Here is a 57,671-nt window from a genome sequence, read left to right as displayed (position 1 = left end):
CACCCGGGCCGTCCAGTAGAGAGCGTCGACAGTGAGGGGCGGGCTCACCTCGATGGCGTGGACCAGGTCGCCCGTCTCGGTGAGACCGGCGGTCAGGCCCGCCCGGCGCAGGCGGTCGACCAGCGCCACGGCCAGGGCGGCCCGGTCGGTGCCACGCAGCAGCACCGGCCGGGCCGGCGGCGGGCTGCCCGGACGGGGGTGCCGGGGCGCCGCGCCGGAGGGAAACTCAGCGGCGGCCAACGAGCCACGCGATGACGGCGACGATCACGGCCACGACGACGCCCAGCGGGAGAAGTCGCTTGTAGACAGAACTGCCGGCGACAGCGAGCAGGTCCAGGGCTTCGGGCTCGCCGGCGGCCACGGCTACCTTCGTCGGCGCGGGCGGGGTGGTAGCCGCGGGCGGGGCCGTCACTGCGCTGGGGGCTGTCGTCGTGGCGGCGGCGAGCGGGTCGCTTCCGGCCACGGCGGGGGTGGCCGGCTCGGCGGCGCCCGGGTCGGCCGGGATCAGGTTCGCGGTCAGCGTCGCGGGGCTGGGGGCTTCGGGGCCGGGCCGGGCGGCGGGCACTCCGGGGGCCTCGGCGACGCCGGTTTCGGGGGCTGTCCCGACAGCGGCGGCCGACGGGGTGGAGGCGGCCACGACCGGCGCAGCGGCGCGGAGTTCGGGGGCCGCGGCCGAGGATTCAGGGGCGGGCGATGCATCGGTGGCGTCGTCGGTGGCCAGCTTGGCCTCGAGGTTGGTGACGAACTGGGCCAGCAGCTTGTTCGAGATCTCTTTGATCATGCCGCTGCCGAACTGGGCCAGCTTGCCGCTGATCTTCAGGTCGGTGTCGACGGTGACCAGCGTGCTGTCGCCCTCCGCGGTCAGGGCGGCCGTGATCAGGGCGGCGGCGTTGCCACCGGCCCGGGAGTCGCGGCCCTTGGCATCGATCACCGCCCGGTAGGAGTCGTCGTCCTTCTCGGTGAAGCGGGCCGTGCCGGTGAAGTCGGAGATCACCGGGCCCACCTTCACCTTGACCTTGCCGTTGTAGACGTCGCCGTCGACCCCGGTCAGCTGGGCGCCGGGCAGGCAGGGGGCGATGCCGGGCAGGTCGGTCAGCGCCGCCCAGGCCCGGTCGATCGGGGTGTGCACGGTGAACTCGTTGGTGATCTTCATGACGTCTCCTGGTGGACGGCGAGGGCGACGGCGGTCCGGTCGTCGGGGGTCTTGGCGATGGTGCCGAGCGTGGTGACGACCGCGGCGTCGGTTAGGTCGGCGACGCCGAGCGCGGACAGGGCCGACACCCAGTCGATCGTCTCGGCTAGGCCGGGCGCCTTGTCGAGCTCGAGACCGCGGACGCGCCCGATGAACTCGGTGGCGCTGCGGATGAGCGGTTCCGTGGCCCCGGGAACCGAGCGCCGCACGATCTCGGCGGCGCGGGCCGGGGCCGGGAACTCGATCCAGTGGTAGAGGCAGCGGCGGCGCAGGGCGTCGTGCAGGTCGCGGCTGCGGTTGGAGGTGAGCACCACGACCGGCGGCCGCAGCGCGGTGAAGGTGCCCAGCTCGGGGACGGTGATCGCGGCCTCGCCCAGGAACTCGAACAGCAGCGCCTCGAACTCGTCGTCAGCCCGGTCGATCTCGTCGATGAGCAGCACCGGCGGCGTGGGCCCGGAATGGCGTACGGCCCGCAGGATCGGTCTTTCCTGCAGGAACTCCGCCGTGAAGAGGTCGGCGTCGGTCAGCTTCTCGTGCCGGGCCTCGGCCAGCCGGATGGCGAGCAGCTGCCGCTGGTAGTTCCACTCGTAGAGGGCTTCGCCCGCGGTCAGCCCCTCGTAGCACTGCAGCCGGATGAGCGGCGCCGGCAGCGCGAGCGACAACGCCTTGGCCGCCGCGGTCTTGCCGACGCCGGGCTCCCCCTCGAGCAGCAACGGCTTGCCCAGCCGCAGAGCCAGGAACACGGCCATGGCCAGGCCGTCGTCGACCAGATAGTCGACGGCGTCAAGCCGCGCCCGCACGTCGGCAGCGTCGATCACCGGGCCTCACCGGCCAGCAGACGCTCGTAGTCGGCCCGCGTGTCCACGTCGATCGGCACCGGCCCGTCCACCGGCGCCTCGGTCACCGGGAAGGCGCCCGAGTGCAGCAGCTTCCACACCGCCTTGTCGCCGTGCAGGCCGGCCAGCTCGGAGAAGACCGGCCGGCGGAACAGGAACGGATGCCCGAGCCCGTCGTCGTAGCGGCACACCGCGATCGAGGTCGGTGCGGCCAGCAGCGCCCGCACGGAGGACGCGCGCACGCCGGGCTGATCACCGAGCAGCAGGACGAGCGAACCGCCGCGTACGCGGGAAATCGCCGAACTGACCGACGAACCACAGCCGGCCGAGTACGACGGGTTCTCGATCACCGTGCAGCCCGAGAGATCCACCTGGTCGCGGACGGCCGGGGCCGAGCCGCCCAGCGTGACCAGCAGCTGGTCGAAGCCGCAGGAACGCGCGACATCGAGCGTGGCGTCGAGCAGCGTACGGCCGCGGTAGGGAAGCAGTTGCTTGGCCTCGCCCAGCCGCAGCGATCCGCCCGCCGCCAGCACCAGCCCGGTGACCCCCATCGGCTAGGCCGCCACGAAGCTGTCGCGGCACCCCACCCGGCAGAACCAGTAGTCCTGCCCGTCGACGACGGCGTGCGGCGTGTCGTCGTCGATGAGGACGGTCATGCCGCAGACGGGGTCGACGGCCTGCCGGGGCGAGGGCTCCTTCGGATGCACCATGTCGTCGGGCGACGTGGCGTTGGCCCGCAGCTCGCGGACGACCTCGGCCAGGATCGAGAGCGCGATCTCTTTCGGCGTGCGGGCCCCGATGTCGAGCCCGGCGTGCGGCCGCACCCGGGCGCGCTCGTCCTCGGTCAGGCCCATGCCGTCGAGCACCACCGCGCCCCGCTTGTGGCTGGCCACCAGCGCCACGTACGGAACGGAAGCGTCCAGCGCCGCCCTGATCGCCTTCTCCTCGTCGCGTCCCAGCCCGGCCACCACGACGGCCGCCGCGCCCTCGAAGGACGAATCCGGCGCGACCTCGAAATCGAGGAACTCCGCCAGGGAGGCCACCGCCCGCCCGATCGGCGTGCTGCCGACGACACCGAGCAGCGGCTTGGGCAGCACCGGCCGCAGGAAGATCTCGATCGCCCCGCCCGAATGGCACGGGTTGACCACGACCAGCGCGCCCGGCGTCTCGGGGAACCCCGCCGCGTCGTCCGGCAGCACCCGCAGCAACAGCGTGTTGCCGTCCTTCAGGGTGTCCAGGGCCGCCGCCCGCACCGAGCTCTCGGCGCACACCCCGCCCACGAACCCCTCGATCGAGCCGTCGTCGAGGATGACCGCGTCGTCGCCGGGTCGGGCCGACGTCGGCTCCTGGGCGCGGACTACCGTCGCGTGCACGAACGGCCGGCGGGCCCGGGCGAGGTCGGCGGCTTTCTCGGCGACAGAAGACATGGGCACCTCAGATCGGTGGGGTGGCTCGGCCGCGCATCGCGTCCCACACCCGCGAGGGCGTCAACGGCATGTCGGCGTGGCGCACCCCGTACGGCTGCAGGGCGTCGACCACGGCGTTGACGATGGCCGGCGGCGAGCCGACCGTGGCCGACTCCCCCACCCCCTTGGCCCCGATCGGGTGGTGCGGCGACGGCGTGACCGTGTAGCCGGTCTCCCAGTCGGGCACCTCGAGCGAGGTCGGGATCAGGTAGTCCATCAGCGACGCGCCGAGGCAGTTGCCGTCCTCGTCGAACGAGATCATCTCCATCAGCGCCATGCCGACGCCGTCGGTGAGACCGCCGTGGACCTGGCCCTCGATGATCATCGGGTTGATGCGGGTGCCGCAGTCGTCGACCGCGATGAAGCGCCGCACCTTGACCTGAGCCGTGCCGGGGTCGATGTCGACGACGCAGATGTAGGCGCCGTGCGGATACGTCAGGTTGGACGGGTTGTAGCAGATCTGGGCCTCGAGCCCGCCCTCCACGCCGTCGGGCAGGTCGCCCGCGCCGTGGGCCCGCATCGCGATCTGCTGGATGGTGACCGCCTTGGCCGGGTCGCCCTTGACCTGGAACGAGCCCTTGACCCACTCCAGGTCGGCCACCGTCACTTCAAGCATGGCCGAGGCGATGAGCTGCGCCTTGTCGCGCACCTTGCGAGCGACCAGCGCGGCGGCCGCACCCGAGACGGGCGTCGAGCGGCTTCCGTACGTGCCCAGGCCGAACGGCGTCTGGTCGGTGTCGCCGTGCACGACCTCGATGTCGGCCGGCGGGATGCCGATCTCTTCCGCCACGATCTGGGCGAACGTCGTCTCGTGCCCCTGCCCCTGCGTCTTCACCGACAGCCGTACGACCGCCTTGCCCGTCGGATGCACCCGGAGCTCGCACCCGTCGGCCATCCCGAGCCCGAGGATGTCCATGTTCTTGCGCGGCCCGGCGCCGACCGCCTCGGTGAAGAACGAGATGCCGATGCCCATCAGCTCGCCGCGGGCCCGCTTCTCTTCCTGCTCCCGGCGCAGCTCGGCGTACCCGGCGATCTCCATGGCCTGGCGCATCGTCGGCTCGTAGTTGCCCGAGTCGTACACCCACCCGGTCTTGGTCGTGTACGGGAACTGATCGGGCTGGATGAAGTTCTTGAGGCGCAGCTCGGCCGGGTCCATCTGAAGTTCGGCGGCCAGGCAGTCGACGATGCGCTCGACCAGGTACACCGCCTCGGTGATGCGGAAACTGCAGGCGTACGCGACCCCGCCCGGGGCCTTGTTGGTATAGACGGCGGTCATCTTGCAGTAGGCGGCCTCGATGTCGTAGCTGCCGGTGAAGACGCCGAAGAAGCCGGCCGGATATTTGACCGGCGCCGCCGTGCCGTTGAACGCGCCGTGGTCGGCCAGCACGTTGGTGCGGATGGCCAGGATCTTGCCGTCGCGGGTGGCCGCGATCTCGCCGCGCATGATGTAGTCGCGGGCGAACCCGGTGCTGATCAGGTTCTCCGACCTGTCCTCCATCCACTTCACCGGCTTACCGGTGACGATGGAGCCGACGATCGCGCAGACGTAGCCCGGGTAGATCGGCACCTTGTTGCCGAAGCCGCCGCCGATGTCCGGCGCGATCACCTGGATCTTGTGCTCGGGCAGGCCGGCCACGATCGCATACAGGGTGCGGTGGGCGTGCGGGGCCTGGGTGGTCGACCACAGCCGCAACCGGCCCTCGACCGCGTCGAAGTCGGCCACCGCGCCGCACGTCTCCATCGGCGCCGGGTGCACGCGCGGGTAGACGATGTCTTGCTTCACGACGACGTCGGCCCGGGCGAAGACGGCCTCGGTCTCGTCGGCGTCGCCGGTCTCCCAGTCGAAGCAGTGGTTGTTCGTCTTGCCCTCGAGGTCGTCGCGGATCAGCGGGGCGTCCGGTGCGAGGGCCTGCCGCACGTCGATGACCGGGTCGAGCACCTCGTACTCGACGTCGATCAGCTCGAGCGCGTCGCGGGCCGCGTACCTGTCCTCGGCCACGACGAACGCGACCTCTTGCCCCTGGAAGCGCACCTTGTCGGTGGCCAGCACCGCCTGGACGTCGTTGGAGAGCGTCGGCATCCAGGCCAGGCCCAGCCCCTTCAGCGTCTCGCCGGTGACCACGGCCTTCACGCCGGGCGAGGCCTCGGCGGCGCTGGTGTCCACACTCACCACGCGGGCGTGTGCGAACGGCGAGCGCAGAATGGCCAGGTGCAGCATGCCCGGCAGCTGCACGTCGTCGGTGAAGCGGCCGCGCCCGCGCAGCAGTCGCGGGTCTTCCTTGCGCAGCATGCGCCCGAAGCCGACAGGCTTCTGGTCGTTGTCGTCGAACGTGGTGGTCTTCGGCTCTTCGACTGTCGTCATTTGTTCGCCGCCTCGTGGACCGACGCCCAGCGCACCGAGCGGACGATCGTGGAATAGCCCGTGCACCGGCAGATCTGGCCCGAGATGGCCTCGCGGATCTCGGCGTCGGTGGGGTCGGGATTCTTGTCGAGCAGGGCCCGGCAGGTCATCATCATGCCGGGCGTGCAGAAGCCGCACTGCAGGCCGTGGCACTGCATGAAGCCCTCCTGGATGGGGTCGAGCTCCGCCCCCTTGGCCAGGCCTTCCACCGTACGGACCTCGTGCCCGTCGGCCATGGCGGCGAGCACGGTGCACGACTTGACGGGCTCGCCGTCCAGCCACACCACGCAGGTGCCGCAGTTGCTGGTGTCGCAGCCCCAGTGGGTGCCGGTCAGGCTCAGCGTGTCGCGCAGGAAGTGCACGAGCAGCAGCCGGCCCTCGATCTCCCGGGTGACCTCGACGTCGTTCACGGTCATGGTGACCTGCATGCTCAGCTCCTCGCCCGGGCCACGGCGGTGCGCAGCGTCCGCCGGGTCAGCTCGTCGGCCAGGTGGCGTTTGTAGTCGGCGCTGCCCCGCTGGTCGGTGGCCGGGTCGCAGCTGCGCGCCGCGATCGCGCCGGCCTGTTCGTACAGATCCTCGGCCGGTTCGCGGCCCCGCAGGGCGGCCGAGACCTCCGGGATGCCGGTGGTGTTGGGCCCGACGGCGGCCAGACCCACCCGGGCGTCGGTGATCGTGCCGTCGGCGGCCAGCCACACCGCGGCGCCGGCCGACACCACGGCCCAGTCGCCCGCGCGGCGCTCCACCTTCTCGTACGCGCTGCCCCCACCCGGCCGCAGCGGCAACCGGATCTCGGTCAGCATCTCGTCGTCGCCGACCGCCGTCTCGTACGGGCCGACGTGGAACTCCTCCATCGTCACGACCCGCTCGGCGCCGCCCGGCCCGCGGATCACGCAGCGCGCGTCCAGCGTCGTGCACACCGCGGAGAGGTCTTCCGACGGGTCGGCCTGGCACAGCGAGCCGCCCAGCGTGCCCCGGTTGCGTACGACCGGGTCGGCGATCACCCGCTCGGCGTCCCGGAAGATCGGGAACGCGGCGGCCAGCTCGTCGGACTCCAGCAGCTCGCGGTGCCGGGTCAGCGCCCCGATGCGAACCTCGTCGCCGACCGGCCGGATGTAGCCCAGCTCGGCGTGCAGCGGGTTGATGTCGATCAGATAGTCGAAGTTGGCCAGCCGCAGCTTCATCATCGGCAGCAGGCTGTGACCGCCCGCCACCAGCCGCGCTGAGCTGCCCAGACGTTCCAGCAGACCGATGGCCTGGTCCACACTGGTGGCACGTTCGTACTCGAACGGGGCCGGCACCTGCACGCTGCACCTCCTGCGATTGACAGGCATCTTTCCTGAGCGCCGTCCAATGTCAACAGCTACCTAAGAGATGCCTTAGGTTGCTCTGCGTAGTCATTCGGGGTGCATTCGAAGACCGGGCGGGCCGCTGATCAGGACCATTTGGGTGACGAGCCTCACCGCCTGCCGCGCCGGAAATCGCGCCGGTCACTCCCCGCTGATCCCCGATGTCCGGAAAGACATCCGCCGAAGATTCCGATCCGTGACAAGTGTTTCCGCTGAGGCCCCTGCGAAAGCATCAGGTTCGCTCGAACCGGCCGATCGTCATCCCGTGCCGCCCCGGGACGCCGAGTCCCGCCCACCCGGAAGCGGCCGACCTGACATCGACAGGACTTCAGTGGGCGGGAACGGGGAAACCATTTCGCCGGTCCGTGTGGACCGGCTCGGGGTGAAGTCGCGCGAGCGACGGGCCGCCTTCAGGCCTAATCCGACAGCTAACCTCGCAGGCGGTTGAAGGACCGAGGATCGATTTGTCTGTCCAGACGCTGCGCCGCTTGCTGCTCCTGATCGCTGCGACGGCCATCGCCACCACCCTGCTCGTCACCCCCGCGGCCGCCTCGGCGGCACCCGCGGCCCCGGCCGCCGTGGCCGCCCGCGGGCTCAAGGTCGTCGCGTTCGCCCGGGCCCAGAAGGGCAAGCCCTACAAGTACGGCGCCCGCGGACCGGGCGCGTTCGACTGCTCCGGGCTCGCCGGTTACGCGTACGGGAAAGTCGGCCTGAAGTTGCCCCGCACCGCGCAGGCCCAATATCAGGCCGCGCGCAAGATCTCGAAGGCCGCAGCCCGCCCGGGCGACCTGGTCTTCTGGGTGTCGGGAAGCCGCGCCTACCACGTGGCCGTCTACGCCGGCGCCGGCCAGGTGTGGCACGCCCCCAAGCCCGGCGACCGCGTCAAGCTGGCCAAGATCTGGAACTGGAACCAGGTCCACTTCGCCCGCGTCGGCGCCTGACTTCTGGCTGCCGGGACAGAGCCCACCCACGGCAGTTTCAAGGGGTCGTTGCACCACCGTTGAAGTCCAGAAGTGTAGCCAGACGCTCGGCTGGTGTGTGCCAGCCGAGGGCCGCCGCTGAGTTCGGCCGCGACAGCGGCCAACTCTTCGGGTGTGTGCTGGGCGAGGTCAGTGCCTTTCGGGAAGTATTGGCGCAGCAGTCCGTTGGTGTTCTCGTTCGAGCCGCGTTGCCAGGGCGAGTGGGGGTCGCAGAAGTAGACCGGCATGCCCGTCGCGATGCTGAACTCGTGATGCAATGCCCTTTCGACGCCTTGGTCCCAGGTCAGTGTCCGTTTCAGATGCTGCGGCAGTGTCGCCACGGTGTGCAGCAGGGCGTCACGGACGCGTTCGGCGTTCTGGCTGCGGCCCAGGTGCAGCAGCATCACGTAGCGGGTGCTGCGTTCGACCAGGGTGCCGATCGCCGACCGGTTGTCTTTACCGATCATCAGGTCACCTTCCCGCCAGTTCGCGGCGTAACGAGCCGCGGCCTTGGACGTAGATGGCCTGGTAGATCGTTTCGTGGGACACGTGCCGCTCGCTTTGCTCCGGATGTTCCAGGCGTAGCCGGCGGCTGATCCGCTGCGGGCTGTATCGCTGTTCGAGCATGGCTTGCACTGCTCGGTGCAGCGGCTGGTTAACGGCGAGTTTGCGGGGCTTAGGCCGGGGCCGGCGGCTCTGGGCATGCTGCTGCGCGGTGCAGGGCTGATAGCTGACGTCGCGGTGGCGGTTACGGCGGACCTCCCGGCTGATCGTGCACCGCGGCCCGGCCCGGCTCTGACGTGATCGCTGCCCGGCTGCCCCCGGCCAGCAGCCGATCGGCGATCACGATCCGCTCAGGCTGCGACAGATACCGCGGCGAACTCGCCGCTTCAGCCGCTGCGGCCGCGGCCGCAGCGGCTACCCGCTGCTCACGCTGCCTCGCCAACCAGATAGGCCTTACGAGAACGGCGCGAATCGGCATGACGCCACTCGTAGCCGGTCCGCACCGACAATCCGGCAGGCCTCAGTCGTGCCCATGCCCTGCGCCAGCAACTCGAAATACCGGCGCCGTTGCGTGTCCTTGGCACCACCCGGCACCCAGCCGGCCACATGATCTGCAAACATTGTCACCCCCCACGAGCAGGGGTGGTGCAACGTTCCCTTGAAAGCGGGCACCCTGGAGGTCCCCCGCCACCGCTAAGTGTGACAAGTCTCGGCGATCTCCACGTCGTGGCCTGTGGACAACTCGGCATTGTGGATAACCGCGGGAACGGCGTCGTCAGCGTTCCGAAGCGCCGCCTCACGGGCGGAGCCCGCGACATCGGCGGGGCGGCGGGAAAAGCGGGCGGCGTCGGCGGAACCGGCGGCCTCGGCGAGGCAGCGGGAAAAGCGAGCGGCGTCGGCGGCATCGGCGGGGCGGCGGGAAGTGCGGGCGGAACCGGCGGCCTCGGCGAGGCAGCGGGAAAGCGAGCGGCGTCGGCGGAACCGGCGGCATGGGCGAGGCGACGGGAAAAGCGAGCGGCGTCGGCGAAACCGCCGGCCTCGGCGAGGGTGGCGGTGTCCGCGCGGGTTTCGGCGTCGGCGAGCCGGAGGATCAGCGGCCGGTAGGACGTGCGCAGCTTGACCGCGCGGACGCCCTCGAACAGCACGTTGAGGTGCTCGTCGTGGGTGTCGTCGGCCTGGGCGTGCAGCATCAACTGCAAATGGCCGGCGCCGTAGTGCCGCCAGTGGAACCGGCGGGCCGGCGCTATGGATTCCATGCGTCGGCGCGGGTAGGCAACTTTGCACCGGCGGCGTCGGTGACGTCCGGGCGCCGAGGGAAGCGGGCGGCCAGTCGGTCGTACGCCAGAAGCAAGGCCCCGAGCGCGGCGAAGATGAGCCCCAGCTTGACGAACTGGCCGCCCACCCACCCGTACCCATGGGAAGTGGGATTCAGGAAGAAGTAGGGGTAGCGGTCGCTGACCGTGGGGAAGGCGATCGCCCGGGCCACCGAGGTCGCGCCGTAGGCGAGGGGGAACAGGATCCACAGCGGAAGGTCGCGCCAAGGGGAGACGCGGCGGGGGCCGAACGCCAGCCAGTCGGTGAGCACCAGCACCGGCACCACGTAGTGGACCAGGAACAGCGACCAGTTCATGACCCGCGTGGCCGGGTCGGCGACGGTCAGGCCGGGCAGCGGGTTCGCGCCGTGCTGCAGCATGAAGAGGGAGATCAGGCCGGTGATGACGATCCACAGGGTGACCGCGCCGCGCAGGCGGGGTGCGGCAGGGTCGGTCGTGCGGCGGCGGATCATCCAGTAGAGGACGCCGCCGAAGTAGCCGAGCGTGATGATGTTGCTCTGGCTGGTGTAGTAGGCCAGGCGGTGCTCGCCCATCAGCAGGCCGGTCAGCCCGGAGAGGACGATCAGCGCGCGCAGCACCAGTTGCGGGCTCAACGCAGGGCGCCCTTCTGCACCTTGCCCATGGCGTTGCGCGGCAGCGCGTCGAGTAGACGCACGGCTCGGGGTCGCTTGTGGGCGGCCAGACGGTCGGCGACCCAGGCGATCAGGTCACGCTCGGTGGCGCCTTCGGCGACGACGTACGCGGTGATCTGCTCGCCGAGGTCGGGGTGCGGCGTGCCGACCACCGCGGCCTCGCGGACGGCCGGGTGCAGCAGCAGCGCGTCCTCGACCTCGCCCGCGCCGACCCGGTAGCCGCCGGTCTTGATCAGGTCGGTGGAGGCGCGGCCGACGATGCGGTGCCAGCCGTCGGCGCCGATCGTGGCCACGTCGCCGGTGACGAACCAGCCCTCGGGCCTCGCCTGGCGCAGGTAGCCGTCGAACAGGGTGGCCCCGCGCACTTGCAAGTGGCCGATGGTGCCCGGCTCGTCCAGCGGCGCGCCGGCGTCGTCGACCAGGCGCGTCTCGACGCCCGGGATCGGCAGGCCGACCTGGCCGGGGCGGCGTTCGCCGTCGGCCCGGGCGCTCACCGTGATCAGGGTCTCGGTCATGCCGTAGCGCTCGACCGGGGCCTGACCGGTGAGCTCGCGCATCGCGTCGAAGACCGGGGCGGGCAGGGGCGCGCTGCCGGAGACGAGCAGGCGGGCCGGGCGCAGCTCGCGGGCCTCGGTGGGCGCGGCGCAGATCCGGGACCAGACGGTGGGTACGCCGAAGTACATCGTGCCGGGCGTGGCCGCGTACGCCTGGGGTGTGGGTTTGCCGGTGTGGGCGAGCCGCGAGCCGATGCGCAGAGGGCCGAGCACGCCCAGCACCAGCCCGTGCACGTGGAAGAGCGGGAGCCCGTGCACAAGGGTGTCGCCGGCGGTCCACTGCCAGACCTGGGCCAGCGCGTCGAGGTCGGCGGCCAGGGCGCGCCGCGAGAGGACGGCGCCCTTGGGCGGGCCGGTGGTGCCGCTCGTGTAGAGGACCAGGGCGGGCGCATCCGGGTCGGGCTCGTCCGGCACACGGTGGTTGGTGCCGGTCGTCCGCGCCTCGATCAGCTCGGCGCCGGAGTCGTCGAGGATGTGGGCGCGCTCGAGTTCGCCGGCGTCGGGCGGCACAGGTACGACGGGCACGCCCGCCAGCAGGGCGGCGGTGATCACGACAATCGTGTCGACGGTCGGCGTCGCGCGGACCGCCACCATGCGCCGGCCGGCGATCTCGGCCGCCAGCCCCGAGGCCCGTTCCAGCAGCTCATGCCGCGGAAGGGTCGTTTCCGGATCGCGTACGGCGCCGGTCAGGTCGGCGTCGTTGTGCAGCGCCCCCAGCAGCCGGGTCATCGGGCGCCCTCGAGCCGGCTCACCATCGGGCTGAGCAGGTCGTTCAGCTCCCGGACGAGGACGGTGACGGTGCGCTCGGCCAGGTCGGGCAGCTCGGGCCCGGCCTCGTCGGGAACCTTGGGCAGATCGGTCAGCGGCAGCGGCGCCTCGGCGGTCAGCACCGAGCGCAGATGTGGCACGCGGCTGAGCTCTTCCTGCGACGGCGTCAGGAACTGGCCGAACGTCTCGGGCCAGCCCCGCCAGCCCCTGTCCTGGGTCCACGCCTGCGATTCGCTCAGCCCGGCCGGCCAAGGGGCGACCAGCTCGACGGCGACGGTGAGCGACCCGTCCCAGCTGTTGCGCCGGCACTCGGCCCGCAGCACGCGGCGGTGCAGCCGGACGAAACCGGGGTCGAGATGCGGGGCGGTCGCCAGCCGCCAGGCCACGCAGGCGAACCCGACCGGCGAGATGTCACCCCAGCAGTCGCCGAACTCTTTGGCGTGCACCCACACGTGTTCGGCGAACCGGCTGCGGCCCAGCCCCGCGTTCTCCCGGTCGTAGTGGTGGTCGATCCAGGCGACAGTGAGCGGAGCCATCCGCCCACTGTAGGACGGCGGGCGGAGACCGCCTTGCGGCGGGCGGAGACCGCCTTACTGCGAGCGGAGACCGCCTTGCTGGGGGCGCAGGCCGTCGAAGACGATCGCGAGCACCCGGGCTCGCAGAGCGGCACCCTCGGCGTCCAGCTCGGGGACCCGGGAGACGGCCAGCATGAGCGCGACCAGCTCGGCCACGGTGACGTCGGAGCGGATGGCCCCCTGCTCCTGCGCCCGCGAGAGCAACGAGCCCAGCGCCCGGGGCAGCTGTTCGCGCGCCGGCGTGAGCGCGTCCCGCAGGTTCGTGGCGGCGAACGCGTCGGCCCAGTCCTGCTTGCCCGCGGCCACCTCGGCCACCCGGCCCAGGAAGACCCAGATGGCCTCGCCCGGGTCCTCGGCCCCGACCAGTTGGTCGGCCTCTTCGCCGAAGCGTCTCAGCCGTTCGCGGAAGACCGCCTCGATCAGTGCCGCCTTGGTCGGGAAGTGCCGGAAGACGGTGCCGATGCCGACCCCCGCCGCGCGGGCGACCGCTTCGGTGGAGACCGCCGTGCCTCGCGCCACGAACACCTGCTCGGCCGCGGCAAGCACGCGGGACCGATTACGCAATGCATCAGCACGCGGCGCGCGTGCGGTCATGGTTCACACTCCAGTCCGGTTTGTCGCTTTGGCAGCTCGTTGACCGTTCATCAGCCTAGCGTCCCCTTTGTAACGGAGTGATCACTCCACTTTAGACACTCGAGGCCGACGAAGAGTCTCCCTCCGCGGACGATCCGCGGCTTCCCCCACCGGTCCAGTCCCCGCAGGTACACCCGGTCTGACCATCCTAGGAGGCTAGGTATCGTGATCCTCGGCGGAGGCCCCGAGTGTGGCTGACGAAACACAAAAACGCCCGGCCGCCAAGAAGGCGGCCGGGCGCTTCGCAGAATCAGCAGGCGTTACTTGAGGAGGCGCTTGTCCACGTCGAGCGACTTGGGCAGCGCGATGGTGATCCACTCGTTGTTGTCGGCCGCGGTGGCGCTGCGGCCGGTCGAGAACGGGAAGTTGTTGTCGTTGAGGACGGCGATGGTCCGGTCGTCCAGGATGACGACGTCCTCGATGGTCTGGAACGGGAACGTGAAGACCGGGCCGAAGCCGCCCAGCTTGCGCGGGTTGGCCACGTTCATCAGGTCGACCACCAGCGTCTTCTCCAGACGGTCGCCGCGCTTGGTGGCGAGGTAGATCTTCTTGACGACGGCCGTGGCGCCCTGGCCGTTGTCGCGCTCGATGACCAGGAAGCGGTTCCTGTCGACCGCGATCGCGTCGCCGATGGCGAAGTCCGGGTTGTCGAGCTGGTAGGTCCACCGCTTGCCGGTGTACTTCTTCGCGCGTACGTCGAACTCGTTGAGCCGAAGCGCGCCGGCCGGGTCGCCGGTGATCGAGCCCTCGAGCAGCCCGTACAGGTAGCGGCCGTCGGGCGACTGGGCCAGGCCCTCGAAACCCTTGCTGCTGCGAGCGGTCGCCGTGGCGCCGGTGCGGGCGGCGGTCTCGGGCGCGATCACGCCCTCCAGCGGAACCGGCGCGTCGAGCAGCCGGCCGGCGCGGTCGAAGTGCAGCAGGTACGGGCCGAACTCGTCGCCGACGTAGAACGTGCCGTCGGCCAGCTTCTGGATCGACTCGGGGTCGAAGTCGGCGCCGGTGAGGACGCGGTCCTCCCGGGTCAGCTTCCACGAGATCTTGCCGTCGGGGTCGGTCAGGTTGATGCCGCCGAGAACGTCGACCTTGTTCGTACGGAAGACCGGGGCCAGACGCTGCACGCGCAGCAGGAAGTCGCCCGAGTTGGCCTGGTTGCCGTAGCCGTTGTCGGAGAGCACGTCGAAGGTGCCGTCCCCGTTGTCGGCGATTCCCGAGAAGCCCTGGATCGGCTGGTCGGCGAAGGGCACCGTGAAGCCGTTGAGGTTGCCGGTGGCGAGCGCGCCGGACGGCTCGCTGCCCGGGACGAAGGTGCCGGCGGGCAGCGAGGCCCAGCCGGTGAGAGTGGGCTTGGAGACTCGGTGGCCGCCGGCGTAGGACGCGGTGCCGGCCAGCGACAGGGTGAGCGCCAGGACGCCGGTCCCGGCGAGAACGTTGCGGACGATCTTTCGCATGGCCGGAGGCTACGGAGCCCGGGTTAATCGTGATCGACGAATGGCTTGCGGGCTCGCACCGGCCTCGTGGCGGCGAGGCCGGTGCGAACCGGTCCAGGGGCTAGCGAGTGGCCGTCTCGGACTCGCTGAGCGCGGCCAGCGTCTCGACTCCCCCGCCGAAGCCGGCCGCGGCCACTGCGGCGATCACGGTGGCGGCGCGCAGCGCATGGAAGCCGCCGCGGCCCAGGGTGGCCGCCTTGATGTTGTGGGCGACCGCGCGGGGCAGGGTGCGGCGCAGGTAGTCCTGCTCGGCGCCGAGCTTCTGGTCGCGCGGCAGCAGGCCGGCCATCTGCACCTTGCCCCGGCCCTCGGCGTAGCAGCGGCGCAGGAAGAACCGGAACGTCGACCGGTCGAGCGGCACGTCGTGCTCGATGACCGAGTCCGGCACGTACATCCAGTGACCGCCGGTCTCGGCGCTGATCCGCAGGCAGAGCTCGGTGTCCTCGGGCCGGTTCTGGTCGCCGAGCTTGCCGAAGCCGACCCGGAAGCCGCCGACCTTCTCGAAGGCCGAGCGGCGGATCATCATGCTGGCCGACCAGACGTTGCGGATCTCCGCGACCGAGGTGGGCATTCCCGCGTACGAGACCCCGACCGTCCAGAGCAGCTCGTCCGGCAGCCACGACGGGCGCCGGCGCTCCCAGGCCGGCATGATCAGCCCGCCCGCGCCGACCACGGCCGGGTCGGCGAACGGCGCCGCCAGCCGGCCGAGCCAGGTGGGGTGGGCGACGGTGTCGTCGTCGAGGAAGGCGATCAGCTCGGACCGGGCGTGGAAGGCGCCGGTGTTCCGGTTGCCCGAGGCGCCGCGCACCGACTCGTTCTCGAGCACGGTGACGTCCGGGAACTCGCCCTTGACCCGCTCGAACAGCTCGGGATTGTGGTCGACCACGACGATGACCTCGGCCGGCGTCACCGTCTGGGCCTGGGCAGAGGCGATCGTCCGGCACAGCGACGCCCAGCGACGCTCGCTGTGCGTAGGGATGACGACGCTGACGTCGATGCTCTCGGTCATGGCGGACGCTCCTGGGGGCGCGGTGAAGCGAAGTTGATCAACCTGCGGACGGGACCATACACAGCGAATCTATGATTTGCATAAGAGCCTGCCCGGAATTGATTAACGGCTGCCGCGCCATTGTTTCGGCCCGGGAAACGGGCCCGGCAATGCCACTCTTTGCGGCGCTGACGACCAAACCGGACCAACCTGCCAGTAAGGTCCTCAGGTCGGACAACAGGTAGCTCAGGGCACTGCTCAGCGCGACCGGCCCGGCCGCGCGCCCGCCAAGGATTGCCGCCGGGAAAGCTATGGTGCCCATTCGGCTCAAGACGAGATCAACCGTTCGACCGATCACGCTTTCGGCCATTGTCTGTGCACGTGCACAGGAACGGCTGTAGTGCGAATCACCTCACCTTTCCGGCCACATTTCCTGCCACCACGAAGCGTGACACGCCCCGACTACGCAGCGGAACAGCGATCGGCCGGATCGGGCCGGCGGCGAGCGGGTCGGGTCAGCGCCAGAAGACGGCGACCGCGGCGTTGGCCAGGGTCAGCACGATGATGCCGATGAAGTGGCCTTTGTTCACGGCCTCCCGCTTGCGCGGGATGAAGACCATGATGAAGATCAGCACCGCCAGCAGCAGCTTCACGCCCAGCTTGATCAGGCTCGGCTCGGCGTCCCCGCCACCCCGCAGCGGCGCCGCCAGCGCGATACCCGACAGCAGCTGGATCACCGACCCCCACAGCACGGCCGGGTTGATCCGGAACTTGCCCGTGAGGAACTGGGCGATCGCCCCGCCCAGCAGCAGCGCGAACCCCACGAGGTGAACGAAGAGCAGAATCAGCCGGAGTGCTTCCACGGCGGAAAGCTTGCCAAAGACCCCGTGCCGCTGATCACTCGGGTCCGGTGAGGACGGGCAGCGTGAACAGGCCTCGCAACAGCAGGCCGGGGCGCTAGGTCAGCTCGGACGGGGGCACGGCCAGGCGCAGCGAAGGGTGGCGGTCGATCAGGGCGCCGAACGCGATCTGGGCTTCCAGGCGGGCCAAGGGGGCGCCCAGGCAGTAATGGATGCCGTGGCCGAACGCCAGGTGCGGGTTCTGCGGGCGGTCCAGTCGCAGCTCGTCGGGGTCGGGGAAGCGCGCGTCGTCGCGGTTCGCCGACAGCAGGCCGATCACCACCATGGCGTACGCGGGAAGCTTTTGACCGCCCAGCGTGACCGGCTCGGTGGTGATGCGGAACGTGGCGGTCTCGACCGGGGACTCGTATCGCAGGAATTCTTCGATCGCCGTGGGCAGCAGAGTGGGGTCGGCGCGCAGGCGCTCCCAGCGTTCGCGCTCGCTGAGCAGCAGATAGGCGCCGTTGCCGATCAGGTTGACCGTGGTCTCGTGGCCGGCGATCAGCAGCAGGAAGACCATCGAGACGAGCTCGTCCTCGTCGAGCTTGTCTTCGCTGTCGCGAACCTCGATCAGGCCGGAGAGCAGGTCGTCGCCGGGGTCGGCGCGGCGGGCGGCCAGCAAGCCGCGGATGTAGGCGACCATCGCCTGCGCGGCGCCGGGGAAGTCGGCCTGGTAGGCGACGCCGCCGACGATGATGTTGGACCAGCGGCGGAACGATTCCTGGTCCTCCGTCGGGATGCCGAGGAGTTCGCAGATCACCCGGATGGGCAGCGGGAAGGCGAACGCGTCGATCAGGTCGAACGGTTGCCCCGCGGCCGGGAACGCATCCAGCAGGGACGTCGTGATCTCGGTGATCCGGGGGCGCAGCGCCTCGATCCGGCGGGCCGTGAACGCGGCCGAGACCAGGCGGCGCAGGCGGGTGTGGTCGGGCGGGTCGACGGCCAGCATGTGGCGGGACAGGGCCCGCTGGATCGCGTCGGACGGGTGGCCCTGGTTGCGGCCCTGCTTCGAGAAGCGGGGGTCGGTGAGCGCCTGCCGGGCGTCCTCGTAGCGGGTCACCAGGTAGGCGATGGCGCCGCTGGCCAGCTGCACCTCGCGCACCGGGCCTTCGCGCCGCCATTCCGCGTACGAGGGATGAGGGTCGGCGTGGAATTGCGGGTTGGCGAGATTGCTGCGAGACATGGAACTCCCCGTCATTCGCGGACTTCTATGACAGTACGCCCCGATATCCCGTACCAGGAAAGCAGTTTCTCGGCCTCGGCAACCACCGGATCCACGTCGACCGGGTGGAACATGGTGGCGTTCAGGGTGTCGCCGGCGAGTGTCCATTTCCCCGCCACCCGGCCGTCCACCAGCACGAAACGCGCGCCTTCGACGCTCATCCCGCGGTACGCGTGGTCGATCACCCGGGTGCGGTCGTCGAAGCCGAGCACCACGTTGTCGAAGGCGGGCAGGAACCGTGGCGGCAGCGGTTGATCCGGATCGGGCAGCTCCCCGTCGAGCACGTCGAGCAGTTCACGACCCCGTACGTCGCGGAAGCTGCGCAACTGGGGCCGCAGCCGCTTGATGCACTCGCGCAGGCCGCTGAGCCCGGACCAGGCCCGGATGTCGGACGAGGACGCCGGCCCGAACGCCCGCAGATAGCGCAGCACGAGCTCGTCGGCCTCGCAAGCGGGCGGCACGGCGCGGCCCAGCCACGTCTCGATGGTCGTGTTGCGCGCGGGCGCCGTCTGACCCCAGATCCCGCGCGGCGGCACCTGCACCAGGGGTACGAGGGAGCTGAGCGCATCCCCGAGTACGCGGGCCGGCACCGACGGCCACCGCTCGCCGACCGCCCGCCCCACCTCGGGCAGCGTGCTCGGCGACCGGGCGAAATGCGGCTGTCCGGCCGCAGCCAGCTCGTCCAGGTCGACGCCTTCGAGATCGCGGCGCAGCACGGCCCGCACCCGGGCCACCAGCATCGGCTGGTGCAGCTCGCGCAGCTCCAGGCAGTCCTCGGCGGTGACCAGGTGGATCGTCCGCCGCATGAGCAGGGTGCGCACGACCTGCCGGCTCTCCAGCAGCTCGACCAGCTCTCGCGGATGAAAACCGTCGAGGCGGCTCCACAGCCCGATGTACGGCTCGTGCGGCTCCTGGGCCTGCAGCCCGATCAGGTGCCGGACGGCGTCGACCGCCGGCCCGGTGTGCCGGCGGTCGAGCATCTGACGGGCCATCAGGGCCCGGTTGAGCGCACGGTTGTCGAGCACGTCCATGCGAGGACGTTAGTCGGTGAACCCTTCGTCGGCGCGCTCCCGGCGCAGGTGCGCCTCGGCCCGGCGGGCCAGCGGCCCCTTCTCGGCGGCCAGCCCGTCGTACATGCCCTGCACTTTCTCGTACGGCTGGTTCGGCGGCAGCAACGGGATGGCCGGGTCGGTCCGCGCGTCGATGACCACGGGCCGATCGGCCGACAGCGCGGTCGCCCAGGCGGCGTCCATCTCTTCGGGCGACTCCACCCGCAGGCCGCGCAGCCCCAGCACCTCGGCGTATTTCGCGTACGGGACGTCGGGCAGATCCTGCGAGGTGGCGAACCGTGGTTCCGACTCCATCTCGCGCTGCTCCCAGCTCACCTCGGCCAGGTCGCCGTTGTTCAGGACGCACACCAGGAACCGCGGATCGGCCCAGTCCCGCCAGCGGGCGGCCACCGTGACCAGCTCGGCCAGCCCGGTCATCTGCAGCCCGCCGTCGCCGCTGAGCACCACGACCGGGCTCTCCGGCGCGGCCAGCTTCGCCGCCAGCCCGTACGGAATGCCGCACCCCATCGAGGCGAGCGTGCTCGACAGGTGAGCCGGGACGCCGGGCGGCAGCCGCAGATGACGGGCGTACCAGTAGACGACCGAGCCGACGTCCACCGCGACCTGCGCGTCGCCCGGCAGCCGGCCGGTGAGCGAGCGGACCACGTGCTGCGGGTTCAGCGGTTCGGCCGCAGCCGCCGCCCGCTTCTCGGCGATGGAATGCCAGCGGCTGACCCAGCCTTCGACCTTCTCCCGCCAGCTGCGGTCGCCGGCCGGCTTCACCAGGGCGGTCAACGCGCGTACGGTCTCGGCGGCGTCACCGACGAGCGGGACCTCGATCGGATACCGTACGCCCAACTGCCGCCCGTCGATGTCGATCTGCACCGCCCGGGCCTGCCCCGGCTTCGGATAGAACTCGGTCCACGGATCGTTGGTGCCGACCAGCAGCAGCGTGTCGCACTCCTGCATCAGCTGGGCGCTGGCCGTGGTGCCGAGGTGACCCATCACGCCGGTGTGGAACGGCAGGGTCTCGTCGAGCACCGGCTTGCCCAGCAGCGACGTCGTGACCCCGGCGCCGAGGCGGTCGACCAGCTCGAGGACCTCGCTCACCGCCCCGTACGCGCCCTGACCGACCATGACCGCGACCCGCTCGCCCGCCGAAAGCACCTCGGCCGCCGCGCGCAGATCGCTCTCGTACGGCAGCACCCGGGCCGGACGCAGGCCGGGGCTGGTCATCATCACGCCGTGCTCGTGGGCCTGCTCATCGGGCGCCTCGGCCGACTGGACGTCGTGCGGCACGATCACGCACGTGGGGCTGCGGGTGGCCAGCGCCGTCCGGAACGCTCGATCGAGCAGCATCGGTAACTGCTCCGGGGCGTGCGCCGTCTGCACGAACTGCGCGCACACGTCCCCGAACAGCCTCTGAAGATCAATTTCTTGCTGGTACGCGCTCCCGAGCACCGTCGAAGCCTGCTGACCGACGATGGCGACCACCGGCTTGCCGTCCAGCTTGGCGTCGTAGAGCCCGTTCAGCAGGTGCACCGCGCCCGGGCCCTGCGTGGACAGGCAGACACCCACCCCGCCGGTGTACTTGGCGTGGCCGACCGCCATGAAGGCCGCGTTCTCCTCGTGCCGGGCCTGCACGAACGCGGGCTTCCCGGCCCGGCGCAGCGCCCCGATCACGCCGTCGATCCCGTCGCCGGAATAGCCGAACACCCGCTCGACACCCCACGCCGACAGGCGCTCCACCAGCAGGTCCGAGACCGTCCGCCCGTCCGCCATGCCGTCACCCTCTTCCTCGATGACGGCATGGCTACCCAGGTTGGGACGGACTACGCGGCCGCCTCGCGGATGAGGTCGACCAGGGCGGCCGCCTCGGGGATGGCGACGGTGTGCGAGCCGCCGGCCAGCTCGACCGTGCGGCGCGAGCCGGCCCGCTCGGCCATGAAGCGGTGCGACGCGACCGGGATGTTCAGGTCGTCGCGGCCGAACAGGAACCAGGACGGGATCGACTTCCAGGCCGCCTCGCCCGGCGACGCCTCGCCCAGCGCGCCCTCGGTGATCGGGCGCTGCGTGACGGCCCACACCGCCGCGTCCTCGGCCGACGAGTCGGCGGCGAACTGGTGGTGGTAGACGTCCTGCCGGATGTACATGTCGGTGCTGCCGTCGGGCAGCTTGACCGGGTTCAGCGTCTCGCCGAGCGTGCTGCCCGGGAACTTGCCGGCCAGGTCGCCCGCGCTCTCGCCCTGGTCGGGAGCGAAGGCGCCCACGTAGACCAGCGACTTCACGTTGGGCACGCCGGTGCCGGCGTTGGTGATGAGCATGCCGCCGTACGAGTGGCCGACCAGCACGATGTCGCCCTGGATCGAGGCCAGCGTGGCCCGCAGGTAGTCGGAGTCGTACTTGACGCCGCGCAGCGGGTTGCCCACCGCGACGGCCGGGTAGCCGTCGGCCAGCAGCAGCTTGATGACGCCGTCCCAGCTGGCCGACTCGGCGAAGGCGCCGTGCACGAGGACGATGGTCGGTTTCATGTGGTTTCCCCCCAGGTTCCGCGGATCGTTGCCTCCACCCTGCCCCTCGCGGGCGTAAAAGGGATCAGTACTTCTACTGGTTATCGACGGAAAGCCCGGGTATTCGGCCCGTGTACACCTGCGTGAGAGGAGAGCGTCATGACGAATCCCAACGGGCCGCAGGGCCTGCCGGTGGGTGCGGCGCTGGCCCAGGAGTTCGGCGAGGACGTCCAGGAGGCGAGTGGCGCGCGTCCCGACGGTCCCACCGTGGGCGCCGACGACGCCGAGGCCGACGCCGTCCGTTCGGGCGCCGACTCCAGTGACTCGCTGCGCGACGCCCACCGCGACACCGACGGCGTCCCCGTGGGCGAGGACGACGTCGAGGCCGACAAGCGCAATTCGGGCGCCTAGTTCACGATGGCCAGACCGTGGTCGGTGGTGTTGAGCCGCCGGCCACCGGTCTCGGTCACCGTGACGATGTCCTCGATCCGCACGCCGAAGCGCCCGGGCAGATAGATGCCCGGTTCGATCGAGAAACACATTCCCGGTACGAGCGGCTGCTCCTCGCCCTCCACCAGATACGGCGGTTCGTGGGTGGTCAGGCCGATCCCGTGGCCGGTGCGGTGGAGGAAGAACTCCCCGAAGCCGGCGTCCTCGATGACGGCGCGGGCGACCCGGTCGATCTCCTGACAGGCGACACCCGGGCGGACGGCCTCGAAAGCAGCCTGCTGGGCGGCCCGCACGACGTCGAAAACCTCTTGCTCGTACGGTGTTGGCTGTCCGACGTGGACGGTGCGCGTGGTGTCGGAGCCGTAGCCGTTCCTGAGGCCACCGAAGTCCATCACCACCATGTCGCCGTCGCTGATGACGCGGTCGCTGATGTCGTGGTGCGGGTGGGCGCCGTTCGGGCCGGCGGCGACGATAGTGAAGTCGACCTGCTCGTGGCCGTGCTCGCGCAGCAGGCGGGCCAGGTCGGCGGCCACCTGCTTCTCGGTGCGCCCCTGGAACCGTACGGAAAGAATTTGCTCGTACGTTTTGTCGGCGGCCGCACCGGCCTCGGCGAGCAGATTCACTTCGTCGGCGCTTTTGACCGCACGGAGCATCGGCATCGCGTCCGTCATACTGCTCACGCGGATATCCGCGGCCTGCTGCAGGGCGATCAGATGCATGGCCCAGGCCGAGTCGGAAATGGCGTAGTGACCATTCTCCTGGAGCCGGGAAACGACCAGAGCGTAGGGATCCTCGCCGTCCCGCCACGGGACGACCTCGAAGCCGGGCAGTTCGCCGGGGTGCTCGAGCGCGGGGACGACCAGGACCTTCGCCGGCATCACGAGCATGGTGAGCCGCTCGGTGACGGGAGGCCTCAGGCCGGTGAAATAGATGAGGTCGGGTCCGGGAGTGATGAGCAGACCGTCCGGCTTCATCGGTGCACCTCCAGCACGTGGAAACCCCAGGCGGGCAGGCCGACGACCAGGCCGCCGGCTTCGAGTTCGTCGCCGTCCCGGCCGAAGACACGACCGTCCAAAAGGTCGGTCAGGCGCCATTGTTCGCCCGCCGAGGGCCACGGCAGCCGGACCCGGGTCCAGATCTGATCGGGACCGAAATTGATGACGATGAGGTGGCGGGTGGTCGCGCCTTCCCACGTCCAGGCGAGAACGTCCGGGGTGTCGAGCAGTCGCCATTCGCGGGCGTCGTTGAAGACGACCAGGCGGTCGTAGAAGTCACGCAGGCCCTCGTCGACCGGCTCGTCGGGATAGCGGCCCAGAAAGACGGGCAGTTTGACGCGGCGTCCGTCGAATTGGCCGTCGTGCCAGAGAGTAGCGCCGGGCAGGGTGGCAATGGCGACAGCGGCCGCCCGCCCCCGGTCGCCTGGTATCGCGGTCGCGGCGCGCGGCTCGTCGTGGTTCTCGATGAAACGGATCAGCTTGTTCTGATAGTCGAGGCCGGCCGTCAGATGGGCCCGCACGGCATCGGCGTCCTCGTGGGCGAGCCGGTCGTACAGCCGCTTGTCGTAACAGAGGTCGAAGCCCTGCTGCTGCAACTCCCATTCGGTGTCCCAATAGGCCTCGGCGATGAACGTCTTGTCGGGTAGCGCGGCGATGATCGAGGGCCAGAACTCCTCGGCCGGGCGGGGGCCGGTGCGGTCGCCCCAGGTGCGGGCGAAGATGTCGTTGAACATCAGCATGGCCATGTCGCAGCGGACGCCGTCGCATTGGTCGGTGATGGCTTTGAGCGTGTCCAGGGTGGCTTGGCGCAGTCCGGGGTGGAAGGCGTTGAGCTGGGCCACGTCGGGCCAGGGCGGGAAGAACGGGTCTTTGCCGCGCGCGATGACGCGGTCGCCGGCCGCGAACCAGCTATCGGGGTCGTTCTCGAGGTCTTCCCGGGTGCCGTTGATGAACCAGTCGGGGTGCTCGGTTATCGCCGGGTGATCGGGGGCGACGTGGTTGGGGACGTAGTCGAGGATCAGCCTGAGGTTTCTCTTCTTCAATTGCGCTCGCGCTTCTTTCAGCGCATCCGGGCCGCCGAGCCGTTGATCGACTTCGTATCGGCGCACGCAGTAGGGTGAGCCGACGATGTCTTTTCCGGACAAGTCAGGCAGCGCATTCTTCATTTCCTGGCGCAGGCCGTCGTTGCTCTCGGCGATGGCCCGTCCGGCCGGGCTGCGTTCCCAGACGCCCATCAGCCAGACGGCGTCGAAGCCGATCAGCTCGTCCCACACCTCGCCCGGCACGTCGGCCAGGCTCTGCTTGCCCAGTTCGGCCAGCCAGGGCCACGTGTTGATCTCGTAGACCGACGTCATCTCAGGTCTCTTCCTTCATAGGCGGCGACCGCGTCGTCCAGGCTGGGATAGAAGTGCTCGGGATCGATGGTGCGGGTCAGCTCGTACCGGTCGATCTTCTCTTTGACCGGGTGCTTCAGCTCGGCGAAGACCAGGGAAATGCCCTTGGCGTTCAGTTCTTCGTCGAGTTCTTCCAGCATGTCGGCCGCCGTGGTGTCGACGTCGGTGATGGGCTCGGCCGCGATGACGATCCACCGCGGTTCTTGTTTCGCGAGGCGCCGGATCTCTTCCCGGAAAGTGCGCGCGTTGGCGAAGATGAGCGGCGCGTCGAACCGGAAGATGACGAGCCCGTCGATCTGCGTGCCGTCCGGGTATTGCTGTACGTCGTGATAGCCGTCGACGCCGTCGGGCTTCCGGAGCACGGTGCGATACGGCCACCAGGCCCGCCGGAACACGTTGAGCACCGACAGCGCGACGGCGACCGCGATCCCCGGCAGCACACCGAACACGGCCACGCCCACAAAGGCCGCCGTAGCGAGGGCGAACTCGATCCGACGCTGCTTCCACAGCCGCACCATGCCGTTGACGTCGAGCAGTCCGATCGACGCCGCGATGACCACGGCCGCCAGCATCGGCTGCGGCATGTCCTTGAGCAGCCCCGGCACGAGCACCAGCATCAGGGTGATGGCGACCGCCCCCACCAGCCCGGTCACCTGCGACTTGGCGCCCGCGGTGACCGCCACCGCCGTCCGCGACCCGCTGGTGCTGACCGGGAACCCTTGGAACAGCCCCGCCGCGAGGTTGGCCGCCCCGATGCCGGCCATTTCCTGATTCCCGCGCACTTCCTGCCCGGCCCGGGCCGCGAAGGTGGACGCCGTGGAAATGGTGTCGGTGACCGAGACCAGCGTGATCCCGACGGCCGCCGCCGCGAGCATCCCCAGCTCCTCGATGCTCACCACCGGAATGGTGAACGGCGGAAACCCCTGCGGCAGCGGCCCGACGACCTCGACCTCGTCCAGGTTGAAAAGCGTGACCGCCGCGATGGCCCCCACAACGGCCACCAGAATCCCCGGCATCTTGGGCAGGAATTTCTGCAGCACCAGAATCACGGCCAGTCCCCCGGCCCCGATGGCCACGGCGGCCGGCACGGTGTCCCCGATTCCCGTGACGAACCCGCTGATGTCGTCGAAGAGCCCTTCCCCGTCGACGGAGAATCCGAACAGCTTGGGCAGCTGCCCGAAGAAGATGGTGACCGCCAGCCCGTTGATGTAGCCCAGCTGGGTGGGGTGCGACAGCAGATCGGCCACGAACCCCAGCTTCGCCACGGCGGCCACCGTCATGAACAGCCCCACCAGCAACGCCAGCACCGAGGCCAGCGCGACGGCCTTACCGGGATCCCCGTCCGCCAGCACAATCGGCACCACAACGGCGGCGATCATCGGCCCCAGCGACGAGTCCGGCCCGAGCACCAGCACCTTCGACGGCCCGAAAACGGCGTACGCCACCAGGCACAGAATCGACGTGTACAGCCCCGTGATGGCCGGCAGCCCGGCCAGCTCCGCGTACGCCATCCCCTGCGGCACGAGCAGAGTGGTGAGCACCAGCCCGGCCATCAGGTCCTTGGGCAGCCACCGAGCCTCGTAGCCCGCCGCCGCCTGGATCCCCGGAACCCACTCCACGCCCCGCACGCCTGTCACCGTAATGCGCGCCGCCGACGCTTGCCGACCTTCAGGCGGGGGCGTGCTTGGCCACGTGGGCGGCGAACGGGTCCAGCCCCACCTCGGCCCGCCGCCGGTCCAGGTTGTCGGGGTCCTCGCACGGCCACGCCACGGGCGCGCCATCGACGACGCCGGCGATCTGCGTGCCGTAGACCTGCGGACGGCCCTCGTTGACCAGCAGACGATCCCGGAGCATGGCCAGCTGCCCGGCGTCGGCCTCGCCTGCGCCCACCGCCTCGGTCATCAGAGCCAAGGCTCGCCGTTGCAGGGGCAACTGCCGGTCCGCGTGCTGCGCCACCAGCCAAGCCCGGCGAGCCGCCTCCGGCCCGACCAGCCCGTGAGTGGGCCAGCCGTGCTCGTCCAGGATCTCCGCCAGCCGGTCACCGTTGCGCACCGTGACCCGCCGATAGGCCAGCTGAGCGGCGAAGTCCTCCCCGAGCGCACCGGCCTGCAGGCGCCGGTCCTCGTCGGTCATGGCCATCAATTCCTGCGCGAGGGCGTCATTCACCATGCGGTCACGCTAGAAAACCGAATTCCGCCGGCTTCAACACCCTGCCCGCAGATAGGCGCACGACTATCGCGAATAATTGAACTTACTCCCAGACAAGCACCCACCATTGCCAGCCGGCCGGCGCCGGCTTCCACGACGGGTCGGGCTCCCAGCCGGGCGGTGGCGTCCAGCCCTCGGGCGGGGTCGGCCACTCCGGCGGAACGGCGAAACGGACTCCCGTGGGCGCCGGCGGAATGGGTTCGTGAGCCTTCACCTCGGCCGGGCCCAGGAAACTTTCGGGCAGCTGGTGCGCGCGGGCCACGTACAGGACGACTTCGGCTTTGATGCGGTTCCCTTTGACGATCGCGCGGGCGGCCGAGGTGTGCCCTTGCTCGGCGAGGTGCCGGACGGCCGGCCGAAGCTCGGCACTCATTCGCCGGGTCAGCTGCCCGACGCGGCTCCCGTCCAGGCGTACCTCAACGGTTTGCTCGACGATGTCGTGCAAGGTGACGTGGACCCAGCATTCGCCCTCCGGCCGCAGAAACGGCGTCAGCTCGGCCAGGTGCTTGTCCTCGCCGGTCACCTGAATGGCCGCGCCGCGAGGAAGCAGACGATGCGGCATGCTCGGAGGCAGATTGGCCGGCACGAGCATGTGCGGCTCAGCCAGATCAAGCCGGACCGACCCGCGAAACCCTTCCCACTCCGAACCCCAGACACGAGCCGTAACCTGCGGCGCCCACCCCTGCACGCTCAAGTGAGTGAGGACAGGCGAATACCTCACCGCCTCTTCACGCGGCAGATAACCCACCAGCTGCGAGTCGATCCACACCCCCACAGCGTGCCGGTCATGCCGATTACCCGGCTCAGGCGTCAACGTGGCCGGCGCCAGCAGCTCCGTCCCCTGCGCCTTGAAGTCCGCCCCGAGCACAGCCCGGATAGCGTCCCCATAGTGCGACTCCCCGACAATGTCCACATGCGGGTAGCCACGCTGCCCCCACAACTCAAAGGCAATAGCCATCCGCGAACCCTAGGGCTTACGCCACCAACCAGCCTGAGTCCTTCGGACCCCACCAACCGCCGATCATCCGACATTGCTTGGCGTCCAGCATCAACCTCGTCCCCGATCGACGCGCTGCGGGAACCCGTCTCTCGAATCGCTCCGGATTCGTCGGACGGCCCGGAAGCCGGATCGGCCCGCATGTCGCCAAGAAGCTCGTCCAAGACATCCAAGGCTTCCGGAAGCCACCCTCGACCAGCGCCACCTGCCGGCGTAGCGGATAGCTCGCAGGGCCGGCTCACCGGCGACCAGTTTCCTGCAAATTTGAAGCGCCTCGGTCGCCTCCTCCTGCTCCCCGACAGGTGGCCAGGTGCTGGCGGCATTCTTGGACGTAGTCGTGAAGGCGATGCGGCCGCGGACTCGGGCGGTCTTGCTGGCCCTTTGCGAGCAGGCTGTCTGCGGGTCGCAGAGGACGTCGGCCTGCTCCGGGGGTTGAACTGCATCGGAGCATAGGAAAAGTGATAGCTCCGGCCGCCGACTAGAGTCGTGGGTGTGGAACAGTCACCTGCCGTAGTCCGGCTCCCCTACGTGTCAGGCCGCCCCGTGCGGGTCGGCACGGTCATCAACCAGGAGGGCGACCTCTACACGGTCAAATGGGACGACAACGACACCGAGCAGGAAGTGCATCTCGGCGACTACGAGACCCTCTGTTCGCGGAGTTCGCTGGTCTTCCTCTCGCTCGTTGACCCTGACGCCCTGCGGGCCGCGTTCGACCAGAACCCCACGGCCATCACCGTGCAGGCGCTGCGTGAGTCGGCCACCCCCATGACCGGCAAAGACCTGAAAACGCTCCTGACCGGCTACGGGGTCGAGGACCAGCGCTTCCGAAGCGCCTGGATCACCATTCGCAAACAGCTGACCGCCGACACCCGCCTGACCGTGGACGGAACCGGCGCCGGTACGACGTTCGCCTACACAGACGCTGAGCAGGGGCAGCAGCCCGGCTAGTAGCCGGCGTCGTCCAGGGCCTTGGTGGTCAGCTCGCGGCCCAAGGCCACCAGCTCGGCCGCCCGGCTGAAGTCCATGACGCTGCTCGCGCTGACCGGGACGGCGATGTGGATGTCGGGCGGCAGGCCGGCCAGGCGGTAGCGGGCGATCAGGTCTTGCATCGCGTCCAGCGACAGGCCCAGGACGGTGCCGATGCGCAGGTCGTCGGGGAGGGCGTGGGCCGGCTTGCGGGACTGGAAGCGCTGGCGGATGCCCTCGACCCACTGTGGCGTGGCGGTGGCCCGGACCGGACTGGCCGGTTCTTGGGCTGTACGGGGCGCCTGCAATGAGACGGCGATCGTCAGGTCGGCTCCGGAGGCGGCGGTCGGCTCGATCGGAACGGGGTTGAGCAGGCCGCCGTCGGCCAGCAGGCGGCCGTCGACCACCACCGGGGTGATGACACCGGGAATGGCGATGGACGCCCTGATCGCCGTACGCAATAAGCCTTTTTGGAACCACACCTCGCGGCGCGCCTCGATGTCGGTGGCGACCGCGGTGTAGGGGATGGGGAGGTTTTCGATCTCGACGTCGGTCAGGAACTCGTTGAGCTGATGGACCAGACGGTCGGCGCCGATCGCGCCGGCCGCGGCCCATTTCGGGTCGAGCAGGCGCAGCACGTCGCGTTGTTTGAGAGAGACCGCCCAGTCGCGGAAGTCTTTCAGGCGGCCGGTGGCCATGACCCCGCCGACCAGCGCGCCCATCGACGAGCCGGCCACCGCGCAGACCTCGAAGCCTCTCTCCTCGAGCACCTCGATGGCGCCAATGTGCGCGAACCCCCGCGCGCCACCGGAGCCTAGGGCCAGCGCCACCCGCCGTGACATGCCCCGATGCTAACGGAGGGCCCGGGCCAGAACCTCCTCGTCGGTGAGCGGGGCGCTCGGATGATAGGAGAGACACATCGGCGTACGAATCCTTTCCGGCGAGGATCCCTCGAGCGCTATGTAGAACTCGCCCGACGTGAGCCCGCCCACATCGGGCACGTCGCCGCCCTTGGCCTTGGCCATTTCGCGGGCGGCCTCGATCTGGGCCGGAACGGTCAGCCGGCCGAAGAAATGGGTGGCCGCATTGCCGGGAATGCGGTTGTGCAGATTCTTGGGCGCCTGCGTCGCGAAGAGCAGACCCAGGCCGTATTTGCGAGCTTGGGAGGCCAGCGCGAGGGTGCTCTGCGTGCAGGCGGTCATCGCGCCCGACGGGGCGAAATCCTGCGCCTCGTCCATGACCAGCAAGCCCAGCAATGGTCGATCGCGAGCCGGATTCTGTTTGATCCAGGCGAAGAGGCCCATCTGCAGTTGGTTGACGAAGCTCTGCCGGGCCTCGTTCGAGCGCAGCCCGATCATGCTGATCACGGAGATGCGGGCGCGCTTTCCCGGCGTCGGGGTCAGCAGCAGGCCCGGATCGGCCGGCGACCCGGACCCGCCGAACATGGCGTCGTTGTCCATCGCGGCGGTCAGCGCCTGCCCCACGTCGGCGGCAATTTTGTCAGCGTTGCGCAACTGACTGACCCCGTCCGGCAAATCGCCCAGAATGGCCACCAGTCCGCGAACGCCGCCGCCACCGTGCCGCCCGAAATGTTCCACTGCCTTTCGCAGAACAGCGATGCCGAGCTGGGCCCGGGTGGTCCGCCCGACCAGATTCGCCCGCGGCGCGAGGGCGGCCACGGCCGATTCCACCGCCTCCGCGAATTCATCCGGATCGTCCAGCACAGCCGCGAAATCCGGCAGCGGCTGAAAACTCAACGGCCGTCCCGCTTCCCGCCGCGGCGTCCACACCACCACTTCGGTGCCGTCGTGATAATCCCGGGCCCGTTCCAGATCCAGAACCGACCATCCGTCCGGCGGCGTCGGCCATTCATCGCCCAACCGAGCCAGGTCGTTGTTGGGATCCAGCACAATGGCCGACACCCCGAGCAGCGCGCATTCCTCGATGAGCCGCCGAATAAGCACCGTCTTGCCCGACCCGGACGCCGCGAAGATCGCCGCGTGCTTACGTAGGGCTTCCAACGTCAAAGGTACGGAATTCTGGTCGCGCGACACCCCGGCGGTGAACCCGGATACGACGTCCCGCCTCGGCGTGTCCGGCGCATCGGCCAGGGCCTCCTTGAAGAGCGAAAGCTGTTCGGCCGGCCGGTATTTGACCAGCCACGCATGCAGTTCGGCCGGATTCTCCTGCCGCAGATCCCGCAACGCCGACAGCACCCGCAGATCGTCCTCGTCGATCGAAAGCGTCACCCCACCGTCCTGCTGCAGTTCCCGCAGAATCTCTTGCGTGCGCCCCGACGACGAATAGTCCCCGTTCCGGATAAGGAACAGCTTTCGTTTCTCCACGTCCGGGCTGAGCCCCGCCGCCGTCCGCGCCCGCCGAATTCGGTTCAGCACCGCATTCCCGTGGTGGGTGTCGCTGATCGCCCGGAACGACCAGTGCATCTGGTCCTCCGTACGGGTCTGGTCCGGCGAATTCTCGCGCTCTTCCTCCGTACGCTCATCGAGCTCGCGCCGCAGCCGGGCGTGCAGATCGGGTTTGGCGCTGGGCGGCGGATCCACGCTGAAGGCCGCGCCCCCGTCGCCCCGCTCGACGATCCACGCGTGCAGCCCGGCCGACAGCAGCGCCGGGAACAACGCGTCCTCGGTGTCGTGCTCGAGCGGCGACGTGACGTCGGCATCGCGCTTGAGTTGTTCGTAGCGCGCCTCGATCCGGGCCAGCGCCTCGTCGGGCACCACCGGCGCCGTCCGGTCGGCCGTGACCGCTCTTTCCTCGGTGGGCACGTCCTCCAGCCGGGTCAGTTCGCGCGCCTCGCCGTCGATGAGGCAGGCCCGCACGTGCCGGTCGATGACCACCAGCAGCCGCCGCGGCGTGTAGTTGATCGCCTCGATCAGCGCCTCGGGCCGCACCGGCCAGGTCGGGTAGGGCGGCTTGAACCCGACGTCGGCGTACCGCGAGGCGAACCGCTTCTCCAGGATCAGCCGGGCGATCTCGACCGTCCGGATCCCTTGCAGCGCCGGGCAGCGCCGGAACCGGTCGGCGAACGAGGCCGTGGCCCGCTCCTCGATCTGCTCCCACGTCGTTGTCAGCGTGGCCACGACCGTCACCGTCCGCCGGGTCACCTCGCGCAGGTCGACCAGGCCGCTGGCCAGGTTGATGAGCGGTTCCGCCCGCTGCGCGTCGCCGGCCAGTTTCGCCAGGTCTTCCCGCACGGCCAGCTGGGCCACGGCGGTGTCGATCTGGTCGAACGCGATCACCGACGGGCCGGTCAGGGCCAGAAGCCAGGAGATTTCCCGTACGACGTCCTGTGGCTTGTGCCGGCGGCGGATTCCCCACGCCCGGAGCGCTTCGGTGATCGGCTCCCCGTCGAAGTAGCTGTCCGCCACGTCCTGCTGGTCCTCGTCGTCCGAGGCCCGCAAGGCCAACGCCCGCAACGTGTCCCGGCATTCGTGGGCCACGAAACTGTCGTACGCACTCAAGCCTTCCGCGAAAGCGTCGAGCGCCTCCCGGGTCAGCTCGGTCTCGCCCATCACCGCCCGGCGGGCCAGCCGCGGCGCGCCGATCTTCGACGACAGCCGACGCAGCAACAGCCGCAGCTGGCTCTCACTGCCCGGCACCGGCCGGGTCAGCCCGCTCAGCAGAAAGACCAGAACACCGTCCCAGAACGTACGCCCGTCGAGCAGGCCGATGAGGAAGAAGTAGCCGCCCTGCTGCTGCACCTGCTCGCGCACCCAGCCCAGCAGATGGGTCTTGCCCGAGCCGTGCCGGCCCTCCAGCACCAGGCCGATCGGGTTGGCGTCGGGGCTGAAACCGGCCTCGGCCAGGCTGTCGAGCACGTCACGCACGATCGCCGGGTGCAGCCCGTCGACGTGGAAGGGCGAGGGCCGCCACACGTCGTCGGCGGCCTGAGCCCAGCTGAAGCGCAGGGCGGCCAGGGCGGCCCGTTCCTCCTCGGTCATCGCACGCCGATCGCCAGCTTGTGCCTGTCCTCGCCGCCGATGCGGACGGCCGCGGCACGATCCTCGTCGCCGAGCCGGTGCCGGTGCGGTTCGGGCTCCAGCCGTACGTCGTCGAACTCGAGCAGACGAACCAGGGCGCGGTCCTGCTCGGCTCGAGTGGTGCCCGCCAGCAAGGGCCGGAGCTGGGCGAGGTCGATCCACGCCCCCGGCTTCGCGGCCAGATCGCCGTACGCGGAACGAATGCGCTCTTCGAGGGGGATCGGCGTCGCCGTCGAGGACCGCACGTTGTGAATACTCAGCAGGGCGGCCCAGAGCATTTTCTCGCCCAGCGACCGTTTCGTTCGCGGCGCGACACTGTCGTCGTCGATGGAGATCGGCTGATCGAGCAGTTTGGCGCCGCTGTCGGTCAGATTGTGCTTGTACGGCCGGCGGGAAGTGTCGGAGACGATGTAACCCGTGGCGTTCAATCGGGCGCAGGCCGGGCCGACGAGCGAGAAGCCGTGCACCCGGTTCAGTTCGGTGTTCGATATCTCCCGGCCCTCGTTCTTGAGGAGGATCAGGACGGCGTAGTCGGCCGAGCTCAGGTCGTGCATCGGAGTCCTTTCACAAATGGACGGTCCGGCCGTCGGCGTGGAAGCCGTAGCCGTGGAGCCGGGCGAGCCGTTCCGGATCGAAACGGTCGAGAGCCATGTAGAGCGCGATCAGCCGGTCGGCCGCCCCCGCGGTGCCGGCGTTCAGTTCCGCCTTGAGCCGGGCCTCGTCGCGCATTTCGAACAACAGCGCGCACAATTGCGGCCCCGCCTCCGGATTGCCGTCGTCCACCGCCCCGCGCAACTCGGCCAGTTCGTTCTCGGGGCTGTCGTGGCGCCGGTTCGCTTTCGACAGACGCAATTGCGCGGCGGGGTCGCCGGATTGGGCGCGCGCCTCGAGCAGATCGATGTCGCCCCAGGCCACGTACAAATCGCACAGGGCCTCGGCCGCGTAGAAGTCACCGAGTTCGGCGCGCTTGCGAATTTCCCGTACGCATCCCCGCGCGGCCAGGCGGTCGACCAACCGTTCGGCGGCCGGCCGATCCCGCCGCTGGGCGCGCAGCCGCAGATCGTCGCACTCGCCCCCGTCGAGCAGGATGTCGGCCAGGCGCTCGCGCGCGGCCACCTCACCCGCGAGCGCGCGCGGGCGGATCGCCTCCACCCGCTGCCGCAGTTCACGCGTACGCAGCAATTGGGTTCTCAGGTCTTCGTCGTTCCACCCGGCGTCGAGCACGGCGACCGCGTCGGCAAACCTGTCCTGCCGGACGAACAGGGCGGCCAGCCGGGACGCGGCGCGCGCATCACGGAACTCGTCGGCCAGGCGCCGCAGAGCGCCCTCGGCGTAGCGGCAGCGCAGTCGGGCCAGCGCGCTCTCGGCCACCTGCCACAGATCGGCCGGCCGGATCAGCCGGGTCACCAGCGCCTGCCAGGCCTCGTGCGGCACCGTCTCGACCCGGCGCTCCCGGCGCAGGTGCTGGGCGAGATAGTCGGCCACCGTGTAGCCGGCGAGCCGGCCCGGACGGCCCCCGTCGGTGGGCGACAACGCGGAAACCTCGCCGAACTGGGGCCGGGTGGCGTGCGGCAGCGCCTCCGGCAGCCACTCGCCGGGCGACCGTACGCGCTGACGCCCCTGCAGATAGCCGGCCATCGCCTCGACCAGCAACGTCTCGCTGAGCGGCGACTGAACCCCGAGCCGATGCGCGTCGGCGGCCGCGGTGATGATGGCCCGTACGTACGGGTTGACCGGCTGCTCCCAGCACATCACCAGGGCCGGCCCACCGGCCAGGGCCTGCGTGAGGCCGGCATCCCGGGTCTTGAGCGCCTGCCGGATGCGGCTGTCCCGCTCGGCGGCGGCCTCGGCCACCTCTTTCTCCGGGCCGGTCAGATCGTCCGGTACGGGGATGACGGTGGCCGCCTTGACCAGCCGGTGCACGTCCTCGTGGCCGGCCGTCCACAGTGCGTACTGGTCGGGCCAGAGGGTCCCGACGACCAGGTTGCCGGCTCGGATCAGGGCCCGGATGCACTCCGACGACAACGGCGGGTCGGCGCTGAGATAGCGCTGCAACTCGTCCAGCCACACCACGGTCCGGCGCGGCGGAGCGCCCTTCAGATCAAGCAGCTCCGCCGCATCGGCCGGCTGCACCAGGGCCCACTCCGGCACCAGCTCGTAGACCGCCTCGTACAGCGACCGGGTCTTGCCCGACGACGACCCCCCGACCATCACCACGAACGACCCGCGGTCGAACCCGTTCACGGCCAGCGCGTTGCGCAGCCGGAAGTCGAAGTCCCGCGACACGTACACCGGCAGGTCGTCGTCCCCCTCATCACCCGGGATAGCACTGTGGATCCCCAACCCCCGCGGCGGCGCCTCGTCGACCCGGAACACCCCGCCCGTTTCCATGCGCTCCCCAACCCCGGCCGGTTCGCGGCGGTCCGGCCAAACCCGAAAGCGACTACATCTTTCAGACCGGATCTACCGCTTTCCTACCGGCGCTCAGAGCCCGCAATCCCACCCGATCGGTGAGGACGAAGGGAAAGCTTCACTCAACCCGGACACCGGTCGCGCCGGATCGAACGGACCCGTCGAGCGCCGCGACGTACGAGAGACCCACCGCGACCCCGCCGAGCCCGCCCGGCTCCCGTGGGAGCGATCCAGGCTCACCCAGCTCGATTCCGCTCCTTCGCGGCCTCGGTGCGCGGCGCTGAACCCATGTGGGGGCTTCGAGGGCAAGCGTCCGCGCACCGTGGCGGCTTTCAGTGGGCAGCCTCCATCTGCTTGCGGAAGGAGAGTCCGTCGCCCTCGGCGTCGATCTGGAGGTGGTCGCCGGGACGCACGGCGTTCGTGAGCACCTGCTCGGCCAGGGCGTCCTCGACCTCGCGCTGGATGGTTCGGCGCAGGGGGCGGGCCCCCATCGCCGGGTCGAAGCCGCGGCGGGCCAGATACTCTCGGGCGGCCGGGGTCAGTTCGACCGTGATGCCCTTGGCCCGCAGCTGGGTTTCGACGCGGGCCATCATCACGTCGACGATGCGCCGGACCTCGGGCTCGCTCAGCTGCGGGAACACGATCGTCTCGTCGATGCGGTTCAGGAATTCCGGGCGGAAGTGGTCCTTCAGCGCCTCGGTCACCCGGTGCTCGCGCCGGCTGCCGAAGCCGACCGCCGCCGATTGGCCCGTGCCCAGGTTGCTGGTCAGGATGACGATCGTGTTCTTGAAGTCGACGACCCGGCCCTGGCCGTCGGTCAGGCGGCCGTCCTCGAGGATCTGCAGCAGCGCGTTGAAGACGTCGGGGTGCGCCTTCTCGATCTCGTCGAACAGCACCACCGAGAACGGCTTGCGGCGCACCTTCTCGGTCAGCTGGCCGCCGTTGTCGTGGCCGACGTAGCCGGGCGGCGCCCCGATCAGCCGCGACACCGTGTGCGTCTCCTGGAACTCCGACATGTCGAGCTGGATGAGCGCGTCCTCCGAGCCGAACAGGAACTCGGCCAGCGCCCGGGCCAGCGAGGTCTTCCCGACGCCGCTGGGCCCGGCGAAGATGAACGACCCGGCCGGCCGGCGAGGATCTTTCAACCCGGCCCGCGTACGACGGAGGGCGCGCGACACCGCGCCGACCGCAGCGTCCTGACCCACCACCCGTTTGTGCAGCTCCTCCTCCATGCCGAGCAAGCGGGCCGCCTCCTGGTCGGTCAGGCGGTGCACCGGCACCCCGGTCCACGTCGCCAGCACCTCGGCGATCTGGTCCCGGTCGATCTCGATCGTCCCGTCGTTCACGTGTTTCTCCTGGTCGCGCAGGCGGGCGGCCCGCTCGAAGTCCTGAGCGTCGATCGCGGACTCCTTGGCCCGGCGCAGCCCGGCCAGCTCGGACTCACGGCCGGCCTCGGTCAGCCGCCGGACCCGGGCCCGGGCGCCGGCCTCGTCGACCAGGTCGATCGCCTTGTCCGGCAGGAACCGGTCGTTGACGTACCGGTCGGCCAGCGTCACGGCGGTGACCAGCGCCTCGTCGCTGTACGAGACGCGGTGGTGGGCCTCGTACTTGTCGCGCAGCCCCTTGAGGATCTCGATGGCCTCGGCGTTCGTCGGCTCCTCGACCGTGACGGCCTGGAAGCGGCGGGCCAGGGCGGCGTCCTTCTCGAAGTATTTGCGGTACTCGGTGGTGGTCGTGGCGCCGATGGTCTGCAGCTCGCCCCGGGCCAGCATGGGCTTGAGGATGCTGGCGGCGTCGATCGCGCCCTCGGCCGCGCCCGCACCGACCAGCTGGTGGATCTCGTCGATGAACAGGATGATGTCGCCGCGGGTGCGGCACTCCTTGACGACCTTCTTGAGCCGTTCCTCGAAGTCGCCGCGGTAGCGCGAACCGGCCACCAGCGAGCTGATGTCGAGCGTGTAGACCTGCTTGTCCTCCAGCGACGGGGGCACCTGGCCGCGGGCGATGCGCTGGGCCAGGCCGTCGACGATCGCGGTCTTGCCAACACCGGGCTCGCCGAGCAGCACCGGGTTGTTCTTCATCCGGCACGACAGCACGACCAGGACGCGTTCGATCTCGTGCTCGCGGCCGATGACCGGGTCGAGCTCGCCGTCACGGGCGCGCCGGGTCAGGTTCTCGCCGAACTGGTCGAGCAGGGCCGAGGCGGTGGTGGGCACGGCGGCCGGCTCGGGTTCGGGTGAGGCCGACAGCAGGGTGAGCACTTTTTCGCGTACGCGGGAAGGGTTGGCCCCCAGCACCTGCAACGCGACGCCTTCGCCCTCGCGGATCAGCCCGAGCAGGATGTGCTCGGCGCCGATGAAGTTGTGGCCGAGCTGCAGCGATTCGCGCAACGCCAGCTCGAGCACCTTCTTGGCGCGCGGCGTGAACGGGATGTGCCCGCCCGGCGACGAGGCGCCCAGGCCGACTTTCTCTTCGACCCTTTCCCGTACGGCGGAAAGGGTGACACCCAGGCTGCCGAGCGCCCGTGAGGCGACGCCCTCGCCCTCGTGCAGCAGCCCCAGCAGCAGATGCTCGGTGCCGATGTAGCTGTGGTTGAGCAGCCGCGCCTCTTCCTGAGCCAGCACGACGACTCGGCGGGCACGGTCGGTGAAGCGTTCGAACACGACGATCACGTCCTCGCGGCGAGGGCCCACGCACCCCACCGATAGACGCGGATCATCGCGTGCCGGGTGAGATGCGCTGAGTCGAAGCCTCTTGGCGTGATCGCGCAGCCCGCGTGGGGAGCCGCGCAACGCTCGTGCAGGCGCGCTGCCCCCTCACCATAACGCCGCCCGTCCTACGATGGCGGCAAGGGAGGCCCGCGATGACCGGAACCAAGCACCGTCACCCCGTACCCGACCGCGCCCGCCGCCGCGCCGTCCGAGCCCTCGCGGCCCAGCTCGGGGTGGCCTATTCGGTCGCCGCCCGCCTGCTCGCCGAGGGCCACCGCCCGGCCGTGTTCGCCCAGCGCGAACAGCGCCCGTTCCACGCCCGCGTCCGCGACACCCGCGAGGCGGTCGACCTGCCCCTGGGCCGGGCCGCCCACCTCGCCCGCCGCTACCCAACCGGCTCCCCCGGCCTGGACACTGTGCTGGCCATGCTCTACGCGACAGTCGAACACGAGTCGCCGGCCCTGAAGCCCGCCGCCGAGGAACTGTCCTGGGTGGCCGACCTGGGCGAGGAGGCCGCCGTCGACATCACCTGCGCCGCCCTCGACCAGGCCGCCCGCCTTTTGCTGGACGACGACACCTGGCACTTGTGGACCCGCATCGAGGCCGCCCTCACCGCCGGCGAGAACAACTTCGATCCCCGCGTACGCGACGCGTCCCGCCTGCTCGGCCGGGAGCTCCGAACCGTAAGCCTGCGCAGCGCGCTGCCCACCGCCCGCCGCACCCTCGACGCGCTGCTGGTGGTCTAAGGCAGCAGCGTGCGGACGTGGGTCAGGGCGGGCTCGGTCAGGGGGAACGTCACGGTGCCCTCGTGGTCCTGGCGTTCCAGGGTCCACTCGTCGTGCAGGCGGCGGATCGTGACCTGGACGTTGGGGGCCTCGCCGTGCCAGACGGTGTCGCCTCGGGTGGCGCCGTAGCGGGCGCGGGAGAGCACGCTGACCTTGGCTATGCCGGCGCAGGCGCGGCAGCGGCCGTCGGGGGTGGCGGTGCAGCGGCCGCAGACCGGGCCACCGCAGAGGGGGCACGGGGTGGCGCCGTCGTCGCAGGCCCGGCAGGTGGGGGTCAGGCAGGTGGCGCAGGAGCGGACGCTGGCCGCCAGGTGGTGGCTGCGGCACACGTAGGCCTCGGCCAGCTGGTCGCCGGTGGCCGCGTCGGGCACGTGGCCCTGGGTCTCGCCGGGTGGCACCTCGTACGTGATCTGCAGCTGGACGCCGTCGGGCAGGGCCCACACCTCTTCGACCTCCAGGCCGATCGCCACGTGCGCCGTGCGGGTCGGGTGGGCGGCCAGAAACCTGGTCAGGTCGGCGGCCAGCGGCTCCGGCAGGCCGTCTTCCGCGGCGGGGGCGGTGGCGGGCGGGCCGGGCGCGACGGCGGCCTGGGCGTCGGCGGGTAGCACTTCCTCCTCGCCGGGCGGCTGCACGACGCCGGCGTACCAGAGGCGCCGGTGCAGCCTGGTCGCGCCGGCCAGCGTGATGCCGGTGAACTGGTCGGCCGTGGTCAGCGCGGTCACCGAGGCCGTGACGCCGGGCGCCACCAGGGCCGCGCCGACCAGGGCGCGGGTGAGGTCGCCGGGCTCGGCCGTGATCCGGTGCCAGGCGGGCTCCCCGGCGTCGCGGCGGACGCCCAGCAGCGCGTGGGCGCCGACCCGGGCCAGCACCGCCTCCCATTCGCCGAGCCGGGCCCGCGACACCACCTCGGGCTGCGGGTTCCAGTCGGCCTCGGCCCACCACACGTTCTCGCTGGGCGCCTGCCATTCGGCGACCGTCTCCGAGGTGGTGGGGCCCGAGGCCGTCCGGCGTACGAGACCCCGGGCTTCCACCGCAGTCAGGTCCTCGGTCCGCATCCGGCAGGCCACCAGCCGGGCTCCGGACGGCGGGACGGCCGCCTCCGGCAGGTGGGCTGACGAGCGGGCAGGTGCGGCGCCGGCCGACATCAGGGTGGCCAGTTCGGCCTGCAGCGACTCGTCCGGCACGGCGCCGTCGGTGGCCGGCGGTGGGTCGAACGTGCCGGCCTCGCGGGTGTCGCCGGCCGTCACCGCCCAGTGCACGGTCGTCCCGCTCGTCCGGTCGATCGGCAGCCAGTCGCGGGGTGCGGGCGGGCAGTGCTGCTCGGGCAGGGCGTGCACGTCGACGTCGCCCGCGCCGGCCAGGCGGGCCGCGGCGATCCGCAGGGGTAGCAGGGGGTCGTCGGCCGCGGTGGTCCAGCGCTCGATGCCGTCGTCGTTCAGCAGCACGACCTCGCGGCGGTGCGAGCCGGTCAGCACGGCCACCGTGCCGCCGTCGTCGGTCGCGGTCAGCACGGTCAGGCCGTGTGCGCCCAGCTCCTCGGGCAGGTCGGCGGCCGATCCCGGGGCCAGCGCCCGGCAGGTGAGGCAGAGCGTGTCGTCGCGGCAGGTGCGGCACACGTCCCGCTCGCACACCTGGCACGCCTCGACGACGAGCTCCCGCGAGCAGGCGTGACAGGACGTGTCGCCGCACCGGGCACAGCGGGTGTCCGGCCCGGCCACGCCGTCCCGGCAGAGGCCGCACGCCGGGCGGTTGCAGGTCTCGCAGGCGAACAGCCGGGCCACGTCGCGGCAGCACGGCCCGTAGACGCGGCCGCAGCCGGGACAGCCGGTGGCGCGGGCGGTGTCGAAGAAGTGGCCGAGGCTGTCGACCGAGACGTCCCGGTGGATGGTCCCGCCGCTCGGCAGCTTGACGGCCAGCGCGGCGCCGGGATCGAGCGGGACCCGGCCGTCCGGGTCGTCGAGGGCCCGGCCGGGGGCGACCAGGAAAGTCCGCGAGGTGCTGCCGTGCGGCGACTCCCACGTCTCTTCGATCTCGAGGCGATCCGCGAAGGCCACCGTCTCGAGCGGCCGGTCGAGGGCAACGAGCGCGGCCAGCAGGGCCGGGTCGTCGACGACGGCGACATCGTCGTCCGGCTCGACCTCGGTCGGGGCCTCGACCATCGGCTCGCCGTCCTCGCCGGCCACCGCTGTCGGGGCGAGTTTGCGCACCTCACGCCGCACCTCGGTGCCGCGCACGGGGGTGCTGAAGTCGAGCCGGGAGCTCGCGGCCCGCCACGGGTGCCGCACCAGCACCCGCTCCGGGCTTCCGGCGCGCCGGGCCAGCTCTTGCTCGGCGGGCAGGGTGGCGCCAGGCAGCCCGGGCACGAAGACACGGGTGCCGTCGGCCAACCGGCAAAAGTACGAACGGTGTAAACCGTCAACCTCGACGCGAACCGGACCAGCCTGCCCGGTGGCCACCGCGCGCCCGCCAGCGACCGGATCGTGCTCGGCCGGACCCCACACCACGGCGTGCGACACGGCCGGCGCCGAGCGGGACGAGACCACCGCCTGATCGTTCAGCCACCCGAGCTGCCACTCGGTGTCGAGCTCGGGGTCACGGGCAGGCTGCACCGAACCGATCGTAGAGAGACCCCGGCCGTGGTGAAAGGTCCGAACGACCGAGGTCAGGCCAGCAGCGCCGGCATCGCCCGGGTGAGCGTCGGGCGCCAATCGGGCAGCGGGGCCACACCGGACGAGGACCAGCGCCGGTGCGACAAAACGCTGTAAGCCGGGCGCCGGGCCGGGCGCGGGAAGCGGTCGCTGGTGGTCGGGCGGATCCGGGCCGGGTCCAGCCCGGCCTCGGCGAAGACCGCCTGGGCCAGACCGAACCAGGTCGTCGAGCCGGCCGCCGTGCCGTGGTAGACGCCCGGGGCGGCCCCTGAGCGGGCCAGCGCGACCACCTGCCGGGCCAGCAGCCACGACCAGGTAGGCGGGCCGGTCTGGTCGTCCACCACGTCGAGGGTGTCCCGCTCCCCCGCCAGCCGCAGCATCGTCCGCACGAAGTTGGGGCCGTGCGCCCCGTACAGCCAGGCCGTCCGGACCACGTACCCACCGGCGTCGAGGACGTGGCGCTCGCCCGCGGCCTTGCTCCGGCCGTACGCGTTGACCGGAGCCGTCGGGGCGTCCTCGGCGTACGGCGTGGTCGCCTGCCCGTCGAAGACGTAGTCGGTCGAGAGGTGGATCAGGCGGCGGCCCGCGGCGGCGGCCAGATTTCGCACGGCGTCCCCGTTGACCACGGTGGCCGACTTCTCGTCGCTCTCTGCCCCGTCCACGTCCGTCCACGCCGCGGCGTTGAGGACGAACCGCCCGCCGTCGGCCGCGGTCCGCACCGCGATGGGGTCGGTGATGTCGAGCTCGGCCCGGGTGCAGGCGAGCACGTCCCGTTCGCCCGCCTCGGCCAGGGCCGCCCGCAGGTCCTGGCCGAGCATGCCGCCGGCCCCGGTGATGAGCCAGCGCATCAGGCGGCCGCCCGCGCCTTGAGCGGTTCCCACCAGGCCCGGTTGTCGCGGTACCAGGCGACCGTGGCGGCCAGCCCCTCGTCCAGGCTCACCTGAGGTGCGTACCCCAGTTCCTCGCTGATTTTCGTGATGTCCAGAGAGTAGCGGCGGTCGTGGCCCTTGCGGTCGGCCACCGGGCGGACCATCTCCCAGCCGGCGCCGCACGCCTCGAGCAGGCGGCCGGTCAGCTCACGGTTGCTCAGCTCGGTGCCGCCGCCGATGTTGTAGACCTCGCCGGCCCGGCCCTTCTCGAGCACCAGCTGGATGCCGCGGCAGTGGTCGGAGACGTGCAGCCAGTCCCGCACGTTCGCGCCATCGCCGTACAGCGGAACGGGTTTGCCGTCCATCAGGTTGGTGACGAACAGCGGGATCACCTTCTCGGGGAACTGCCGCGGACCGTAGTTGTTGGAGCAACGGGTCACGACAACGTCGAATCCGTGCGTACGGTGGGCGGCCAGCACCATCAGGTCGGAGCCCGCCTTCGACGCGGCGTAGGGCGAATTCGGGGCCAGCGGCCATTTCTCGGTCCACGAGCCCTCGTCGATCGACCCGTACACCTCGTCTGTCGACACATGCACGAAGCGGCCAACCCCCGCAGCCCGGGCCGCATCGAGCAAAACCTGGGTGCCGAGCACATTTGTGCGTACGAAAGGCATCGCTCCCGCAATCGACCGATCAACATGCGATTCGGCCGCGAAGTGGACAATCACGTCGTGGCCGGGAAGAAGCTCCCGCAACAGGTGGTCGTCGGTGATATCCCCCTGAACGAACCGCAGCCGTGGATGAGTCTGCGGGAGGTTGTCACGATTGCCCGAATAGGACAGTGAGTCGAGGACAGTAATGCCGGCCGTAGCGGCATCGTCGGAAAGGAGGGCGTGGACATAGGCCGATCCGATGAAACCGGCACCACCGGTCACGAAGATGTGCACGGCTGGCGAGTGTAGACACGGTGGCAGCGCTGCGTAACCTTCGCTGGTGCGCGGAATTCTGCTCGCCGGGGGAACCGGCTCGCGACTCTGGCCCCTTACCATCGCGACGTCGAAACAGCTGATGCCCATCTTCGACAAGCCGATGGTCTACTACCCGCTGACCACGTTGGTGTCGGCCGGGATCCGCGAGATCCTGGTCATCACGACACCCGAGGACCAGCCTCAGTTCCAGCGTCTGCTGGGTGACGGCAGCCGGCTCGGGCTGTCTCTGTCGTACGCCGGACAACCGGAACCGAACGGCATCGCCCAGGCCTTCCGGATCGGCGCCGACTTCATCGGCGACGAGCCGGTGGCGCTGATCCTGGGCGACAACATCTTCCACGGCGTCGGCCTGGGCCGGCAGCTGGCCCGCTTCCGGGAACCGGCCGGTGGGCGCGTCTTCGCCACCCCGGTGGCCGATCCCGAGCGGTACGGCGTGGTGGAGTTCGACGGCGACGGCCGGGTCGTCTCCATCGAGGAGAAGCCGGAGAAGCCGAAGAGCACGTACGTCGTACCGGGCCTGTATTTCTACGACTCGGACGTGGTCGCGATCGCCGACAAGCTCGAGCCCAGCGCCCGCGGCGAACTGGAAATCACCGCGGTCAACGAGGAGTACCGGCGTCAGGGCCGCCTCGACGTCACGGTCCTCGAGCGGGGCACGGTATGGCTCGACACCGGCACGTTCCAGTCGATGGTGCAGGCGTCCGAGTACGTCCGGGTCATCGAGGAGAGGCAGGGCCTCAAAATCGGCTGCGTCGAGGAGGCGGCCTGGCGGCTGGGCTTCATCTCCGACGACAGGGTGCGCGAACTGGCCGAGCCGCTGCGCAAGAGCGGCTACGGCGACTATCTGGTCCGGCTTCTGGAAGGCGGCCTGCGGTGAAGATCCGCCCGTTGAGCATCGAGGGCGCGTACGAGGTGACACCCACCCAGCACGGCGACGACCGCGGCGTCTTCCTGGAGTGGTACCGCTTCGACGCGCTGGGCGCCGCGGTCGGGCACCCGCTCGATCTGCGGCAGGCCAACCTGTCCACGTCGGCCCGCGACGTCGTGCGGGGCATCCACTTCGCCGACGTGCCACCGGGTCAGGCCAAGTACGTCACCTGTGTCACCGGCGCCGTCCTGGACGTGGTGGTGGACCTGCGGGTCGGCTCGCCCACGTTCGGCTCCTGGGAATCCGTGCGCCTGGACGACGAGGACAGGCGGGCGGTGTACCTCGCCGAAGGGCTGGGGCACGCGTTCTGCGCGCTGAGCGACGGCGCCACCGTGGCCTATCTGTGTTCCAGCACCTACCGTCCGGGGCACGAGCACGGCGTCAATCCGCTCGATCCAGCGCTGGGCATCGTCTGGCCGACGGCGACGCCGCGGTTGTCCACGAAGGACAGTGCTGCGCCGTCCCTGGCGGAGGCTCGCGCGACCGGCTTGCTACCGACCCATGAAGAATGCAACGAGTATGTGAAAAGCCTTCGTCACCTTCACGACAGTCATTCATCCGCCCAAGATGATTGACCACCGGCATTCACTGTAGTAAGCGCGCCGGTAAGGCCGCCTATTGCGCCACGGTGTGCGCCGGTAATGCCGATAGTCCGATCTGAACACATTGGACGCGAACGGTTGTCAGAATCATCCGATCCGTCAATTCGCATCGCACGGAAGGGCGTACCGCCCAGGTCCGCGGGTTGCCAGAGTCAGCAGAGTGCCCGGGCAGTGACCGCCCGGACACGGATCAGGCTCGGTCGACGACGGAGGCAACCCGTGCAGACAGTCGGATCGGCAGCGACGCTCGACCTCGCCGCAAGGAACACCCAGCTCAAAGCCGGGGCTCCACCCGGTGGCGCCCGGGGCGGCTGGCAGAGCCGGTACGTCCGGACGCTGCTGCTCATCGATGCCGTGGTGGGCCTCGGCGCCGCCTCCTCGGCGCTGCTCGTGCGCTTCGGATCGCCGGTGAAGGAACCGCTCATCGGCGGCTACCTGCTGGTCACTTTTCTTTTCCCGGCCGTCTGGGTGGCCTGCCTGGCGTTCAATCGGGCCTACGAGACCAGGCACCTTTTCGTCGGCACCGACGAATACGCCCGAGTTTTCCGTTCCGGTTTGGCGCTGACCGCCGGCCTGGCCATTGTTTCGTTCACGTTCGACCTTCGTCTGGCCCGCGGATATGTCATTGTCGTGATTCCGCTGGTGGTCGCGGTCAATCTCATCGCGCGCTACGCCATGCGGCAGCGGCTGCACCGGTCCTGGGCCCGCAGCGAGCGGCTGCACCGGGTCATCCTGGTCGGTCACGCCCAGGCCGTGGCCGACATGGCCCGCCGGCTGCGCCGGGAACGCCACCACGGCCTGGGCGTCATCGGCGCCTGCCTGCCGCCCGGCGCCGGCCGGTCCACATTCGACGCCGGCATGCCGCCGGTCTACGGCACCTTCGACGGGGTCGCCGCCGCGGTCGGCCGGGCCGGCGCCGACACCGTGGTGGTGCTGGCCTGCCCCGAGATCGACGGCGCCGCCCTGCGCCGGCTGGCCTGGCAGCTCGAGCGGGACGACATCGACCTCATCGTGGCCAGCACGCTGGTCGACGTGGCGGGCGACCGCACCACGATCCGCCCGGTCGACGGGCTGCCGATGCTGCACGTCGACCACCCGCGCCTCAAGGGCAGCGCCCGCTGGGTCAAGGCGGTCTTCGACCGGGTCGGCGCATTGACATTGCTGGTGCTCGGATCCCCGGCCCTGGTCGTGGTGGCCGCGCTGGTCATGTTCGGCCCCGGCGGCCGCGGTCCGGCCATCTTCCGGCAGGAACGCGTGGGCAAGGACGGGCGGCTGTTCACGCTGTACAAGTTCCGCACGATGGTGGTGAACGCCGAGCAGCGCCTGACCGAGCTGCGCAACCTCAACGACACCGACGGCGAGCTGTTCAAGATGCGCAACGACCCCCGGGTCACGCCGGTCGGCAAGTGGCTGCGCCGGCTGTCCCTCGACGAGCTGCCGCAGCTGGTGAACGTGGTGAAGGGCGACATGTCGCTGGTCGGCCCGCGGCCGCCGCTGGCTCGCGAGGTGGCCGGCTACCCGTCCGACATGCTGCGGCGGCTGGTGGTCAAACCGGGCCTGACCGGGCTGTGGCAGGTGTCGGGACGCTCCGACCTGTCGTGGGAGGAGTCGATCCGGCTCGACCTGACCTACGTCGAGAACTGGTCGCTCTCCATGGATCTGGCCATCCTGGCCCGCACGGCCAGCGCGGTCGCCCGCAGCTCTGGCGCGTACTGAACGAAACGAGAGAAGGGCCCTCACCCGATTCGGGTGAGGGCCCTTCGTCACGACATCAGTAGCCGAACTCCTGGGTGTAGTACGGGGTGCCGTTGGCCGAGTAGGCCACGCCGACGCCGACCGCGATCGCCTTGCAGTTCAGGATGTTGGCGCGGTGACCCGGGCTGGCCATCCAGCCGTTGACGACGGCGGCGGCCGAACCGAAGCCGAAGGCCACGTTCTCGCTCTGCGGGCGGTTGTAGCCGGCCGCGATGGTGCGGGTGATGAAGGTCGAGCCGCCGGCGCCGGCGTGGCTCATCGTGTTCGTGCGGGCCTGGTAGGCGCTGTGGCCCATGGCCGAGCGGGTGAGGGCCGGGCTGACGACGACGGCCTTGCAGCCGTGGGCGGCGCGCTGCGCGTTGGTCAGGGTCGCGATGTCGCTCTGCAGCTTGGCGGTGCCGGTGACGGCGGCCTGGGCGGACGAGGCGAACGCGATCACGACGAGCAGGGTGGCGGGGATCATCGCGATCAGGGCCAGACGCTTGGTGATCGAAGAACGCATCGACTGCCTTCCGGTAAGCGGTCCCGGTGGCTACCGGGGCTCTCACCGTTCAAGTTCGGCCCGGGCAGCGGGGAGTTGGTAGCTACCCCGCTGCCCTTCGGTTGCCAGTCGGTTGGCTATCGGCCGGTCTCAGTCGGGTGACCCAGCGGCTTGGCGTCCGAGGTGATGCTCAGCCCTCGGAAGACCGCCCGGGACGAGGTCAGTTCGACCCGGTACTGCGCGTATCGCGACGTGCCGACCACCCGGCCGCCGTCCCGCACGGCCGTCCAGCCCGTCCAGGACGCCCCGGGCGTGCTCGTGCTTCCCGTCCGCATCAGCACCCGCAGCCCGGAACCCTGATAGCTCAGCCTGTCCCAGGTGACCATCTGCCCGGCGTCGAGCACCCGCGAGACCAGAGCCCCGCTGGCCCGGCTGGGCCGCACCCCGTCACTGGTGACCGAAACACCCTGGCCCGCACCGGTTCGCCACTGCGGGGCGGTGTGGTCGGCCACGCCGGACGCCGAGGAGACGAAGGTTCCGGTCCGCGATTCCGTCACGTTGCCCGCGGGATCGGTGTTGCGCACCCGGTAGTGGTACGTGGTGGCCGGTTCGAGCCCGGTCACCACGGCCCGGTGCCGGCGGCCGCCACGGTCGGCCGGCCACTCCTTGAGCGCGGCCGGATCGGTGCCGACGAGCAGCGTTCCGGCCGCCGGCTCGTCGGTGGTCCAGCTGACCGCGGCGGTGCCGTCGGCCTGCGGCACCACAGCGGCCGCAGAGGTCCCAGGGGCGCGGCTGTCGGGTGCCACCGCGACTCGCCGGGACGGAGCGACCGGCGTGGCGGTGGTGCCGTACGTGGCCGTGTAGGCGCCCGGTGCTGCCGTGAACATCGCATACTCGACGCCCTTCACGACCGTACGAGTGAAGGGAACCGCCACGCCCGCGCGGGCCAGCGTGGTCAGACCGCTGCCGCCCGCACCCAGGGTCGGCACCATGCCGGTCAGCCCGGTCGCGCCGGCGCCCACGTTCACCGTGAAGGCCAGATTGGTTCCCGACCACGAGATTCCCGAGTACGACGATCCGTTGCGCCCGTCGAGCCAGGTGAGCAGCTGCCGCGCGCTCACCACCGGCACTCCCCTGGTCCGCGCCGACTCGAGCACCTGGTCGCTGTCGTACGTCGTGCCCTGATCGGTGTGCATGTTGGCCGTGAACGCGCCGTAATAGCCCTCGGCTCCGAGTGCCCGGTCGAGCAGAGAATTGACCGTGTACGGATAACTCTGCTCGGACTCGTCGGTCATCTGGGTGGCCGCCTGATAGATGTCGAGCAGCCCGCCCGTCTTGGCCGAGAACCGCATCGGCATGCCGGAGCCGGTCATGAACCCGGGCCGGTCGGCCACCCAGCTGCCCGGCCAGTAGTAGTAGTTCGTGTCGAGCCGGATCCCGCTCGCCGCCTCGGCCGAGGCCTGCGACGACCAGTCCGACCACACGATGCAGTGCGTGCGGTTGGTGACCGGCGCGCTGACGGAGTTGTACTTCGTACGCCACGTCGTCAGCTGACCCGTGAGGGTGCTGGCGATGGACGAGGGCGTGTAGTCGGAGCACCCGGTGTTGAGGTGCAGAGCCACTTCAAAACCTTGCGCCTGGTACGCCGTGGCCTGGCTGTTGGAAAGCGGGGTGTCGGGGAAGACGTACGAGGTGAACCGGTTGCACTGCCAGGCCGCGACATCACAGGCGGCCGCGCTGTTGGCGCTGTACTGGTTGAACCGTGCCGCCGTGCCGCCGGTGGCGTGGTCGTCGCCGGTGCCCACGACCACCGCCTTGAGGCTGCGCGGGAAGTACCAGAACTTCGGCAGCGGCTTGCGGTCCAGGTTCATCGCCCCGATCAGGTTGGCCAGCAGGCGCTGCTGCTCGTCGGCCTGCGGGACGGCCACCTTGGCCAGGTTGACCCAGTCCGGTGAGGCGCCGCCGAAGTACAGGTCGTCGGAGCGGATCGGGCCCGAGCCGTCCCTGTCCTGCCCGTCCCAGGCCGGATTGCCCTGGCGCGTCTGCACCAGCGACTGCGCCAGGTCGAACGTGAAGGCCGCGGCCTGCCCGCCCGCCGGGCCCACGTCGGCCAGCGACACCGCCGGGTTGGTGGTGGTCGCGGTCGCGGTCGAGTAGAGCGTCGCCACCGCCCGCGCGCCGGCCAGCGTGTAGCGGTCGGCGACGCCGTGGAACTGAATGGTCTGGTCGGTGATCCCCGTGCCGGGCGACGTCGTCGCGTCGACCTTCAGGTAGCCCTCGGCCAGCGTCCCGGTGGTGCTGGTCAGCCCGAGCAGCCCCGCCAGCTGTTTGTCGGGTCTGAAGGCGATGAGGTTGCCGCCGCCGGTCACCCACGCGCCGAACATGGCGACCTGGGCGGCGGTCAATGGGGTCTGACCGAGCAGCACGACGTCGTACTGGCTGAGCGTGGCCGCCGTGACGGTGGGCAGCTCGGCCGTGGTGAACTCGTTGAGGCCCTCGGTGCGCAGCACCTCGGCCAGGAACGGGGTGAAGCCGGCGCCGCTGGGTTTGACGACCAGGATCGGACCGCCGGGCCCCTGGTCGGGTGGCGGCGGGGGCGGCGCGGCGGTCGAGAACGTCCACGTCACCGGGGTCATGAGGTTGCCCGCCGGGTCCCGGGCGCCGCTCACCGTGACCGTGTACTCGGTGGAGTTGGCCAGCGCGGCCGACGGCGTGAAGGTGACGGTGTTGGTGCCCGCGTTGTAGGCCGTGGCGCCGGCGACACCGGCCACCGCGACGGCCGCGCCGGTCACCGGTTCACTGAAGGTGGCGGTGATCGGGGCGGTGGTCGCGACGCCGGTGGCGCCCGCGCCGGGTGAGCGGGCGAACAGCGTCGGCGCGGTGGTGTCGGTGGCCGCCGTGTTGAACACGACGTCGACCCAGTAGTTGGTGGCCTGGTAGGTGCTGTTCGGGAAGGCGCTGGCCCCGTACCGGTAAAGACCGTTCCCGTTGTTCGCCGCGTTGGCCAGGGCGGTCAGCGGGCCCCGCGAGACGGCGGTGGCCAGGCCGTTGGCCGTGGCGGAGTAGAAGCCGGTGTCGGTGTGGTACGAGGCCACGTACGTCGTATTGGCCGTCACCGCGACCGGGCTGGGCAGGGTGGCGGTCTGCCAGCCGGTGGCCGACTCCCCCGTGAAGGTCACCGTGCTCAGCCGGGTGCCGGTGCTGGTCCACAAGCCGCCGGTGTGCGTGCCGGTGTTGCCGGTGCCCTTGTAGAACTTGAGGCCGGTGATGAAACCGGCCGTGCTGCTGCGGAAGCGCACGCCCAGTTCCACCGCCGAGTTGTCGGCGACGGCGGCCGTGGCCGGGGTGGCGGTCGGCGCCCAGATCGTGCACGGACAGGCCCCGTTGGGCGCCGCGGTGGTGAAGCTCCAGCTGTACGGGGTCATCGTGTTGCCCGCGGCGTCCCGGGCGCCGCTGACGGTGGCCGTGTAGCTCGTCGACGCGGCCAGCGCGGCCGACGGCGTGAACGTGAGGGTGCGCGCCGCCGCGTCGTACGCGGACGTCCCGGTCACCCCACCCACCGCGAGGGCCGCCGAGCCCGCCTGCAGCGCCTCGCTGAACGTGGCGCTGACGGTGGTGGTCGCCGGCACCCCGGTGGCCCCGGAGGCGGGGTTGGTGGCCGAGACGGACGGCGGGGTGGTGTCCACGCCGTTGTCGGTGAACACCACGTCGACCCAGTAGTTGGCCGACAGCCACGTGTTGGTCGGGAACCCGCCCCCGGATCCGTACCGGTAGACGCCGTTGCCGCCGTCCACGCCGTTCCGCAGCGCGTGCAGCGGCGCGTTGTCGACACCGGCGTCGGCGAAGGTGTTGTCGTCGGCCGCGTACCGGCCGTTGGGCGCGTAGTAGGAGGCGATGTACGTCGTATTGGCCGTGACGGCGATCGGCGCCGCGAAGGTGGCGGTCTGCCAGCCGGTCGCCGTCTCGTTGGTGAATGTGACCGTGCCCAGGTTGGCCCCGGCGGCGCTCCACAGATGGCCGATGTGCGTACCGCTGTTGCCGCTGCCCTTGTAGAACCGTACGGCCGTGACGAAACCGTTGTTGTCGGAGCGGAACTTCACGCCCACCTCGACGGCCGCCGTGTCGGGCTCGGCCGGGTTGGCCGGCGCCGCCGTCGCGGCCCAGATCGAGCACGGGCAGGCGGCCGCCATCGCCGCCTGCGGGGCGGTCAGGAACGTGGCCACCAGGGCCAGGCAGAGCACGAGCAACAGCGGCCGTTTGCGCATATGAGGCCCCTCAGGATGCCGGAATGAACAGGACGTCGACCCAGTAGTTGCTGGACTGCCAACTGGCGGACGGGAACCCGCCGCCGGACCCGTAGCGGTAGACCCCGTTGACCCCGTCCACGCCGTCCCGCAGGGCGTGCAGCGAGCCGTTGTCCACCCCGGAGGTCGCGAAGTAGCCGGTGTCGGTGGAGTACCGGCCGGCGGGGGCGTAGTACGAGACCACGTACGTCGTGTTGGCGCTGATCGTCACCGGGGTGGCGAACGTGGCCGTCTGCCAGCCGCTCGCCGACTCGCCCGTGAACGTGACCGTGCCCAGGCTGGTGCCGGTCGCACTCCACAGGTGGCCCACGTGGGTGCCCGTGTTGCCACTGCCCTTGTAGAACCGCACACCCGTCACCTGACCGCCCACGTCCGAGCGGAACTTGGTGCCCACCTCGATCGGATCGGTGTCCGGGTCGGCCGGGGTGCCCGGCGTCGCCGTGGCGGCCCAGATCGAGCACGGGCAGCCCGAGGGGGTGCTCGCCGCCGTGGTGAACGACCAGGACGTGCTCGCCATGGCGTTGCCGGCCGCGTCCTGAGCCCCGCTGACCGTGACCGTGTACTGCGTCGAGGCGGCCAGTTGAGCCGACGGCGTGAAGGTCGCGGTCGAGGTGGCGGCGTTGTACGTCGTGCTTCCCGGGACACCGGCGATGCTGACCGCGGCCCCGCTGACCGGCTCGCTGAAGGTCGCCGACACCGTCGTCGTGCGGGCCACGCCGGTGGCGCCCGAGGCCGGCGTACGGGTGACGACGGTGGGAGCGGTCGTGTCGGGCGTGCCGCCGCCGGGGCTGAACACCACGTCGACCCAGTAGTTGGCCGATTCCCAGGCCTGCGTGGGGAAGCCGGTGCCGAACCGGTAGACGCCGTTGACGCCGTCGGCCCCGTCGCGCAGGGCGTGCAGCGGCTCGTTGTCGTAGCCCTGCATCAGGAAGTAGTTGGAATCGGCGGCATAGCGGCCGTTGGGCGCATAGTACGACACCACGTACGTCGTCCCGGCGGTCAGCGTCACCGGCGTCGAGAGATTGGCCTGCTGCCAGCCCGAGGCTGTCTCGCCGGTGAAGGTGACCGAGGCCAGCTGCGTGCCCGAGGCGGTCCACAGGTGCCCGACGTGGGTGCCGGTGTTGGCCGAGTGCTTGTAGAACCGGATCGCGGTGACCCGGCCGGCCACGTCGGCCCGGAACTTCGTGCCGAGCTCGGTCCCGGTGGTGTCGGGGTCGGCGCCCCCGGCCGGTGTGACGCCCGAGCCCCAGATGCTGCACGGGCACGAGCGCGCCCCCACGGTGACGCCGGCGGTCGCGTCCGCGCCCACGTTGGCGCTGTCGTCGGCCGCCCGCACCCGGATCGTGGCCGGGCCGCTGACCTTCGGCTTCCAGGTGTACGTCCAACCGGCCCGGCCGGTGGCCGGGTGCCACGTGGCGCCGTTGTCGGTGGAGACCTCGACCCCGCCGACCACGCCGCCGCCGGTGTCGGTGGCCGTGCCCGCGATCGTCACCGGCGACCCGGCCTGCACGCTTGCCCCGGCGGCCGGGGAGGTGATGACCGCGCTCGGCCCGGTGGTGTCGGTGGAGGCCGTGGCGGCGGTCAGGCCGGACTGCAGGGTGCCCGGTTGCGCGCCCATGTCGGCGAACAGGTTGACGGTGGCCTGCCGCATCGGGGTGCTGGCGGCGCCCGAGCCCCGGTCGTGAACGCTGTCGAGGCCCCACGACCACTGGACCGTGCCCGCGCCGAACACCAGCGCGCCGCTGGGCGCGCGGTAGAGCGTCAGGTTGTGGGTGGCGCTGCCGGTCGCGTACGTCGAACCGTAGTCCTGCAGCACGTCGAGGCCGCTGGCCGTGGTGGTGGAAAGTTTGATCAGCCCGCGCGGCCGGAAGCCGTTGTCGGCGTCCTCGTCCCACTCGTAGCCGACCGTGCCGGTGCCCAGGGTGGCGGTGGCCCCGGCGGCCTGGGTGGCCACGGTGGTGCCGCGCCACAACCGCATCTTGCCGTCCGCGGCCGGCACGCGCAGGTTCACCGTACCCGCGTTGACCTTGAAGATCGTGCCGGTGAGCCCGTTCTCGGGGCGGTTGCCGTCGGCCGGCGGGCTGAACCGCGGGTCACGCCAGCTTCCGGTCCACTCCGCGGTCGGGTCGATCTTGGCGTTGGCGTGCGTCTCCTTGTACGTGACCAGGGTGCGGTACGGCGTGCCGGAGCCGTCGATCGAGTTCTCCCAGCGGGTCTTCCAGAACACCTCGTTGCCGCTGAAGAAGGCGAGGTGCACGCCCGCGTCCCGGGCCGCCTCGACGTTGGCCCGCTGCCGCCCCGACCAGTACTCGTCGTGGCCGACCGACAGGAACGCCTTGTGGTTGGTCAGCAGCGAGCCCCGGGCGTCGGTGTCGACGCCGGAGATGTAGCTGACGTCGTAGCCGTTGGCCTCCATCCAGCGCACCATCGGGTACTCGGCGTTGAAGACCGCGTCCTCCGATCCGGTGCCGCGGGTGGTGACGGGCCGGTTGTAGCTCACCTTGTAGGCCCGCCCGGCCGGCGATCCGACGTAGAGGCTGTTGCCGCCGTATTGGTTGTAGGCCTGCCACGTCGTGTCCGAGGTCTGAAACACCAGGTCGGAGCGGCTGGCGTCGTCCCGGACGACGAAGACCACATGGCTCGCCCCGGAGGTGCCGTCGGTGCGCACCAGCCGGGCGAAGTAGATGCCCGAGACGGCCGTGGCGGGCACGGTCCACGACGCCGACACGGCCCAGTTGCCGCAGTCGACCAGCCCGGTGGTGGGGGCGGTGAGGCAATCGGGCTGTGTCTGCCGGCCGACCGGGTTCACGGTGGTGATCAGGCGCGCGCCGGCCCCGCCGTAGTAGCCCATCCGGTAGATGTCGAGCCGGTACGAGGTGGCCGTGGTCTTCACCTTGAACCGCTGCGTGCCACCCACGTTCACGCTCATGTCGGTGGCGAAGCCCTGGATGGCCGCGCTGCCCGACCCGGACACGTCCCAGGTCGAGGAGGGCGTGCCGGGCTTGCTGTTCTCGCAGGCGACCGGATTGACGAGCGGGGCGCAGGGATCGGCCGCCGCGGCCGCGGACGGCACGAGCAGGCCGGCCGCGACCAGGACGAGGACGAGAAGGGACCGCAACGGCTTGGGCATGGTGTACCGCCTCACATGGCAGTCGGTGTCGCCTGAAGGTGGGGACGCGGCTCGTCGACCTCGGGCCAGCCGGCCCGCCAGGTGCGGCGCTCGCGCCAGATGACCGTCCAGTCGGCGCCGCGGGAGCGTTCGCGGCCGAGCACGGCCGAGGCGGCGGCGCGTAGGCCCACGCCCGCCGTCAGCAGGCCCACGCCCGCTCGCGCCTTGGCGGGCGACCAGTGCCGGCGTACGTAGGTGGCCTTGCCCCGCAGGATCCGGACGCGCTGGCCCTCGGAGCTGGACGAAGCGCCACCGATGTGGGTCACGGCGGCGCTGGGCACCACGACCGGGCGAGCGCCCAGCGCGGCGGCCCGGGTGCAGAGGTCGATGTCGTCGCTGTACAGGAAGAAGACCGGGTCGAAACCGCCGAGCCGCTCGAAGAGGTCGCGCTCGACCAACATGCAGCAGCCGGAGACCGCCGGCACCTCGCGGACGCTCTGCCGGTCGTACGCGGGAAGCCTTTCCGGGTTGAACCACCCGATCACCGAGCCCAGCCCGGTGGCGAAGCCGACGTAGCTGCGCAGGCTGGGCAGGTCCCAGCAGCAGTACATGTCGTCGGTGCCGTCGGCGTGCAGGGTGCGGCCGGTGTAGATGCCGTTCCGCGGATGCTGCTCGGCGAACCGGAACAACTCGTCGACGGGGTGGCCCACCGGCGCCGCGTCGGGGTTGAGGAACAGCACGTAGCGGCCGGTGCTGGCCATCACGCCGCGGTTGATGCCCCGGCCCCAGCCGACGTTCTCGTTCAGCCGCAACAGATTCGCCTCGGGGAAGGCCTCCGCGATGGCGTCGGCCGAGCCGTCGGTGGACGCGTTGTCGACCACGGTCACATCGAAGTCGACAGCACCGGTGCGGCTGTCGAACAGCTTCTTCAACCCGTCCAGCGTGAGCTCGCGGGTGTTGTACGAGACGATGACGACGGAGACGTCGGGGCGGGTCATCGGGCCGATCCTTTGCGAAGACGCTCGCGGGCACTGCCGGCGAGCAGACGGAGGGCGAAGGGCGCGTCGTCGACGAGATAGCGGCGCATCAGGCGGCGCGGCTCCCGATACAGCCGGTGCACCCACTCCAGGCCGCTGTCCTGCATCCAGCCCGGGGCCCGGGAGTGCACGCCGGCCACGAAGCCGATGGCCGCGCCGCAGCCCATGAACCAGGTCTGCGGCAGGCGCGGGCGCAGCCGGGCGATGACCCTTTCCTGTTTGGGGAAGCCGAATCCGACGAAGACCACATCCGGGGCGGCCCCCACCACCTCGTCGCAGACCGCGGCGTACTCGTCCGCGCGGGTGTCGAAGCCGAAGGACGGACTCAGGCAGCCGGCGACCTTGAGGGCGGGCAGGCGGTCGCGCAGCACGTGCTTGGCCTGATCGGCGGTGCCGGGCTCGCCGCCGAGCAGATAGACCGACCGGCCGGCGTCGGCCATGGTGGCCGAAAGACTCCAGATCAGATCGGAGCCGGCCACGCGGGCCGGTAAGGGATCACCGGCCAGCCGGCTGGCCCAGACGATCGGTTTTCCGTCCGCGACAACGATGGAAGATGCCCGTACATGGTGGCGTGAATCCGCATCCCGCACGACACGGTGCAGAATGTCCACGTTGGGGGTGATGATCTGCCCACCATTGCCGTCCGCCAATTCCGCTAGAACGCGCGCATTCACCTCATCCTCGGTCAGCCGGTCAAATTGGACACCGCCCAACGTGACCCGATTTGCCTGCGACACAATGGTTCGGGGCCTCGCCTGAGAGTCCTTCACATCGTGGAACCTATCGGCGCTTCTCCTGTGGACAAAGAGTCAAACGGCCGTCGCCTCTGTCATCCATGCGATAGCGCCTCCTCCGTTCGACCGGTTGCTGAGCGGCGGTCAGGCATTCCGGGCGGGCCCGAATGGGGATCTTGGCACGTTTCCACAAGAGACCTTTAAGTGTCTTGGGCAGCGGCCTTCACCTGCGTACGGTCGCTTGCGGAAATGGTTGGCGAGTCGCCTTGTCGCAAATGAAGAATTCATTCCTTGAGGGGTTGAACTGTGCGGAACAGTCAGGAATCCGCCGAAGAGATCCGTTCCCGGTCCGGGCACCGCGGGCACCGCGGGCACCGCGGGCACCCCGGGCGCCACGTGCGCGGCGGCCGGCGCGGGCGGTTGCTGTTCACCACCGGCGCGGCGCTCATGCTGGCCGCGGCCACCGTCGTGACGGCGAACGCGGTCACCACCCAGCCCGAGACGTACTCGTTCTTCACCGGCACCGACGTGTCGAAGGTCGCCACCGATCCCGACACCGTGCCGGTGGAGCTCGGCCTCAAGTTCCGCTCCAGCCGCGCGGGAACGCTGACGGCCGTGCGCTTCCTCAAGGCGAGCGGCGACCGGGGCGCCCACCGGGTGACGGTGTGGTCCGGTTCCGGCCGCCGCCTGGCCGGCGCCACCTCGGCCGGCGAGTCCCCGGCCGGCTGGCAGCAGGTCGCGCTGGCCCAGCCGCTGCGCATCGACCCGGGCCGGGACTACACCGTCTCCTTCCAGACCACGCGCTACCGGGCCTCGGAGAACTACTTCGCCGGCCGCACGGCCAAGGCCGGGCCGATCAGCACGGTCGGCGCGGGCGTCTTCGCGTACGGGCCGACTCGGCATCCGACGTCGAGCTGGAAGGCCAGCAATTACTGGGTGGACGTCGTCTTCCAGCCGGGCGGCTCGGCCCCGCCCACCGCCCCGGCGACCACGACCCGGGCCCCGAGCAGCAGCCCGGCGCCCAGCCCGGTTCCCAGCCCCACGCCCAGCGTTACGCCGTCGTCCCCTTCGACGCCCACGACGCCGCCGGCCCAGCCGGTGGGGCTCGATCTGCCCCGCGTGCCGTGGGAGGGCGGCCCGGAGTACTACGGCCGTTTCGCACCGGCCAAGGCTGGTTTCACCGATTCCGGATTCTTCCCGGTCGGCGTGTGGTTCGAGAGCGTGCTCGGTGACGAGGATGCAGCCACCGACAAGGCCGCCGGAATCAACACGTACGTCGAATTGACCGAGAATTCCGACCTCGCCACCGTGCGGAAGGCCGGCATGCACGCGCTCACCTCGTGGGAGTCGGGCAGCCGGGGCGACGAGTCGGTGGGCTGGGTGCTGACCGACGAGCCCGACATGTGGGCCGGGCCGGGCGACGGCCAATGGACCGGGAAGTTCCCCGGCCAGGGCGATGTCTGCGCCACCAAGGAGCCGTGCGGATACGACGTGCTCCGCCGGATCTCGGCCGGCCTGCCCGGCGACACCCGGCTGCGCTACGTCAACTACGGCAAGGGCGTCATGTTCTGGGAGTCCGACGCCGAGGCCGCGGCGTTCGTCAACCAGTTCACCAGCATCGTGTCCAACGACATCTACTGGTACACCGACCCCAACGTCTGCGGCTCGCCCTCCGAGGGTCCCAGCGCCGGGGTGGCCAGGGAAAAGTGCCGCCGGGCGGCCAACTACGGGCTCACCATGGACCGCATGCGCGAGCTCGACGCGGCCGACGGCAAGCGCCAGCCGGTGTACGCCTTCGTCGAGGTCGGGCATCCGTTCGGCGAGGCCGACGCGCCCACCATCACCGCCGAGCAGATCGCCGGGGCCACGATGAACTCCCTCATCCACGAAGCGCGGGGAATCATCTACTTCAACCACAACTTCGGCGGCTCCTGCATCTCGC

At 70.5% G+C, this 57,671-nt stretch carries 45 protein-coding genes, 1 pseudogene and 1 riboswitch (2 of these 47 only partly in view); of the genes and pseudogenes, 8 read left to right on the top strand and 38 right to left on the bottom strand.

The window, feature by feature from the left end; translation table 11 throughout:
- The 8 genes in view from OWR29_RS09545 to OWR29_RS09510 are tightly spaced (at most 7 nt apart) and all read right to left on the bottom strand, a layout consistent with a single transcriptional unit that may run on beyond the window.
- On the bottom strand, positions 1-240 hold the 5' end (the start) of the coding sequence (locus OWR29_RS09545) for a vWA domain-containing protein (RefSeq protein WP_267562215.1). The gene continues 1,014 nt to the left of window position 1, outside the view; the window shows 240 of its 1,254 coding nt (coding positions 1-240); its start codon is at positions 238-240; the stop codon falls past the left edge of the window.
- Entirely contained in the window at positions 227-1,153 is a 927-nt protein-coding gene (locus tag OWR29_RS09540) for an SRPBCC family protein (RefSeq protein WP_267562214.1), read from the bottom strand. The genes OWR29_RS09545 and OWR29_RS09540 overlap by 14 nt, the downstream gene beginning before the upstream one ends.
- Complete coding sequence (locus OWR29_RS09535; RefSeq protein ID WP_267562213.1) at positions 1,150-2,010, bottom strand: AAA family ATPase; 861 nt, start codon at positions 2,008-2,010, stop codon at positions 1,150-1,152. The genes OWR29_RS09540 and OWR29_RS09535 overlap by 4 nt, the downstream gene beginning before the upstream one ends.
- Complete coding sequence (locus tag OWR29_RS09530) at positions 2,007-2,579, bottom strand: nucleotidyltransferase family protein (RefSeq protein WP_267562212.1); 573 nt, start codon at positions 2,577-2,579, stop codon at positions 2,007-2,009. Before OWR29_RS09530 ends, OWR29_RS09535 begins: the two co-directional genes overlap by 4 nt.
- Before the next feature lie 3 nt (positions 2,580-2,582).
- Entirely contained in the window at positions 2,583-3,455 is an 873-nt protein-coding gene (locus tag OWR29_RS09525; protein ID WP_267562211.1) for an XdhC family protein, read from the bottom strand.
- Between the two features lie 7 nt (positions 3,456-3,462).
- Complete coding sequence (locus OWR29_RS09520; protein WP_267562210.1) at positions 3,463-5,856, bottom strand: aerobic carbon-monoxide dehydrogenase large subunit; 2,394 nt, start codon at positions 5,854-5,856, stop codon at positions 3,463-3,465.
- Positions 5,853-6,323 carry a (2Fe-2S)-binding protein gene (locus OWR29_RS09515; RefSeq protein WP_267562209.1) on the bottom strand — a complete coding sequence of 157 codons (471 nt, stop codon included), beginning with the start codon at positions 6,321-6,323 and terminating at the stop codon, positions 5,853-5,855. Before OWR29_RS09515 ends, OWR29_RS09520 begins: the two co-directional genes overlap by 4 nt.
- A 2-nt stretch (positions 6,324-6,325) precedes the next feature.
- Complete coding sequence (locus tag OWR29_RS09510; protein ID WP_267562208.1) at positions 6,326-7,201, bottom strand: FAD binding domain-containing protein; 876 nt, start codon at positions 7,199-7,201, stop codon at positions 6,326-6,328.
- Between the two features lie 350 nt (positions 7,202-7,551).
- Positions 7,552-7,702: riboswitch (cyclic di-AMP (ydaO/yuaA leader) on the top strand.
- A 29-nt stretch (positions 7,703-7,731) separates the two neighbouring features.
- Between OWR29_RS09510 and OWR29_RS09505 the strand changes: the two genes are divergently transcribed.
- Positions 7,732-8,184 carry a C40 family peptidase gene (locus OWR29_RS09505; protein WP_267562207.1) on the top strand — a complete coding sequence of 151 codons (453 nt, stop codon included), beginning with the start codon at positions 7,732-7,734 and terminating at the stop codon, positions 8,182-8,184.
- A 37-nt stretch (positions 8,185-8,221) separates the two neighbouring features.
- On the opposite strand, the pseudogene OWR29_RS09500 reads toward OWR29_RS09505, so the two are convergent.
- From OWR29_RS09500 to OWR29_RS09445, 12 genes and pseudogenes are all read right to left on the bottom strand, one after another.
- Positions 8,222-8,931: pseudogene (locus tag OWR29_RS09500) on the bottom strand (IS30 family transposase); the annotation flags it as partial.
- A 1,018-nt stretch (positions 8,932-9,949) separates the two neighbouring features.
- The gene (locus OWR29_RS09495) at positions 9,950-10,633 is read right to left on the bottom strand and encodes a Pr6Pr family membrane protein (protein WP_267562206.1); all 684 of its coding nucleotides are present in this window, start codon (positions 10,631-10,633) and stop codon (positions 9,950-9,952) included.
- Positions 10,630-11,955 (bottom strand): AMP-binding protein, encoded by a 1,326-nt coding sequence (locus OWR29_RS09490; protein ID WP_267562205.1) that lies wholly within the window; start codon positions 11,953-11,955, stop codon positions 10,630-10,632. Before OWR29_RS09490 ends, OWR29_RS09495 begins: the two co-directional genes overlap by 4 nt.
- Positions 11,952-12,530 (bottom strand): hypothetical protein, encoded by a 579-nt coding sequence (locus tag OWR29_RS09485; RefSeq protein ID WP_267562204.1) that lies wholly within the window; start codon positions 12,528-12,530, stop codon positions 11,952-11,954. The genes OWR29_RS09490 and OWR29_RS09485 overlap by 4 nt, the downstream gene beginning before the upstream one ends.
- Before the next feature lie 54 nt (positions 12,531-12,584).
- Complete coding sequence (locus OWR29_RS09480; protein WP_267562203.1) at positions 12,585-13,163, bottom strand: TetR/AcrR family transcriptional regulator; 579 nt, start codon at positions 13,161-13,163, stop codon at positions 12,585-12,587.
- Between the two features lie 299 nt (positions 13,164-13,462).
- A complete protein-coding gene (locus tag OWR29_RS09475) occupies positions 13,463-14,650 on the bottom strand; it encodes an esterase-like activity of phytase family protein (protein WP_267562202.1) in 1,188 nt (395 codons plus the stop codon).
- Between the two features lie 100 nt (positions 14,651-14,750).
- Positions 14,751-15,698, bottom strand: coding sequence for a glycosyltransferase family 2 protein (locus tag OWR29_RS09470; protein ID WP_267562201.1), 948 nt, complete (start codon positions 15,696-15,698; stop codon positions 14,751-14,753).
- A gap of 494 nt (positions 15,699-16,192) precedes the next feature.
- Complete coding sequence (locus OWR29_RS09465) at positions 16,193-16,540, bottom strand: hypothetical protein (protein ID WP_267562200.1); 348 nt, start codon at positions 16,538-16,540, stop codon at positions 16,193-16,195.
- 94 nt (positions 16,541-16,634) lie between these two features.
- A complete protein-coding gene (locus tag OWR29_RS09460) occupies positions 16,635-17,759 on the bottom strand; it encodes a cytochrome P450 family protein (RefSeq protein WP_267562199.1) in 1,125 nt (374 codons plus the stop codon).
- An 11-nt stretch (positions 17,760-17,770) separates the two neighbouring features.
- Positions 17,771-18,829: a winged helix DNA-binding domain-containing protein gene (locus OWR29_RS09455; protein WP_267562198.1), complete on the bottom strand. Its 1,059-nt coding sequence runs from the start codon at positions 18,827-18,829 to the stop codon at positions 17,771-17,773.
- Between the two features lie 9 nt (positions 18,830-18,838).
- Positions 18,839-20,629 carry a thiamine pyrophosphate-requiring protein gene (locus OWR29_RS09450; RefSeq protein WP_267562197.1) on the bottom strand — a complete coding sequence of 597 codons (1,791 nt, stop codon included), beginning with the start codon at positions 20,627-20,629 and terminating at the stop codon, positions 18,839-18,841.
- Positions 20,630-20,679: 50 nt separating this feature from the next.
- Positions 20,680-21,378, bottom strand: a complete 699-nt coding sequence (locus OWR29_RS09445) for an alpha/beta fold hydrolase (RefSeq protein WP_267562196.1) — start codon at positions 21,376-21,378, stop codon at positions 20,680-20,682.
- A gap of 138 nt (positions 21,379-21,516) precedes the next feature.
- On the opposite strand from OWR29_RS09445, the gene OWR29_RS09440 reads away from it, so the two are divergent.
- Positions 21,517-21,768 carry a hypothetical protein gene (locus tag OWR29_RS09440; protein WP_267562195.1) on the top strand — a complete coding sequence of 84 codons (252 nt, stop codon included), beginning with the start codon at positions 21,517-21,519 and terminating at the stop codon, positions 21,766-21,768.
- Here the strand turns inward: OWR29_RS09440 and OWR29_RS09435 are convergent.
- The 5 genes from OWR29_RS09435 to OWR29_RS09415 all read right to left on the bottom strand — a co-directional run bounded on the left by OWR29_RS09435 (position 21,765) and on the right by OWR29_RS09415 (position 27,362).
- Positions 21,765-22,781, bottom strand: a complete 1,017-nt coding sequence (locus OWR29_RS09435; protein ID WP_267562194.1) for an aminopeptidase P family protein — start codon at positions 22,779-22,781, stop codon at positions 21,765-21,767. The two genes, OWR29_RS09440 and OWR29_RS09435, sit on opposite strands and share 4 nt — an antisense overlap.
- A complete protein-coding gene (locus OWR29_RS09430; protein WP_267562193.1) occupies positions 22,778-24,157 on the bottom strand; it encodes an alpha-amylase family glycosyl hydrolase in 1,380 nt (459 codons plus the stop codon). The genes OWR29_RS09435 and OWR29_RS09430 overlap by 4 nt, the downstream gene beginning before the upstream one ends.
- Positions 24,154-25,824 (bottom strand): SulP family inorganic anion transporter, encoded by a 1,671-nt coding sequence (locus OWR29_RS09425; protein ID WP_267562192.1) that lies wholly within the window; start codon positions 25,822-25,824, stop codon positions 24,154-24,156. Before OWR29_RS09425 ends, OWR29_RS09430 begins: the two co-directional genes overlap by 4 nt.
- Before the next feature lie 40 nt (positions 25,825-25,864).
- Positions 25,865-26,365: a DUF6624 domain-containing protein gene (locus OWR29_RS09420; RefSeq protein ID WP_267562191.1), complete on the bottom strand. Its 501-nt coding sequence runs from the start codon at positions 26,363-26,365 to the stop codon at positions 25,865-25,867.
- Positions 26,366-26,447: 82 nt separating this feature from the next.
- On the bottom strand, positions 26,448-27,362 hold the full coding sequence (locus OWR29_RS09415; RefSeq protein ID WP_267562190.1) for an HIRAN domain-containing protein: 915 nt from the start codon (positions 27,360-27,362) through the stop codon (positions 26,448-26,450).
- A 531-nt stretch (positions 27,363-27,893) separates the two neighbouring features.
- Between OWR29_RS09415 and OWR29_RS09410 the strand changes: the two genes are divergently transcribed.
- A complete protein-coding gene (locus OWR29_RS09410) occupies positions 27,894-28,349 on the top strand; it encodes a hypothetical protein (protein WP_267562189.1) in 456 nt (151 codons plus the stop codon).
- Here OWR29_RS09410 and OWR29_RS09405 read toward each other — a convergent pair.
- From OWR29_RS09405 to OWR29_RS09385, 5 genes are all read right to left on the bottom strand, one after another.
- Positions 28,346-29,209, bottom strand: a complete 864-nt coding sequence (locus OWR29_RS09405; RefSeq protein ID WP_267562188.1) for a patatin-like phospholipase family protein — start codon at positions 29,207-29,209, stop codon at positions 28,346-28,348. The genes OWR29_RS09410 and OWR29_RS09405 overlap by 4 nt on opposite strands.
- A 9-nt stretch (positions 29,210-29,218) precedes the next feature.
- A complete protein-coding gene (locus OWR29_RS09400) occupies positions 29,219-32,326 on the bottom strand; it encodes an ATP-binding protein (protein WP_267562187.1) in 3,108 nt (1,035 codons plus the stop codon).
- Positions 32,323-32,919 (bottom strand): helix-turn-helix domain-containing protein, encoded by a 597-nt coding sequence (locus tag OWR29_RS09395; RefSeq protein WP_267562186.1) that lies wholly within the window; start codon positions 32,917-32,919, stop codon positions 32,323-32,325. The genes OWR29_RS09400 and OWR29_RS09395 overlap by 4 nt, the downstream gene beginning before the upstream one ends.
- Before the next feature lie 10 nt (positions 32,920-32,929).
- Complete coding sequence (locus OWR29_RS09390; RefSeq protein WP_267562185.1) at positions 32,930-34,756, bottom strand: hypothetical protein; 1,827 nt, start codon at positions 34,754-34,756, stop codon at positions 32,930-32,932.
- Positions 34,757-35,109: 353 nt separating this feature from the next.
- Positions 35,110-37,440, bottom strand: a complete 2,331-nt coding sequence (locus tag OWR29_RS09385; protein ID WP_267562598.1) for an ATP-dependent Clp protease ATP-binding subunit — start codon at positions 37,438-37,440, stop codon at positions 35,110-35,112.
- Between the two features lie 200 nt (positions 37,441-37,640).
- On the opposite strand from OWR29_RS09385, the gene OWR29_RS09380 reads away from it, so the two are divergent.
- Entirely contained in the window at positions 37,641-38,234 is a 594-nt protein-coding gene (locus OWR29_RS09380) for a hypothetical protein (RefSeq protein WP_267562184.1), read from the top strand.
- On the opposite strand, the gene OWR29_RS09375 is transcribed toward OWR29_RS09380, so the two are convergent.
- The 3 genes from OWR29_RS09375 to rfbB are packed head-to-tail and all read right to left on the bottom strand — an operon-like array spanning position 38,231 to position 42,737.
- Positions 38,231-40,882: a hypothetical protein gene (locus tag OWR29_RS09375; protein ID WP_267562183.1), complete on the bottom strand. Its 2,652-nt coding sequence runs from the start codon at positions 40,880-40,882 to the stop codon at positions 38,231-38,233. The genes OWR29_RS09380 and OWR29_RS09375 overlap by 4 nt on opposite strands.
- A gap of 53 nt (positions 40,883-40,935) precedes the next feature.
- The gene (gene rfbD / locus OWR29_RS09370) at positions 40,936-41,769 is read right to left on the bottom strand and encodes a dTDP-4-dehydrorhamnose reductase (RefSeq protein WP_267562597.1); all 834 of its coding nucleotides are present in this window, start codon (positions 41,767-41,769) and stop codon (positions 40,936-40,938) included.
- Entirely contained in the window at positions 41,769-42,737 is a 969-nt protein-coding gene (gene rfbB / locus OWR29_RS09365) for a dTDP-glucose 4,6-dehydratase (protein ID WP_267562182.1), read from the bottom strand. Before rfbB ends, rfbD begins: the two co-directional genes overlap by 1 nt.
- A gap of 46 nt (positions 42,738-42,783) precedes the next feature.
- On the opposite strand from rfbB, the gene rfbA reads away from it, so the two are divergent.
- The 3 genes from rfbA (at position 42,784) to OWR29_RS09350 (ending at position 46,025) form a co-directional block, all read left to right on the top strand.
- On the top strand, positions 42,784-43,656 hold the full coding sequence (gene rfbA / locus OWR29_RS09360) for a glucose-1-phosphate thymidylyltransferase RfbA (protein WP_267562181.1): 873 nt from the start codon (positions 42,784-42,786) through the stop codon (positions 43,654-43,656).
- Entirely contained in the window at positions 43,653-44,282 is a 630-nt protein-coding gene (locus OWR29_RS09355; protein ID WP_267562180.1) for a dTDP-4-dehydrorhamnose 3,5-epimerase family protein, read from the top strand. The genes rfbA and OWR29_RS09355 overlap by 4 nt, the downstream gene beginning before the upstream one ends.
- A 246-nt stretch (positions 44,283-44,528) precedes the next feature.
- On the top strand, positions 44,529-46,025 hold the full coding sequence (locus OWR29_RS09350) for a sugar transferase (RefSeq protein ID WP_267562179.1): 1,497 nt from the start codon (positions 44,529-44,531) through the stop codon (positions 46,023-46,025).
- Positions 46,026-46,080: 55 nt separating this feature from the next.
- Here OWR29_RS09350 and OWR29_RS09345 read toward each other — a convergent pair whose 3' ends face one another.
- The 5 genes from OWR29_RS09345 to OWR29_RS09325 form a co-directional block, all read right to left on the bottom strand.
- Positions 46,081-46,566, bottom strand: coding sequence for a CAP domain-containing protein (locus OWR29_RS09345; RefSeq protein WP_267562178.1), 486 nt, complete (start codon positions 46,564-46,566; stop codon positions 46,081-46,083).
- Positions 46,567-46,682: 116 nt separating this feature from the next.
- Positions 46,683-50,810 carry a DUF4082 domain-containing protein gene (locus OWR29_RS09340; RefSeq protein WP_267562177.1) on the bottom strand — a complete coding sequence of 1,376 codons (4,128 nt, stop codon included), beginning with the start codon at positions 50,808-50,810 and terminating at the stop codon, positions 46,683-46,685.
- A 10-nt stretch (positions 50,811-50,820) separates the two neighbouring features.
- The gene (locus OWR29_RS09335) at positions 50,821-53,994 is read right to left on the bottom strand and encodes a N,N-dimethylformamidase beta subunit family domain-containing protein (RefSeq protein WP_267562176.1); all 3,174 of its coding nucleotides are present in this window, start codon (positions 53,992-53,994) and stop codon (positions 50,821-50,823) included.
- Positions 53,991-54,956 (bottom strand): glycosyltransferase family 2 protein, encoded by a 966-nt coding sequence (locus tag OWR29_RS09330; protein ID WP_267562175.1) that lies wholly within the window; start codon positions 54,954-54,956, stop codon positions 53,991-53,993. The genes OWR29_RS09335 and OWR29_RS09330 overlap by 4 nt, the downstream gene beginning before the upstream one ends.
- A complete protein-coding gene (locus OWR29_RS09325) occupies positions 54,953-55,732 on the bottom strand; it encodes a WecB/TagA/CpsF family glycosyltransferase (RefSeq protein ID WP_498371630.1) in 780 nt (259 codons plus the stop codon). Before OWR29_RS09325 ends, OWR29_RS09330 begins: the two co-directional genes overlap by 4 nt.
- A gap of 303 nt (positions 55,733-56,035) precedes the next feature.
- Between OWR29_RS09325 and OWR29_RS09320 the strand changes: the two genes are divergently transcribed.
- A protein-coding gene (locus OWR29_RS09320; RefSeq protein WP_267562173.1) for a DUF4082 domain-containing protein crosses the window boundary here: on the top strand, positions 56,036-57,671 show its 5' portion. Its footprint extends 347 nt past the window's final position; 1,636 of the gene's 1,983 nt are visible here — the first part of the coding sequence; it begins with the start codon at positions 56,036-56,038; the stop codon falls past the right edge of the window.

The sequence above is a fragment of the Paractinoplanes pyxinae genome (genome assembly GCF_026626335.1).
Lineage (GTDB): Bacteria > Actinomycetota > Actinomycetes > Mycobacteriales > Micromonosporaceae > Actinoplanes > Actinoplanes pyxinae.
This window is presented reverse-complemented; position numbering and strand designations above follow the sequence as displayed.

Coding starts and splice junctions, on each gene's coding strand:
- OWR29_RS09540 (WP_267562214.1), bottom strand. CDS start 1,153: ATGAAGATCACCAACGAGTTCACCGTGCACACCCCGATCGACCGGGCC.
- OWR29_RS09530 (WP_267562212.1), bottom strand. CDS start 2,579: ATGGGGGTCACCGGGCTGGTGCTGGCGGCGGGCGGATCGCTGCGGCTG.
- OWR29_RS09525 (WP_267562211.1), bottom strand. CDS start 3,455: ATGTCTTCTGTCGCCGAGAAAGCCGCCGACCTCGCCCGGGCCCGCCGG.
- OWR29_RS09520 (WP_267562210.1), bottom strand. CDS start 5,856: ATGACGACAGTCGAAGAGCCGAAGACCACCACGTTCGACGACAACGAC.
- OWR29_RS09515 (WP_267562209.1), bottom strand. CDS start 6,323: ATGCAGGTCACCATGACCGTGAACGACGTCGAGGTCACCCGGGAGATC.
- OWR29_RS09490 (WP_267562205.1), bottom strand. CDS start 11,955: ATGACCCGGCTGCTGGGGGCGCTGCACAACGACGCCGACCTGACCGGC.
- OWR29_RS09485 (WP_267562204.1), bottom strand. CDS start 12,530: ATGGCTCCGCTCACTGTCGCCTGGATCGACCACCACTACGACCGGGAG.
- OWR29_RS09480 (WP_267562203.1), bottom strand. CDS start 13,163: ATGACCGCACGCGCGCCGCGTGCTGATGCATTGCGTAATCGGTCCCGC.
- OWR29_RS09475 (WP_267562202.1), bottom strand. CDS start 14,650: ATGCGAAAGATCGTCCGCAACGTTCTCGCCGGGACCGGCGTCCTGGCG.
- OWR29_RS09470 (WP_267562201.1), bottom strand. CDS start 15,698: ATGACCGAGAGCATCGACGTCAGCGTCGTCATCCCTACGCACAGCGAG.
- OWR29_RS09460 (WP_267562199.1), bottom strand. CDS start 17,759: ATGTCTCGCAGCAATCTCGCCAACCCGCAATTCCACGCCGACCCTCAT.
- OWR29_RS09455 (WP_267562198.1), bottom strand. CDS start 18,829: ATGGACGTGCTCGACAACCGTGCGCTCAACCGGGCCCTGATGGCCCGT.
- OWR29_RS09450 (WP_267562197.1), bottom strand. CDS start 20,629: ATGGCGGACGGGCGGACGGTCTCGGACCTGCTGGTGGAGCGCCTGTCG.
- OWR29_RS09445 (WP_267562196.1), bottom strand. CDS start 21,378: ATGAAACCGACCATCGTCCTCGTGCACGGCGCCTTCGCCGAGTCGGCC.
- OWR29_RS09440 (WP_267562195.1), top strand. CDS start 21,517: ATGACGAATCCCAACGGGCCGCAGGGCCTGCCGGTGGGTGCGGCGCTG.
- OWR29_RS09435 (WP_267562194.1), bottom strand. CDS start 22,781: ATGAAGCCGGACGGTCTGCTCATCACTCCCGGACCCGACCTCATCTAT.
- OWR29_RS09430 (WP_267562193.1), bottom strand. CDS start 24,157: ATGACGTCGGTCTACGAGATCAACACGTGGCCCTGGCTGGCCGAACTG.
- OWR29_RS09420 (WP_267562191.1), bottom strand. CDS start 26,365: ATGGTGAATGACGCCCTCGCGCAGGAATTGATGGCCATGACCGACGAG.
- OWR29_RS09415 (WP_267562190.1), bottom strand. CDS start 27,362: ATGGCTATTGCCTTTGAGTTGTGGGGGCAGCGTGGCTACCCGCATGTG.
- OWR29_RS09405 (WP_267562188.1), bottom strand. CDS start 29,209: ATGTCACGGCGGGTGGCGCTGGCCCTAGGCTCCGGTGGCGCGCGGGGG.
- OWR29_RS09400 (WP_267562187.1), bottom strand. CDS start 32,326: ATGACCGAGGAGGAACGGGCCGCCCTGGCCGCCCTGCGCTTCAGCTGG.
- OWR29_RS09395 (WP_267562186.1), bottom strand. CDS start 32,919: ATGCACGACCTGAGCTCGGCCGACTACGCCGTCCTGATCCTCCTCAAG.
- OWR29_RS09390 (WP_267562185.1), bottom strand. CDS start 34,756: ATGGAAACGGGCGGGGTGTTCCGGGTCGACGAGGCGCCGCCGCGGGGG.
- OWR29_RS09380 (WP_267562184.1), top strand. CDS start 37,641: ATGACCGGAACCAAGCACCGTCACCCCGTACCCGACCGCGCCCGCCGC.
- rfbD (WP_267562597.1), bottom strand. CDS start 41,769: ATGCGCTGGCTCATCACCGGGGCCGGCGGCATGCTCGGCCAGGACCTG.
- OWR29_RS09345 (WP_267562178.1), bottom strand. CDS start 46,566: ATGCGTTCTTCGATCACCAAGCGTCTGGCCCTGATCGCGATGATCCCC.
- OWR29_RS09340 (WP_267562177.1), bottom strand. CDS start 50,810: ATGCGCAAACGGCCGCTGTTGCTCGTGCTCTGCCTGGCCCTGGTGGCC.
- OWR29_RS09330 (WP_267562175.1), bottom strand. CDS start 54,956: ATGACCCGCCCCGACGTCTCCGTCGTCATCGTCTCGTACAACACCCGC.